Below are 57,671 nucleotides of genomic sequence, written 5' to 3'. Positions count from 1 at the left end.
AGACCCACCGGGCCCTGCTCGGCTCTCTCAGTCAGCCCCGGACGGACACCTTCACGGATCCAGCAGCCGGTGACACGCCCCAGCGGCAGCTCACCGACAACGGACGCACCCTGTTCAGCGCCTCGGGCGGTATCTGGCGAAGCTGGGACGTCCCCACCCACCGGCGTACCGGCGAAGGCAGACTGCCTATGGGCAAGGTGACCGCGGTCGGCCCGCACGCCCGCGTGATCGCCATCAGCCGCACGGGGGGAACGCGGCTGTGGGACACCGCCCTCGGCCGGTGGACCGCCGGATCTCACCCGCTTCCCGGACTGGGCGACGTCCACCTCACCGACGACGGCCGCGCCTACCTGGCCACCGACGGCAAATCTCTGCGGCTGGGCTCGGTCACCGACGGCCGGGTGTTGTTCAAGGCACCGGCACCGGAGTCGACGGTCAGTGCCGTCAGCGCGGACGGGCAGTACGCGGCGGTCTGCCCCGCGGGCCGGGCACCAAGTCTCTGGGACACCGCGGCCGGCCGCCCGCTGAGCGGTGCCTGGAAGCAGGACCGGCTGTGCGCCGGCGGCTCCACGGAGCTCACCGTGGGCGCCGGCCGGATGGCCGCCGTCACCGGAGCGGGCGTCCGGGTCTGGGACCTGAGGTCCGGCCGCCGGATCGCCGACCTCGTCACCTCCGCCGCGCACGACCTGGCCTTCACCGCGGACGGCACCTTCCTGACCCTGGCCACTCGCCAGGACGTGCAGGTGTGGCGGCTGACCGATACCGACGGGCCCGTGTTCCAGGCATCCCTGGACAACCAGGAACTCGGCAGTTCCCCGGCCCTGCACCTACAAGGCCACACCCTGCGCTATCTGGCAGGCGGAACGGTCCACACCCTCGACCTCGGCGCCGCTGTCACCGCCGCCTGGCGCCCGACCGCACAGGCGGACGTCGTACTCAGCCCCGACGGCCGCACCTTCGCCACCGCAGAGTTCACCCATGACCACTACCTCGTCCGCCTGTGCGGCACCGCCGACGGACGCGTTGTACACACCTTCCCGCCGTTGTCGGCCACCATGCCGTCGATCGATCCGCTCGACATCGACGTGCTCCTCGTGTTCAGCACGGACGGGACCCGCCTGGGCTACGGTGTCACCGCGGCCGGCCACACACTGCGTACCCACTCCCTCACCGTCTGGGACGTACCGCACGAACGCGTCGTCACCACACTCGATCTGCCCGGCGCCTCGGTGGCCGAGGCCGCGCTCGGTCCCCAGGGCCGCACCCTCCACCTCACCCGCCTGGGCGACGACGACCTCATGTTCGGCGAGGTCTGGGACACCCGTAGCCGACGACGCATCAAGGTGCCCGCCGGCCCGGCCGTGCAGTATCCGACCCTGCGCGGCGACGGACGGCTGCTCGCGGGCGACGGCGTCGTGGCCCGCCCGCCGTCCTGGCGGGCGAGCGCGCTGGACCTCGTCGGGGGAAGTCCGCTGGGCGCGCTGGCCTTCTCTCCCGACGGTTCCCGGCTGGCGGTGGGTGACATGACCGGCCGGGTCACCTTGTGGGACGGCGATCTCCGCCACCGTGTCACCGCACTGCCCAACACCTTCCGGCCGTCGCAGGGGCCTCCGCTCGAAGCGGTGTCGGCCCTCGCCGTCAGCCCCGACGGACGCACCCTCGCGGTCGGCGGGGGCAACGGCGGCCTGCAACTGTGGGACATGCCGACCGGGCAGCCGATCGGCGGACTCCTCACCACTGCCGGAGACGCGATCTACACCCTCGCGTTCGGCCCCGACGGCACCACGCTGTACACGGGCAGCGCCCATGTCCCGCTCCAGCGCTACGACCTCGACCCCGCCCACGCCCTGGCGCGGGTGTGCGCCCGCACGGGCGGGCCCGGCCTGACCCGGACCCAGTGGCAGACCTACGTTCCTGACGCCCCGTATCGGCAGGTGTGCCCGTCCGCGTGAGGAGCGGTCTCGGCGCTTCGTGCGGTGTGGAGTGGATAGTTGCCGTCCTCGGCCCGAGGGTGCCGGGACTTGGCGTTGAATCTTTTCCAGTACGTGAGGGTGTGCTGTCGGCATGGCGTCGAGTGGATCTGCGCGTGGGTCGGCACCGGCCCGACATCCGGGCAGTGGCGGACATGACCGCCCAGGCATGCCCTACGGGTGGGTGGGTCCGCGGGATCAGTTGTCGAGGCGGGGCGTGAGCTGCCGGGCCAGTGGTACGAGCCCCTCGGCGCCGTCCTTCGCCGCGGGGAACCGCGCGAGGGTGAGCAGCCAGGTGCGGAAGCCATCGCGCCACACCACGAAGGTGACGGTCTGCCCGGGCTGCAGCACTTCGACGGTCTCGCTGGACGCGGCCTGTCCCAGGCCGGGGACTTCGGTGGACCTGGACTTCGCGCATGTCCGCCGACGCGGAGTCGTCGACCAGACGGTGTGAGGCGGCGCGTTCGGCGTCGTAGGAGCGGCCGGCGGGGTCGAGTGTCAGCATGGTCGTCCGGTCGCCGGAGGCGTAACTGCACGAGTCGGGAGCGGTGCCCCTGTTGGGGGCGACACGCGGGATCTCGATGGGGTTTGGTCAGCACCAGGCGGGCGGCGGTCCGGTCGAGGACGGCGCACAGCCGGGAGTCCAGCAGGGTCCTGAGCGAGGAGGCTGCGCTGGGCGTGGCCGAGGGTGGGGTGGTCGACAGCCGACCGGTGGCGCTCGGGACGGTGCTCGGAGAGGCGTTCGTGGTGATGAGGTTCCCGGTGGATGCGCTGCTGCCGGCACAGGAGGCCAGACGGGCAAGGAAGGGCGGGTCGGCGGGCCGGTCCGTGATCAGCGCCGCAGCAGCGTGGCCGACGACGGCCAAACCTCGCGGATGGACAGCACCACGCGCATGAGGTCCTCGAAGTGAGTCTCGATCAGGCGCCAGTTGATGACGTCCTTCTCGGGGTCCTCGGACTGGTTCTTCCCCTTGCCCAGCGGGCAAGGGGAGTTTCTATGGGTTTGAACCGGATACCGGTGTCAGCAGGAGCTCGTGAAGCCGACGCGGACGAGCTTCCACTGCTGGTTCACGCCGCCCCAGTCCGAGTACTGGACGATGCCGGTCCCGTCGGCGGAGGAGAAGCCCGGTACCTCGACGGCCTTCCCGCTGTTCCGGTTGATCAACCGGAAGTATCCGTCCGGTGAGTCCGCCAACCGGAACTGCTGGTTCGCGCCACCGGTGTCGCTCCACTGGTGGATGGCGGCGTTGTCGGCCGTCGACCAGCTGTCGACGTCCAGCAGTTTGCCGGAGTGCCTCACCTTCAACCGGTAGTAGCCGTCACCGGAGTCCACGAACTGGATCTGCTGGTTGGGCCCGTTGTGCCGGGCCCACTGCGTGAGCGCGGCGCCGTTCTCGGAGCTCACGCCCGCCACGTCCAGTGCCTTGCCGCTGTTGCGGTTGACCACGACGTACCAGGCGTTCGGGTCTACAGCGCCCGGTTGCACCGTCGGCGCGCACGCGCGCAACTCGAAGCGTTCCACCCGCACTTCGCCGCCGAGAGCCTGGGTGGCGTGGTTGAAGACGGCGAAGCGGTAGCCCATGAAGAAATGAGGTCTCTCGCTCATGGTGAAGGCCGGGCCGAACGGGGTGAAGGTGGTGCCGTCGGTGCTGTAGGAGAAGGTCGCCTGGCGGCCCGGCCCCGGGCTGATGTCGGCGGCGGCGCGCAGCCAGACGCGGCTGCCGGACGCGGGGAGGTCGGCGCGGGCCTGCTCGGTGCCGGTGCTGCTGGTGTTCCAGTCGGCGTCCATGGTCAGGCCGTCGAACATCACCAGCCTGCTGACCCCGTTCTGCCGCGTGACGCCGATCCAGGCGGAGGAGTCCCGCAGCATCGCCAGCCCGGCGCGGTCGCCGTCGGCCATCCCGGAGCAGTCGAGCACGACGGTCGCGGTGGAGGCGGGGCCCTGGATGCGACGGGTGATGGTGTTACGGGCCTTGTAGAGGTCGTCGGTGACGGTGGCGGTCCTGAGGGTGAGCCCGTTGTTGACGGTGAACGCGGTGGTGTCGGGGTTGTGGTTCCACTCCCAGTACGGCGCCAGCGCCGTCCCCTCGAAGGTGTCGGCGCCGGTCATCGGCGGGAGCGGGTGCGGGGTGACCGGGTAGGGGTATGTCTCGCCCCACGCGCCGTCGACGGTCTGGACCTCGGGCCAGCCGGCGGCGTTCCAGGTGACCGGGGCCAGGGCGGGGACGCGGCCGCCGGGATAGGCGTCGATGAAGCCCATGTAGTACCAGTCGCCGTTCGGGGTGTCGACCAGCGAGCCCTGGTGCGGTATGCCGCCACCGGGGATCGGGCCGGGCAGGTCCAACAGCACCTCCCGCATCTCGTACGGGCCGAAGGGGCCTGAGGTGGACTTCCAGATGTACTGGCCGTTGGGCGGAAGGGTGGTGAAGATGTAGTAGTTCCCGTTGATCTTGTAGAAGCGGGAGCCCTCCAACGAGTGCAACGCGTCGGGCTTGGTGAGCACGTGCTCGGACCTGACCTCGGTGCGCATGTCCGGGGAGAGCTGCGCGACGCGGATCTTGTCGGCGCCGTACGCCACGTACGGGGTGCCGTCGTCGTCGAAGAGCAGCCCCGCGTCGTAGTAGATGCTGCCGAACTCGGCGTGCCTGGTCCAGGGGCCGGCCGCGTTGGTGGCGCTGTATATGTACGACCGCTGCCAGGCGATCTGGCCCACCCAGTAGAAGGTCTCGTCGCTGGGGCGGTAGCGCATCGAGGACGCATAGATGCCCTTGACGTACGCCTGTCCGCCGTTGAGGTCGTACGCGTCGCCGAAGTCGAGGTCCGGCACCGAGTGGCCGATGAACTCCCAGTTGACCAGGTCGTAGGAGCGCAGGACGGGCGCGCCCGGCGAGTAGTGCATGGTCGAGCCGGTGTAGTAGTACGTGTCGCCGACGCGGGTGACCTCGAGGTCGGCGAAGTCCTGCCAGATCACCGGGTTGATGAACCGCTCCTGCTGGGCCGTCGTGGCCGCCGCCGCGCGCATCGTCGGCAGCGTGGCGCCCGCGACCAGGCCGGCGGTGACCGCCATGACTCTCCGGCGGCTGTGGGGGTGTTGGAGCCAGGACATGCGAGATCAGCTTCCTCACGGGTTAGGGGACCTAGAGCAAAGTTCGAAATGTCGGACGTTATTCTGAGTGTCGAACAGAAATATGGGAGGGGCAGGAGGGTGTCAACGCCGGGCGATCAGCGGCTGGCCAGCGGCTCGCCCACAACAGTCGTTGTTCGGTGATGGTGCGCGCTTCGGCGCTCTCGAAGTCGTCCAGGCCAACCCACCCCTGACACACCATCAGCCAACTACAGTCCGCACGACGCCCGTGACCAGCCAGATGGCGAAACGCTGCTGGCGTACCAGTAGGACTCCGTCAGGTCGCTCCGGCTCGGGGGTTCTGGTTGGTGGCGGAATCCCGGGACCGGGGCGGGGAGGGGCTCAGGTCCCGGGAGCAGAGGTCATCCGGCGGTCAGAGTGGTCCACTTCTGGTTGGAGCCGCCGTGGCAGTCCCACAGTTGGAGTTGCGTGCCGTCGGCTGTGGAGTAGCCCGGAACGTCGAGGCAGCGGCCGGAGACGGGGTTGCGGTAGCCGCCGTTGTAGGGCTGCCAGATCTGGTTGGAGCCGCCGTGGCAAGCCCATAGCTGCACCTTGGTGCCGTTGGCCGTGCCGAAGCCGGCGGCTTCGAGGCACTTGCCCATGGAGCGCAGGGTGCCGTCGGTGTAGGCGGACCAGAACTGGTTGATGCTGTCGCCGCCGCAGCTCCAGATCTGGACGGCGGTCCCGTCGGCGGTGCCGAAGCCGCTGACATCCAGGCACTTGCCGCCCATGTCGGACTGCACGTGTGCAGGGGCGGGGGCGGGATTTCTCAGCCACCCGGCGCTGTCCGCGGACTGGATGCCGCGGTGGAAGGCGTCGGCCATCTTCTGGTAGCCCGCGTCGTTGGGATGCAGGGCGTCGGCCAGGTCGGCCGTGGTCAGGCTGCTCATGTCCACGTATGCGACGCGCTTGCCCGCGGACTGTGCCTCGCTCACGATCTGGGGGATGGCCTGGTTGTACGCGGCACGGTACTGCTCCTCCGAGCCGCTGGTGGACACGACCAGGGAGGCCACGAGGACGGTCGCGTCGGGGACGTCGGCGCTGATCTGGTTGACCAGCGACTTCAGCCGGTCGGCGGCGGTGGAGACCTGATAGCTCCCGGCCAGGTCGTTGGTGCCGATCATCAGCGTCACGACGTTGGGCCGGTAGCGGGTCAGCGAGGCGTCGGCGAGTTCGGCGATCTGGTGGATCCTGTATCCCTGGTGACCTTGGTTGTCGGGGTCGGACATCGAACCGCCCCGCAACGTGCCGACGAAGTCCAGCGGATGGCCGTCCGTCGCGAGTTCGTCCCATAACGGACCCCGGTAGCCGTTGCCCGTGCTGCTTCCCACGCCCCAGGTGATGGAGTCGCCCAGCGGCATGACCCGCAACGGCGTGGTGGAGGCGGCGGAGACAGGGGTTGCACCAGCCGCCGTCACCCCGAGCGCGGCAGTGACGAGAGCGATGAGGGAGAGAGTCCAGGACTTTTTCATGCAGTCGTCCTCTTCTGCGAGTGAGTGCTGAAGCCGGCGCGGGCTGCTCGCCGTTCGTGTCGGCAACTCGGCTGCTGTGTCGTCCCGTTGGCATCGGCGGGCACATGACGTACTGGCGGAACGGCGTGGTGGGGAACTGCTTGCGAGGTGAGCGTTGACAACGTCGAGCCATCCGGCGTCCCGTCTGCCTCGGGGCTCGACTGCTGAAAGACCGTCGCCTCGCCGGGCCAGGAGACGCCGTGCACCGCCTCCGTTTCCGGTGCGGAACGAGGCGATGCCGAGGCGGTCCACGTCCGGTGCGTACTGGTGGAGCAGCGCGATCCGCTCGCCGAGCGTGAGCCGACCGAGCAGATCGTCGATGCGCTTGCCTATCGGCAGCGCGGCGTCGCGGAACGGATGCCTCTCGGTCGTAGGGAGGGACGGAAAACGCCAGTCTGACCTCTAAGCAGGCTGGTACGGAGTGTTGAAGCGCTTCGACGCTGTCATTGCTTCTATCGGATTGTCAATCGCTGGAATGCAAGAAAATTTCTTCTTGTGGGCCCTCTTGTTCCGTGCGAAATACACCGTTAGCGTTCGCGGCCAGTGAAGCGCTTCGACGCGCGGTCCGGGGAAGGCCGCCACCATGAGAAACGAGTGGAACCGAACCGCAGACGCTTCGTCGGCAGAGCCGCCGTCGTGGCGGGAGAGGCCGCGATGGCCCCTGTGCTCTCCGCGTGCGGAGACGGCGGGTCTCAGCAGACCGACGGGAGCGGCACGGCGGGCCTGAAGACGACGCTCCCGCCCATGTGCCCGGCAAGTCCCTCCAGCCGGATATCCGCTACCCGTCCGGGCACCTCGTGGTGTCGTACTCGCGCATCCACGTTATGCAGACCTGCCATCCGCGACCTGTCCGGCATTGCGCCGGACCAGACGGTAGTCGGACCTCTGACTTGTTGAATCGGACCCAGACGCACAGTCTGCAGCCGTAGCGTCCAGGGTGCCGGTCGGCATGGGCTCGCGTGACCTCATGCCGCCCCAACTCGGGCTGGCTCGTGATGAGTTTGCCGCCGCTGGCCGGCACCCATCGAGGCGATCCCGCACCAGTATCGCGGGCGTTCCTTTCGGACAGGCCGCCCAGGCCGTGCGTACGGTCCGTGCTGGGATCCGCTGGTAATCCCTTGGGTGCAACGAAATCAGGTCCGCCCCGACCTCGGCGCCGCCACGCTGTCTCCACTGAAGCACCGCCCGAAGTGAATGCCAGCACTCGCTGAAGATCGCCAACAGCGTCATGCCGTTGCCTTTAGGGGGGACTCCGTGGCTTGCGGCCGCCTACGCCGATCTACAACTGGGCAAGCAGGCGAAGAGCTTCCGGTACCTGACGCTCTGTACGGTCTCCTGCCCCAAAGTGCCACCAGCTTCGTGGCCCTGTGGTTCTCCGACCGGCATGGGGGCTGCCGATCTTGACACTTGGAAGATCTGCGGACTAGCGTACGTCTCGAGTATTCGATGTGCCTCATCCAATACTCGATAGATTCTTCTCCCCCCACCACATCCCCCCGCGGCATCCCCCCACCACAGATGCCGACGAAAGGCACGTGAACGGCACATGAGTCAGAGCACGTTGCAGGCGATCGACGCGATCGAGCTTCTCAAGGCGCGATACTGCAGACTCCTCGACACCAAGGACTGGGACGACCTCAAGTCCGTCCTCGCAATCGACGTTGTCGTCGACACGACCGCGCTGGGCGGAGACCTTGTCGTCGGCGCGTCGAACTGCGAAGCCATGCTCGAGCGCAAGTACGACAAGGCCGTCACGGTGCACCACGGGCACATGCCGGAGATTGCCCTGACCTCTCCGAGCAGCGCCAAGGCCATCTGGGCGATGCAAATACTCACGGTGCAGTCGAACGGCAAGCGTGTTCTGGCTTTCGGCCACGACCACGACACCTACGCCCTACGCGGCGGTCGGTGGTTGATCACGACCATCAAGTCGACTCGCCTGCTCATGGATGAGTCGTGATGGCGCCGGGACACGGCCGCAGCGCCACCCGACGGCGCTTCCTGACGGGAACCGGGGCAGCCGCAGCAGCCCTCGGATTGACGCATGCCGTGCCGGCGATTGCGGAGTCCGTCAGTCCGGCCACTGCGAACGCGGTGGATCCTGCCGTATCTGTGGCGGGCGTCCGGGAGATCAAAAATCTCAAGGCGCGCTACTTCCGGGCGATTGACACCAAGGACTGGGAGCTTCTCAAGGAGCAGTTGGCCGACGACGTCGCGGTCGACACGACCGGCTCGCTCGGCCCCAAGATGACCGGAGCGGACGCGTTCATCGGCTTCCTCAAGTTGACGATCGGCAGCGCCAAGACCGTCCACCAGGGGCACATGCCTGAAATCACCGTCACCTCACCCACGACTGCGACAGGCGTGTGGGCGCTACAGGATCTCCTGATCTGGCTGGGCGTAGTCAGGGTCATCGGCTTCGGGCACTACCACGAGGAGTACAGCATCGTCGACGGGCGATGGCGCATCAGCAGCACCAAGCTCACCCGGGTGTACCTCGATCCACTCGGCGAACAGAGACTCTTCGGCGTGTGAAATTCGGTCTGACCGGTGGGAATAAGGGTGCGGGAACGGTGACCCGTTTCCGCACCTACCGTGGCCCTGGTTCCCAACTGTCATCTCTCATCTGTCCGACGGGGGCCCCGATGGAGCAGGGGCGCAGATCGCCGTCGTGAGTTCGACGAGGCGCCGGCTGATGGAGTCGATCATTCGGCCGGGCAGCTCCACGAGAGGGTGCACCGCGAGCAGCGAAACTACCTGCCCTCGGTGGTCGAACACGGGTGCAGCGACAGCTGCGACCGGTTCACGGCCGGAGTTGTCGTTCGGGAAACCGATCGAGCTGAATTCCGCGCGCAATTGGTCGAGCGTTCCACGGATGCTGACCGGCAGGGCGATTGCGCCGCTGGCGAGCGTGCCCACCAAGCCTGCGGCCTCGGCCATGGCGGGTGAGGTGTAATCCACATCGAATCCACGCTCGCGTGTACGATCAAGAGCTTCTTCGAGGCGCGCGGCGGTCTCGGTGCCGGCCGAGGCGGCCCGCTCGATCCAGGCACGTCTTCCTTCGTCGGTGTCCCAGGCCGCGAACCCGGCACCGAATGGCGGCGCATAGGGAATGTGGTCGCCCGGCCAGGGGCTTTCTCCCCCTTCGAACGCCGTGATCGCCAGCGTGTCGCCGACTTTCTCACTCACGGATGCGGCGTAACCGAATTCCGCCACCAGTTCTACCGCGGCGGCGCGCGCGGCATGAGCGAACGGACGCGCGACCATCATGTCGGCGATGAACGTGAGCCCGGCGCCAAGCGCAAAGGTCTTGCTGACCGGGTCACGGCTCGCCCACCCTCGATCGCAGAGGGTTTTCAGGATGGCGTGAGTCGTGGCCTGACTCAGGTCCAGTTCCCGCGCGATGTCGGTGTACCGGAGCGCATCGTCGCCACTACGGGCCAGCAACTCCACAACCTCGACGACACGGAGAGTGGGCGCGGAGCTTGCGCCACGCATCTTGTGTTCCTTTCGGGCGGATACGGCGTAGAGCCCACAACTTAAATCGATTATTCGATGACCGCAAGGAGGTGGCACCCAAGGGTGACGTCCAGTGGTGCGTCCGATTAACACCCTTGAGTGTATTTTACTCCTATATGCCCCGGCGTTGAGATGTGAATGTTGAGGTGTGATCGCTCCTTCCTATTGGTGACGAGCTGTGAATTTTGTTTGCCTCGCCGCCCGGAGTTGACGGGCGAATTCGAAGGCTGACGGTTTTCGATGTTATTCGGCGCACAAGAAAGTTGCGGCACGCATGACTGATGTTCCGGAATTCTCCGCACTCGCATCTGTCGAGAAAGATGAAACGCTGCGGAATCGCCTGGCGGACTTCCTCCCCGATGGGCAGCGCGCCGTGCTGCTGGACCTGCTCAGAGAACAGATCCTCCGGGCGACAGACGGAGACGGATCCGGCCTCGTCGACGTCCGGGCGCATTGGCGGCGTCTGGGCGTGTACCGGCAGTTGGCGCAGCGGCTCCGGGACGGGGTGGCGGAAGCGACCGGGCTGCGACTGCCCGCCACCGTGCTGTTCGACTACCCGACACCGTTCGCGCTCGCCGAGCACCTGCGCTGTGAGCTCCTTGGACCCGGAGCGGTCGGGAACACGGCCGGTGCGGTGGGCGGCGAACGGAGCACGAACCTGGCGGACGATCCGGTCGTCGTGGTCGGGCTCGGCTGTCGGCTCCCTGGAGGCGTGGATTCCCCGGAGGCGCTGTGGCGGCTGGTCGCCGAAGGCCGGGACGTCATCGGCGGCCTGCCGGAGGACCGGGGATGGGATCTGGAGGGTCTGTACGACCCGGATCCGGAACAGCACGGCACCGCGTACACCCGGGCCGGCGGATATCTGGAGGGGGCGGGCGACTTCGACCCCGGGTTCTTCGGCATCGGCCCGCGTGAGGCGTTGGCGCTGGATCCCCAGCAGCGGCTGATGCTGGAGGTCTCCTGGGAGGCGATGGAGCGGGCGGGCATCGATCCGCACGCTCTGCGCGGCAGCAACTCCGGGATATTCACCGGGGTTTCGCTGCAGGACTACGGGCCGGCCTGGCACGAGGCACCGCAGGAGGCGCAGGGGCAGATGCTCACCGGGAACGCGCTGGGCGTCGTCTCCGGCCGGGTCGCCTACACCTACGGGTTCGAGGGACCGGCCCTGACGATCGACACGCAGTGCTCGTCCTCCCTGGTCGCGCTCCACGTGGCGGCGCAAGCTCTGCGCACCGGAGAGTGCGACCTGGCACTGGCCGGGGGTGTCACCGTGATGTCGACGCCGGGCATCATGCTGGAGTTCAGTCGCAAGCGCGGCCTTGCCCCCGACGGGCGTTGCAAGGCGTTCTCCGCCGACGCGGACGGCACCGGCTGGGCCGAGGGTGCCGGCGTGGTGCTCCTGGAACGGCTGTCGGACGCCCGCAGGGCCGGGCGCCGGGTGCTGGCGGTGGTGCGTGCCACGGCTACCAACCAGGACGGCGCGAGCAACGGTCTGACCGCGCCGAACGGCCCGTCCCAGCAGCGGCTGATCCGGCGGACACTGGCGGCTGCCCGGCTGGGCACGGCGGACGTGGACGCCGTGGAGGCGCATGGGACCGGCACCGCGCTCGGCGACCCGATCGAGGCGGGCGCCCTGATCGCCACGTACGGCCAGGGGCGGCCCGAGGGACGGCCGCTGTACCTGGGGTCACTGAAGTCGAACATCGGGCACGCCCAGGCGGCGGCGGGCGTGTCCGGAGTAATCAAGATGATCATGGCGCTGCATCACGAACTGCTTCCCCGCACACTGCACGCGGAGCACCCTTCCGCCCATGTGGACTGGTCGGCCGGAAACGTGAAGCTGCTGCACGAGCCGGTGAGTTGGCCGCGCACCGACCGCCCGCGCCGGGCGGCGGTGTCCGCCTTCGGGGTGAGCGGCACGAACGCGCACGTCATCATCGAGGAGCCGCCGGGGCTCGCGGCAGCGGCCGTCGAGGCTCCCCTCCCGGTCGTGGTGTCGGCGCAGTCCGAGGCGGCACTGTGCGCGCAGGCCGGACGGCTCGGCGGGCATCTGGCCGACCACCCGGACATCGCCCTGCCGGACGCCGGCCGGACGCTGGCGGCGCGGGCCCGCTTCGAGCACCGCGCCGTCGTCGTCACGGCCGACCGCGACGAGGCCGTGCGCACCCTTCAGGCGCTGGCCGAGGGAGCCGCCGTACCGAACGCGATACGTGGCAGTGTGTCGCCGCAGGTCGTGGACGGGCGGCTCGCGGTGCTGTTCACCGGGCAGGGCGGCCAGCGGCCGGGCATGGGGCGGCGGCTGTACACCGCTCACCCGGTGTTCGCCCAGGCTCTGGACGAGGTGTGTGCCCGGATGGACGGGCATCTGGAACGGCCGCTGCGGGAGGTGATGTTCGCGCCCGAGGAATCGGATGCGGCCGCGCTGCTGAACCAGACGGCGTACACGCAGCCTGCTCTGTTCGCGTACGAGACCGCGCTGTTCCGGCTCGTCGAGTCCTGGGGCGTCCTCCCGGACCTGCTGCTCGGCCACTCGGTCGGCGAACTGACGGCCGCGCACGTGGCCGGCGTGTGGTCCCTCGACGACGCGTGCGCGCTGGTCGCCGCACGCGGGCGGCTGATGCAGTCCTGCCGGACAGGTGGTGCGATGGCCGCCGTACAGGCCACTGAGGACGAAGTGCTGGCCATGCTCGCCGGGTTCGACGGCCGGGTGGTCGTGGCGACGGTCAACGGCCCAACCGCGACCGTCGTGGCCGGTGACGCCGAGGCGGTGGACGAGGTCGCGGCGCTGTGGCGGGAGCGGGGTCGCCGGACGAAGCGGCTGACGGTCAGCCACGCCTTCCATTCCCCGCACATGGACGACATGCTCGATGCCTTCCGTGAGGTCGCCGCGCGCGTCACCTACCGGCCCGCGCTGCTGCCCGTCGTCTCCAACCTCACCGGACGGACGGCCACGGACGAACAGCTCGGCTCGCCCGACTACTGGGTGCGGCACGTACGTGAGGCCGTCCGGTTCGCGGACGGCGTCCGTTGCCTGCACGAGCAGGGCGCACGCGCCTTCCTGGAACTCGGTCCCGACGCGGTGCTGAGCGCCATGGGCGCGGGCTGCCTGCCCGACGAGGCCGATGTCACCTTCGCGGCGGCGGCGAGGGCCGGACGCCCCGAGGAGGTGACCCTTCAGACCGCGCTGGCCGAACTGCACGTACGCGGTGTGCACGTCGAGTGGCGCGCGCTCTACGAAGGCCTGGACGTGCACCACGTCGACCTGCCCACCTACGCCTTCCAGCGCCGGCGTTACTGGCTGGACCAGGCAACGCGGCAGCAGGAGCCAGCGATCGCGGCGGCCGGGGCCGACCCGGCGGACTGGCGTTACCGGGTCGAGTGGCGGCCGGTGGTGCCCGCGCCCACGGCGGCCTTGCCGTCGCTGTCCGGTACGTGGCTGCTGCTGACCCCGACCGCCGGTGCCGAGGAGGAACTGGTCGCGCGCGTGGCCTGGACGGTCGACCATCTTGGCGGCCGGGCAGTCACCGTACCGGTCGGACGGGAGAATGCGGACCGCACTCGGATGGCGGAGCTACTGGGGAAGCTGATGGCCGACGCGGGCGGTGACCTGGGCGGCGTACTGTCGCTGCTCGCCCTCGACTCCACCGCGCACCCCGCACACCCCGCGATGACCGAAGGTCTTGCTGCGACCTGCGCCCTCTCCCAGGCGCTGGCCGACCTGGAGTCGACGGCACCGCTGTGGTGCGCCACACGTTCGGCGGTCGCCAGAGCCGATGGCGAGCCGGTCGCCGACCCCGCCCAGGCCATGGTGTGGGGGCTGGGCCGCACCCTCGCCCTGGAACGGCCGCGCGGCTGGGGCGGCCTGATCGACCTGCCGGTGCGACTGGACGACGAGGCGACCCTGTGGCTCGGCATGGCGCTGACCGCGCCGGCGGGCGAGGACCAGCTGGCGGTACGGGGCGACGGGCTGTTCGCGCCCCGGTTGACGCGGGCCGAGGACGGCGTTGTCCCCGGAAGCGGTGACTGGCGTCCGCGCGGCACCGTACTGGTCACCGGAGGCACGGGCGCACTCGGTTCACGAGTCGCCCGATGGCTGGCCTCGAACGGCGTACGACGTCTGGTGCTGACCAGCCGGAGGGGCCTGGACGCCCCGGGCGCGCTGCAGTTGGTGGGCGAGCTGTCCGGGCTGGGGGTGAACGTCTCGGTCGAGGCGTGCGACATGGCCGACCGCGACCAGGTCCTACGGTTGCTGGAGTCGATACCGCCCGGCGAGCTGACGGCCGTGGTGCACGCGGCCGGAGTCGGTGGCCGGTTCGCCCCGCTGACCGATCTGGACCTCGCCGAGTTCGCGGAGGTCGTGGCCGCGAAGGTCGCCGGGGCCGTCCATCTGGACGCGGCTCTCGGTGACACCGAGCTGGACGCGTTCGTCGTCTTCTCGTCCATCTCCGCCATCTGGGGCAGCACCGGACAGACGGCCTACGCCGCAGGGAACGCCTTCCTCGACGGCCTCGCCCACGGCCGCCGCGCCCGGGGCCTGGCCGCCACCTCGGTGGCCTGGGGCCCGTGGGCCGAGACGGGCATGGGCGCCGAGGACGGGATGCGGCGCTTCCTCGCCCGGCGCGGCCTGCCGCCCATGGACCCCGCCGTGGCCACCGACCAGCTGTGGCGGGCGGTCGCCGCGGGGGAGAGCACGCTGACGGTCGCCGATGTCGACTGGGACCGCTTCCTGCCGCCGTTCACCGCGACGCGGGCGAGCCGGTTCTTCGACGAGATCGTGCCGCCGCCTGTCGCCGGGCCGTCGGGTGAGGAGATATCGGGGGTGCCCGAGTTGACGGACCCGCTGCACACGGTGCGGACGGAAGCCGCCGCGGTCCTCGGCCACGCGTCGCCGGACGAGATCAGTCCGGTCCGGCGCTTCCTGGACCTCGGATTCGACTCACTCACCTCGGTGCAACTGCGGCAGCGGCTGATCGCCGCCACCGGCCTGCCGCTCGCCACCCCGGTGGTCTTCGAGTACCCCACGCCCGCCGAACTCGCCCTCCACATCAGCGAGTTGGCGACGGCGCAGCGCCCGGACACCGCCGCGTCCTCCTCCGACGGCGACGGGCTGGGGGTGCGCGGCCTCTACCGGCGAGCCTGCGAGATCGGGAAGTTCACCGAGGGGATCCGCGTCCTCCAGGCCGCCGCCAAGCTGCGGCCGGTGTTCGCCGACGCCACGGAGTTCGGCCGCCCGCCCGAGGTCGTACGGCTTGCATCCGGCCCCGAGCAGCCCGCACTGGTCTGTCTGCCGTCGATGGTGGCCCCCTCCGGCCCGCACAACTTCGCCCGCCTCGCCCTGCACCTGCACGGGCGGCACGACGTGTACGCCCTGCCGCTCCCCGGCTTCGGCGACGGCGACCCGCTGCCCGCGACCAGCGACCTCGTGGTGGACATGCACGCCGACGCCGTCGTCCGCGAGCTGGGCGACACCCCGTACGCCCTGGCCGGCTACTCGTCCGGGGGCTGGCTGGCGCACGCCGTCGCGGCCCGGCTGGAAGCCCGGGGGCACTCCCCGCGCGCGGTCGTCCTGCTCGACACCTGGTTCCCGCAGGACGACATCCCCGGGGACCAGATCCGGGAACAGCTGCAGGGCATCGCGGTCAACGACCACGCCTTCGCCCTGATGACGGAGGCCCAGGTCACGGCACAGGGCGCGTACCTGGAGCTGTTCGACGGATGGCAGCCCCAGGCCGTCGCCGCGCCGGTCCTGCTGGCGCGGGCCGCCGAGCGGATGCCGCAGCGGGCGGACGCCGAAACGGCCGCACCGTCCGGGTGGAGCGCGGAGTGGGACTTCGAGCACGACACACTCGACACTCTCGGAGACCACCAGACGATGATGAGCGAGCACGCGGCCAGCACGGCGACTGCCCTGAGCGACTGGCTGCGCTGCCTCTGACGGCCCTGGTGTGCGGTACGAGGATCGCGTACCGCACACCAGGCTCCTCGACCCGGGGTGCATTTGTCGGGACACGCTGGGGGACGCGGTGACCATGGCATCGCTCGAGCCGGTTCGTCGCCCAGGGATACGAGGCGACCACCATGGAGCAGATCGCCGAGGCCGCCGATGTCGCCCGGGCGACCGTCTTCAACCACTTCGCGCAGAAGGTCGGCTTCCTCGAGGAATGGGGAGTCCGCCGCCGTGGCCGCGTCGCTGAGATCCTCGGCGCGGAGCGCGCGGAAGACCTGCCGGTCGGCGACCGGCTGCGCCGTTACCTGAAGGAGATGGGCGACCTCAACGTCGCCTCACGTGCCGAGACCACCGTCCTGATGGACGCGTCAGCGCGGTACGGGCGCCTTCTGCAGGACCCGTCCCTGGAAGTCGAACTCGCCAGGATCGTCGAGCAAGGGCGGCAGTGCGAGGAGGTCAGGGCGGGCGTCGACTGCGACCAGGCCGGGCAGCTGCCGGCCGCCTGCTACTTCTCGACGATCCTGCGCTGGATCCCCGAGGAACCGGCCCCCTTCGACCTGGACGAGCGCCTCGCCGGGGCGCTCGACATCATCCTGCCGGGGAACCCTGACGGTTGCCCTCACCGCTGCCTTGAGGCAAGAGGCCGGTGGGCCCGGCGATTGAGCAAGCCCGTGGCTCCTGCGTGATCGTTCTGCGTAGAGAACAGAAATGATCACGCGGGACCACGGGCATCTTGCGTCCAGGGCCAAGCCCGCGACCCAACACGAACCGTGACGTCCCGTCAGGAGACCGAGCCGGCGCACCGCTCAACTCAGGCGACAGCCGTCCTGCCCCGGTCCTCCATTCTGGTGGCGGCCCTGTCCACCGTCGTGGAGTGGTACGACTTCACGCTGTACCTGTACATGACCACTGTGCTGTCCCGGGTGTTCTTCGGCACCGGCTCCACCTCGCTCCTGATCACCCTGGCGGTCTTCGCCGTCGCCTACCTGATGCGCCCGCTCGGCGCGATGGCCTTCGGCCGCATCGGGACCGGCTCGGGCGCCGCAAGGTGCTGCTCGGCTCGATGGCGGTGATGACCGCCGCGATGCTGGCCACCGCCCTGCTCCCGACCCGCGACCAGATCGGCTCCGCCGCCGGGGTTTTGCTGTTGCTGCTGCGCTGCGTCCGTCAGCGAAAGAAGCGTCTGGCGGCACCTTGGGAGCACAGCGGTTCCTGTCCGGGTTCAGCGGCATCTCACCCCCACTTCCGACCCCGCCGCCATCTGATCCCCGCATCCGACTGTCGAGCCGAGATGGCCATCCGCTTCGCGATCTGGGACCAGGCCACCAGCGCCCCCGACAAGCCCACCGCAGGCTGAGCACAGGCCCGGAAGCCGGCTCCACCACGCCCCAACGCACCGTCAGACACCCACGCACCAACAACGTGACAGTGCCAGGCGAAGAGCTTCCGGTACCTGACGATCTGTACGGTCTCCTGCCCCGAAGTGCCACCCGCTTCGTGGCCCTGTGGTTCTCCGACCGGCATGGGGACTGTCGATGTTGACACCTGGAAGATCCGCGGACTAGCGTGCGTAACGAGTATTCGATGCGTTTCATCGAATACTCGACAAAATCTTCTCCCCTCACCGCATCCCCCGGCCACAGATGCCGACGAGGGCGAGCCGTGGTCAGCGGCGCTACGCCCTCTGTGTGAACACCTGATCGGAGCACTACGTGTCACCTGACGACCCGAGATCCGCCGAGCAGCTGATGCCTCGGGGGCGCACGCCGCGCCGTAGCCGGATGCGTCGGCGCTTTGTCGTGGGGGCGGTGGCGGTGCTCGCCGCCTCGGCCGGTGTCGGAGCGCTGGCGCCCAGTGCGGGCGCCGCGGCGACCGTCGGTATCCGTGTGGATGCCCGTACCTCCTTGGGCACGGTGCCCAGCAGTGGTGTCGGCCTCAACACGGGCGTCGGCGACGAGAACATGGGCACCGCCAAGGTGACCTCGCTGATGAAAGGCGCGGGAGTTCGGCAGTTGCGCTTTCCCGGCGGCTCTGGCGCGGACGGCTACCACTGGAAGACCCACACCATGGAGGACGGCGGCTGGATCGTGCCCAACACCACCTTCGACCATTTCATGGCCACCGCGAAGAAGGTCGGCGCCCAGCCGATCGTGACCGCGAACTACGGTTCCGGCACCCCTCAGGAGGCCGCCGACTGGGTCAAGTACGCCAACGTCGACAAGGGCTACGGCGTGAAGTACTGGGAGATCGGCAACGAGGTCTACGGCAACGGGCACTACAGCGACGGCAAGGGCTGGGAGATCGACAAGCACGCCGACAAAAGCCCGACGGAGTACGGGAAGAACCTGGTCGCCTACGCGAAGGCGATGAAGGCCGTGGACCCGAAGGTGAAGATCGGAGCGGTGCTCACCACCCCCGGCGGCTGGCCGGACTCGGTGAAGGCTCCCGGTGACAGCGCCGACTGGAACAACACGGTGCTCTCCATCGCGGGAAAGTCGATCGACTTCGGCATCGTCCACTGGTATCCGGGCGGCACCACCACGGCCGACCTGCTGAAGACCCCCTCCAAGATCGCCGGTGTCACGTCCACGCTGCGCTCGCTGGTCGCCAAGTACGCGGGCTCGCACGCCGCTTCGGTGGAGATCGCGGTCACCGAGACCGACGCCGCGTTCTCGCCCGCCCTGACCAGCCAGGCCGCGGCCCTGTTCGCGCCGGACACCTACATGAGCTGGTTCGAGCAGGGTGCCACCAACGTGGACTGGTGGAACCTGCACAACGGCACGAGCGAAGCACCCACCACCGTCAACGGCCAGACCGACTACCAGGACGGGGGCATTCTCTCCGCCGGCACCTGCGCCGGGGGCAAGTGCCAACCGGCGCGCGAGACGCCCTTCCCCACCTACTGGGGCATCCGCTCGCTGACCGCACTGGCACAGCCCGGCGACACCATGGTCAAGTCGTCCTCGGGCACATCGTCGGTCGCTGTGCACGCGGTGCGCAGCCGCAACGGCGGTCTGAACGTCATGCTGATCAACAAGAGCCCGCAGAACGCGGCCCAGGTGTCGCTCTCGTACGCCGGATTCACCCCGGCCGCAGGGTCGGTCACGACCGTGTCGTATGCCAAGGGTGGCACTGCCCTGACGACGGCGAAGCGGGGCACGGCGGCCGCACAGACGCTGCCGCCGTACTCGATCACCACCCTTCAGCTGAAGTCCGCGCCGGGCACCGCCCGCGCTGACAAGGCCGTCCCCGCCCCCACCCCGACCGCCGCCACACCGGTTGCCCCCGCTTCCGGCACGACCGGCACCCGGGCACAGGCGGAGGCACAGGCGCAGACGGAGAACGGCGCACCCGTCGGCGGGCCGACCCCGAACGGCAGCACGTCCGGCCCCCTGGCTTCCACCGGGGCGAGCAGCGCTGTCACCTACAGCGGCCTCGGTGGCCTGCTGGTCATCGCCGCCGGCGGCCTGCTGGTGCTTCGCGGACGTCGCCGCAAGGCGTTGCACGGGAAGTGAGACCGCGTGAGTGACTGACGGCCCGGCAGCAACGCCACCCACCCGTGGCGTGCGCGCCGGGCCGTCGGCCTCCGCGTCGACGTCGGCGGTCAGGAAACAAACAAGGCCCGGGTCGTTGACCTGGACCTGGCTTACCTCGGCACCGGTCCCGACCCGTGGGGCGGCCCACGGGCCGTGGTCCGGGCCACCGTGGAACTGCCGCGCGAGGACTTCGCGATGAACTACAACCAGGTCGTCCAGGTCGTCCAGGCCGGCATGGCCGCCATCGGCACCACGCTCCGCGTCGGGATCGACCTCCAGGCCGTCCACGGCCCGAGCGAGTTCTGGGCCAGGGGCCTGGGCGACCAGCAGAATCGGCCGAGAGGGTCCTCCTCTCTCCGGCGCCAAGCTGCCGGCCAAGCCATGATCGTTCTCGACGCCAACGGCTGTTCCGATGTCCCAAGGCCGGGCCCCAACGGCCGGGGCCCGGCCGACTGAAGACCCGTCCGCTCACGTCGAGCCCGCCTGGCGCCGACTGCCGGCCGAGCGGGAACGGGCGCCACAGAGACCGCGCCCAGAGTGTCTCTCCGGCTGTTTCCTCCGGCTGTCTGTCGCCTCCGTCGCTCCCGGCATCCGACCCGACCTACGAATCGGCGGCAACCTTTTCGGCAGCTGCCGCCACTGAGTAGTGCAACAGCAACACGCTCTTCCGAACGGATGGATATGCAAGAGACACGCCGGGCCGCACGCCAACGCAGGCACAGACGCGGTCTGCTGGTGGCCACCACCACGGGGCTGGCCGTCACGGGTCTTCTCGTCTGCCTGGTCATGACGATGCGACCCGACGGCAACGACGATGCCGGGGCGGCTCCGGCCACGGCCGTGGCCAACTCACAGGAGACGCTCACGCCGACACCGCCGGAGGAGAAGCCCGCCACAGCCTCCCCGTCGGCCACCTCCGTGACTCCGTCGGCCGGTGCTTCGTCCCCGTCGGCGAGCGCCACGGCCCTGAAACCTTCGGCGTCCCCGTCGGCGGCGCCGACCTCGGCCGCCCCGCGGACAGCTCCCGCCACGTCATCCCTGGCCGGACGGATCCGGCCCAAGACCACCTACCAGGGGGTCGCCACCGTCTACCCGGCCGGGGTCGGGGACGGCGCCTGCTCGTTCGGCCCGAGCGCCGACATGATGATCGCGGCGATGAACGAAACCGACTACGAGACAGCCGCGGCCTGCGGAGCGTACGTGCTCGTCCACGCGGCGAACGGAGCCTCCGTCACCGTCAAGATCACCAACGTGTGCCCCCTGCCCTGCGCACCTGGTCAACTCGACCTCAGCGAACAGGCCTTCGCCAAACTCGCCCCCATCAAGACCGGCCGGATCGGGATCACCTGGAGCTTGCTGAGCGCCGACTCGGTCGGCACGGTCTCGATCCGCTACAAGGACGGATCCAGCATCTACTGGTGCGGCATTCAGGCCCTCGGTCACCGCAACCCGCTCGCCCGGCTGGAGGTCCGCACCAGCAGCGGCTGGCGCCAACTCGCCCGCACCGGCTACAACTACTTCCTCTCCCCTGACGGCAGCGGGTGCGGTGGCGCGATCAGGATCACCGACATCTACGGAGAACGGCTGACCGTCACCGGGATCGCTGTGCGCCCCGATGTCGTGCAGTCGACACAGGTCCAGTTCGCACGGCACTGACCCCGCCGCAGACAGTGAGCCAGGGCCCCTCCGAACCGGGCCCTGTTCCCGTATGGCTACCGCCAGGTGGCGTGTAACGGTAAGTAACTACTTGGGGCTGCGGTCGCGCTGATGAAGGGTGGTGAAGTCAGCGTGCGCGGTCTCGACAGCCTCGGGGTACGCCTGGGTCTTCTCGTGCTCAGCGAGGGCCCATGCGTTTCACTTCGTTTCGTTGCGTTGCAGCATTATGCAAGGAGCCCTCCCGGTCGGGGCTGTGATGGCGCCTGTCGCGAACCCCTGCATGGGGGCCAGGTCATCCGCAGGAGCCGATGCCGGGCGGGTGGCGCAGGTCGGTCCAGCCGATGGCGGAACCACCGCCGACGGGAGCATGCCGGACAGTCACGAGGGGGTGATGGTGGGGCCGGCCGCGCTGGACGACGCACGTTTCGGCGGAGCGCAGAAATTTCTTCGCGGCGTTCAGCGGGATCGCACCCCACTCCCGACCCCACCGCCACAGCCTGTCCGCTACCCACTACCGAGCCGAGATGATCATCCGCTTCGCCATCTGGATCACATCACCGGCATCGTCGGCCTGCCCGCACAGCCTGGCCCAGGCCGACACCCGGGTCGGCCACACTCCAGCACGCTGTCAGGCGGTCGCGCACCCAACAACGTGACAGCGCCCTCGAAGTCCGCCCAGGTCACCCCAGGCGTTACGGCGTGGTCAGGCCGCTGACATCCCCGTTGCGGACCCTTCGACCATGCCCTGGCCGGAGCTGAGGATGTGGGAGGGCGGGATGGTCGGCGCGGACGCAGCGGGGGATCGGGGCGCGCTCACTGGTGTTGCGCGTCGGCGAGGCCTCCGCGCCGCGCCGCCGCCAGAGCGGCGGTGATGTCAGGCGGGGACGTCGGCGGGGGCGGGGGCGTGAAGACGGCCGCCGGGCTGGCGGTTACAGCCTGTGGAGCGCAGGTCAGGCCAGGACTCGTCCCGGTCACAGCGCGACGAAGCAGGAAGCCACGGATTCCCGTCCGAAGACTGTGCCCCGTACGGCCAGTAACGGACGGGAAAGCCGGAATCCTTGGGCTTCAGCCCGAGGAGCAAGTCGACGCGGTGCGGTTACGCGGCGCGGGTGAACTGCCACCAGTTCATGTTGAACAGGTAGCCGCTGCCGCCGGTGAACGTCAGGTAGAGGTCCTGGGTTCCCGTCGCGCCGCTCACCGGGCAGGTCACCGTGGTCCAGGCCTGCCAGCCGCCGGTGTTCGGCACACCGCACCGGCCCACGACCGTCCCGCTCGGACTGCCCAGGCGCAGCTCGACGGTGCCGCCGCTGGTGGCGGAGGCCACGCGCGCAGTGTAGGAGGACGCGCCCGGCCCGAAGGCCACGCCCTTGACCTTGATGTAGTCGCCGTTGTCGATCCAGCCGACGTCCATTCCGCCGTCACTGGTCCATTCGGTCTCGATCCCGGAACCCCAGGCGGTCGTCTCGGCCTCCTGGCGTACGTACGGGTCAAGCGCACCGAGCTGGGGTGCACCGGCGGTCGTCATGTTGATCGTCGGGATCGTTCCGTCAGCGTTGTAGGAGAACTTCTCCACTGCGACCGAGCGGGTGAAGTTGCCGCCGCCCGGGAGGGCGCCGTTGTGGTAGAAGAAATACGAGTTGCCCTGAAAGTCCACGATGCCCGGGTGGTTGGTGAAGCTGTTGCCCTGGGCGGGCATGACTGTTCCACGGTAGGTCCACGGCCCGGTCGGGCTGGGTGCCGTGGAGTAGGCGATGAACTCCGCGCAGCACTTGGCCGCATACACCATGTAGTACAGGCCGTTCCGCTTGTAGACCCAGGGTGCTTCTTCGTACAGCGTGGGGCGGTCGGGGTTGTCGGTGCGGGTTCCGAAGCCCGCGGTCGTGAGCGGAATTTGGGCGGGGCTGCCTGCGTAGGACGTCATGTCCGCGTTCAGCTTGACGTACCACAGATTCGGATTGCCCCAGTACAGGTAGGCCTGGCCGTCGTCGTCGATGAAGACGGTCGGGTCGATCTCACTGTTCTCGATCAGCGGGTGGCCGAGGGCGTCCCGGAACGGGCCGGTGGGGCTGTCCGCCACCGCCACGCCGATGGCCATCCGGCCGGTCGCCCGGGCCGTCACCGGCACGTACCAGTAGAACTTGCCGCCCCGTTCGACGGCCTGGCCCGCCCACGCGTCGCTGGACGCCCAACTGAAGGTGGCCAGGCTGAGCGGCGAGCCGTGGTCGGTCCAGTTGACCATGTCGGCGGAGGACCACACCCGCCAGTCCTTCATCACGAAGGAGGAGTTGGAGCCGTCCTCGTCGTGCCCGGTGTAGAGGTAGACCCGTCCGTTGTACACCAGTGGGGCAGGGTCGGCGGTGTAGACGTTCTGCACGATCGGATTGTCCGCCCTGGCCGCTGTGGGATGCACCGCGGCGGGAAGGACGGCGAACGCCAATATGAGGATCAGCCCCCAGGTTGCCCGGGCGAGTCTCGTACCGGTGGCGGGTGATCTCACTGCGGTCGGGTGAGCCGTTGGCCTGAGGGCGGCGGTACTGGTCATGGTGTGTGTGGTCCTTCCTGGTGCTGCGGGGTCGGGGGCTGGGCAGCTGGTCGGATGCAGGGGAGGGGCGTTGCTGCGCTCGGGGTGTGGTCAGCGCGAACCGTGCGATGCGGACGGAGCTGCCGAGTGTCTGCGTGGCGTAGTTGGAAAGGGCGAAGCGGTAGCCCGTGAAGAACTGCCAGGTGTGGCTCCCGGTGAACGCGGGCCCCAGGTGGGTGAAGCTGGTGCCGTCGGTGCTGTGGAGAAAGATTCCCGGACGGGAGGCGCCGGGGCGGATGCCGGCGGCCGCGCGCAGCCGGATACGACTGCCCGTGACGTTGGCGCTCGCGACGTCACACGATGCTCCAGGAGGCGATCACGGCTCGCCGCACGAGCACCAGGTGCACCCGTCCAAGTCCGGCACTGGGCGCGTGGGGGGAGAGCCTTACTGGACGGATGATGCGGGTGCTGTCATGCCCGGCATGCGCACCATGAGCAAGCCGCTTCGGCCGGGCGTGTTCGATACTGCGAACGTGATCCGATCCTTCGGACGGCACGGAGCCTAGGAGTTGATAGCGGACAGCACAAGATCTTTGACCGACCCATTCATGCCGAAGGCTGAGGAGTGGGTCGACCTGTCGCAGTGCAGAGTGCGAGCCGACAAGCTCACGAACGCCTCCAGCTATGGGGTTCACCGGGGGCGAGCGGACGACGCGGCGGGCGGTCGCGCGAGCGAAGGCAACAGTGGCGGGCCGGCCACCGTCGTACTTACCGGCCGTGGATCGCCGAGCCCGGCCTCTGGTTGCAGTTCGATTGGGGATGGGGCCCGAAAGTGCCTGGTCCGGGTGGTGGGAGCGAGCGCGAGACGCCATTGTTCTGCGCGTGGCTGTGGTCCCGCTTCCGGGCGGTGATCCCGGTCTGGGACCAGACCCCGCCCACGGGGATCTCGTGCATCGACTCCACCTTGTGGGCGATCGGCGGGGCACCGACCTGTCTACGCACCGACAACGAGACTCCGCGGGGCCTGCGCGATCTTCTGGCGGCAGGCCAGCACCCGCGTCCACCGCGAGACAGGCAGGGCACCGGCCTCCCCCCAGTCGGTCGACCGCACCTGCCTGCACCCGCTGCCCGTGGCCCCTCACCCCCCAACTGGGACCGGGCGGCAACCTTTTCGGGAGCGGCGGCAACCAGTACTGCAACGGTGCCACTACAAGCCCGCGCCGCTGCCTGACCTTCAGCCAAAGACCCGTACAAGCACGGGACTTGAGGCCGCCCGGTTCGGTCTGTGAATGTTCGCTTGCGAATTCTGCGAGAGGTGTTGACGCTGATCACTGGAACCTTAATCATCCAGTTGCTCGACACTTCGACCCGTGTTCGCTATGTCGAACAATTCAGGGTCGTACCACACCGCTTCCGGACAGCCCCTGACGGGCCGGACCGGAGTCGCTTGCTCAAGGATGACGAGGTCCTTATGCGCAGACGTAGTTTCAGTCTCGGACGCCCGTCGGCGGTGCTCGCCGCCGTGGTCGCGGCCCTGGCCGCGTTGGCGACGCTGCTCGTCGCCGGCCCGGCTCAGGCGGCCACCACCAGCGACGTGCGCGGTGTTGATTCCGGCCGGTGTCTCGACGTGTCGGGCTTCAGCCAGACCGACGGCGCGAACGTGCAGATCTGGGACTGCCACGGTGGAGTCAACCAGCAGTGGACGTTGACGGACAGCGCCCAGCTGACCGTGTACGGCAACAAGTGCCTGGATGCCCGGGGCGGCGGCACCACGGCCGGGACCCCGGTGCAGATCTGGACGTGCACCGGCACTGAGAACCAGCAGTGGCGGGTGAACTCCGACGGCACGATCGTCGGCGTGGGGTCCGGGCTGTGCCTGGAGGTCTCGGGCTGGGGTAAGGCCAACGGCACGGAGGTGCGGCTCTGGTCGTGCACCGGCGGCGCCAACCAGAAGTGGACCGGCCTGTCCGGGGCGAGCAACGCGTGTGCTCTTCCGTCGACGTACCGGTGGACCTCGACCGGCCCGCTGGCGGAGCCGAAGGCGGGGTGGGCCGCGCTCAAGGACTTCACCACCGTGAAGTACAACGGCAAGCACATCGTCTATGCCACGACGCACAACACCCTCGCCGGCAACGACGGGCGCTGGGGACTGACGACCTTCAGCCCCTTCACGAACTGGTCAGACATGGCCACCGCCACCCAGAACACGATCCCCTTCGACGGCATCGCGCCGACGCTGTTCTACTTCGCCCCGAAGAACCTCTGGGTGCTCGCCTACAACGGGGCTTGGCCATACAGCTTCGGCTACCGCACCTCGAGCGACCCCACCGACCCCAACGGCTGGTCCGCGCAGCAGGAGCTGTTCACAGGCACCCTCCCGAAGGGGGGCCCTCTCGACGTGACCCTCATCGGCGACGACACGAACATGTACATGTTCTTCGCTGACGACGAGGGCGGCATCTACCGTGCCGACATGCCCATCGGCAACTTCCCGGGCACCTTCGGTTCGTTCACGAAGATCATGAGTGACACGCCGCTCAACCTGTTCGAGGCCGTCGAGGTCTACAAGGTTCAGGGGCAGAACCAGTACCTCATGATCGTCGAGGCCCAGAACTACACCGGGTACGGCCGCTACTTCCGCTCGTTCACGGCCACCAGCCTGGACGGTACGTGGACACCGCAGCCGCAGGCCGACACCGTGACCAGCCCCTTCGCCGGCAGTGCCAACAGCGGCGCGACGGCCTGGACAAAGGACATCAGCCACGGCGATCTGGTTCGCACCAACCCCGACCAGACCAAGACCATCGACCCTTGCAATCTGCAGTTCCTCTACCAGGGGCGCGACCCCAGCTCCGACGGCATGGACTACGGCCTCCTGCCCTACCGGCCGGGCGTGCTGACACTGCAGCGCTAGTCGGTGGCGTGACGCGGGTTCTGGTGTTCCTGACGTTCACGGGCAACGACGTACGCCGAACCGGGTGAGCGTCACAGCGAGCGATCAGGAGCGGGCCGAGTTTGGAGCGGCGGGCTCGGCGCAAGGCCGAGCCCGCCCGTGCACCTGGAGAACCCGGATGGTGGCCCCCTGGCCATCGGACACTGCTCCTGCCGCTGTCCTCCGGGTGCCGCCTGCACGTCGAGGGCGTTGACCCGGCCGTCGCCGCCGAGGACCGGGGTGGGGGAGTGGTGCGGGCCGGTGGAGTCCGGGCACACGACAACTGCCCCTGACTCGAGTGTCGTTGGGGCCGGGGGTCGAACCGTCGGTGTCAGCGCCCGGTCAGGCGCCGAGCGGAGGCAGCACGACATGCCGGCAGGTGTTCACGGCGCGATGGTGGTCGCGACCGCAGACCGTGAGCCAACTCGGTGTGGGTGCGGGCGGGATCAACGCAGTGGCTGGGGATCCGCCCGGTCGAGGGGCGGGACGCTGTCCGCACGAACCGGGCCCGGAGGCCGTTGGGTGAAGTGGCGGGCGGCGGCCAGGAGCAGGACAGTCAGGGCGGCCGGTGCCGCGTAGGCGAGCCGGAACTGGCCGGTGGAGCCGAGGAGTCCGCTCACCGCGCCACCGGTGATGACGCCGACGTAGTTGAAGAGGTTCAGCCGGGCCAGGACCGCCTCCGAGGCGGCCGGACGCAGCCGTGCGGCGGAGGCCAGGCACAGCGGGGCCAGCACGGACGCCCCCAGACCCACCGCTCCGGCCGCGAGAACGGCGACCGGCCAGCTCGGTGCGGCGGCCATACCGGCCAGGGCACCCGCGACCAGCAGGGCCGCTGTCCGGACGACGGCGACCGCCCCGAACCGTCGCACCAGGCGGTCGGTGGCGGCGCGGCCGACGACGGTGCCGGCCTGGTAGGCCGCGTACGCCAGTGGCGCGACCGTGAGGGACGCGGCGAGAGTCCGGCGCAAGTAGACCGCCGACCAGGCGGAGACGGTGGAGTCGACGACGTAGACGACGAGGAGGACCAGGCCGAAGGGGATGAGCCGGATCCACAGACGGCGTCCCAGCGGCGGCTGCGCGACGGTGTCCGACGGCACCTGGGCGGAGGAGGAGGGGAGTGCGTGGGTGCGGATGCAGGTGGCGAGGAGCAGTACCAGGCCCGCCTGCACGCCCAGCCCGGCGGCGACGGGCCACTGCAGCCTGGCGGTTCCGGCGGTGAGCAGGGCGGCGAGTACGCCACCCACGCTCCATGCCGTGTAGAAGGAGCCGAAGATGCTGCGGCCGTAGGCGCGTTCGATCGCCGCCGCCCGGGTGTTGGCCCCGACGTCGAGGGCACCGACGGCGAGCCCGAAGAGGATGTACGCGCAGATGACGGTCGCCTCGTCGGGCGCCCACCCGATCAGCGTCAGCGCGGCGGCGGCCGTCAGCAGGGCCCCGCGCATCGTGGCGACGGAACCGGCGCGGCGGATCGCGGCCAGCCCCAGGAAGCTGCCGCCGCCTGCCGTCAGGGCCACCGCGACCATCAGGGCGGTCGTCAGGAGCGGAGCCAGTCCCAGGTGTTCGGTGACAGCGGGGACGGTCGTGTACACGGCGGCGACGGACACACCCTGCGCGGCGAACGCGAGGGTCGCACTCCTACGCGTGCCGGACCTGGAGACCGGGTGCCCGGTGGTCACCCGTGCTGGACGTTCAAAGGACATGATGCTGTCGCGCCTTCGTTCCTGTGTGCGCCGAGGTGAGCCGTCCATGCGAACTGCCGGACTGAGTAGTCGGGGCCGGCGAATCGGATTCCGTGCGGGTGATGGAAACCGTAGCCAGGCGGGGCGGGCGGGCTCAGGGCGTCAGGGGCCGTCCAGGGGACTTCGGCGGCCAGGGTGCGCGACCGGTGGTGTCCGCTGTCTACGGTGATGGCCGAAGGAGAGGAGGCGGAAGTGAGTGCGATGTCCCCCGCACCCGGCGCGGCGGAGCCCGCCGGGACCAGCCGCAGTACGTCGGCGACGATCCAGCCGAACATCCTGCGCTTCCTCGTCGTGGTCGCCGACGAGCGCGGTGTCGATCTGCGGCCCCTGCTGAAGCAGCTGGGTCTGGACGAGACGGTCATGCGCTCCGCCGCGCTGCGGGTGTCGTACCGGCAGGGCAGCGCGGTGATCCGCCGTGCGCTGGAACTCACCGGGGACGAGCATCTGGGGCTGAGGGTCGGCGCGGCGCAGCATCTGACTGCGTGGGGTCTGCTCGGCTTCGCCCTGATGGCCGACGACACGCTGCGGCACGCCATCGAGACCGGGGTGAAGTACCAGAACCTGTCCGGGGCGATGGTGGTGTGGTCTGCCGCCGTGGGTGAGGAGGACGACGCGTTCGTGCTGCGCGCCGATCTTCCCGATCCCGCCATGGACCCGGCCGTGGCCTCCTTCCTCAGCGAGGAGGCGTTCGCCTCCGTGGTCACCCTGTCCCGGTTGGCCGTCGGGCCGGCCTTCGCACCGAGGGCGGTGGAGTTCTCCTTTCCGCCACCGCGCCAAATCGGCCTGTACGAGGGCCTGTTCCGCTGTCCGGTCCGCTTCGGCGCCCCCGCGAACCGGATGGTCGTCGACCCCGCGTGGGCCCGTTTCCGGATGCCCGGCCGGGATCCGGTGTGCTACGCGTCGACCCTGGAGCTGCTCGACGCGCACCTGGCCTCCCGCCGTGACCAGCAGGATCTGCTGGAGGTGCTGGAGGTCTCCGTCGCGCAGGGCCTCCCGGTGGTGCCGTCGTTCGCCGAGCAGGCGCGGCGGCACGCGACGAGTGAGCGGACGCTGCGCCGTCGGCTGGCGGACTGCGGCACGACGTACGAGGCACTCGTCGAGGGAGTACGCCGGGAACGCGTCGAGCAGCTCCTCCTGCGCCCGGAGCTGACCCTGCGCGACATCGCTCGCCGGGCCGGGTTCTCCGACGAACGGGCGCTGCGCCGCGCGGTGCACCGCTGGCACGGTGCCTCCCCGGGTCGACTGCGGGAGCGGATGCGTACCGCTCGTCTCTGAGGCCGGATTCAGCGGGTGCGGATCCAGACCGTCTTCTCCCGGGTCCACTGGGCGAAGGCGTCGGTGGACTTCTCCGCTCCCCCGAATCCCGACTGCTTCCAGCCGCCGAAGGGGGTGGTGATGTCGCCCTCGCTGTAGGCGTTGACGGAGATCACGCCGGCCTCGATGCCCCGGGCCAGCCGGAGTGCGGTGTCGAGGTCGCGGGTCCAGACCGAGGCGGCGAGCCCGTACTCGGTGGCGTTGGCCATCCGTACCGCCTCGTCCTCGGAGGTGAAGGTCTGGACGGTGACGACGGGACCGAACAGCTCCTTGGTGAGGACGTCGCTGCCGTCCGGGGCGCCGGTGATCACGGTGGGCGGGTGGTAGGCGCCGCGCGGATGTAGCCCGGGCGGCAGCCCCCGGGTGTGGATCCGGGCTCCGCCGGTCCGGGCGGCCTCGACGGCTGACGCGACCCGGTCGACGGCGGCACGGTTGATGAGCGGCCCCAACTGCGTGCGTGGGTCGGCCGGATCGCCGATGACGAGCTCGCTCGCCGCGGCTGTGAACCGTTCCAGGACCTCCTCGGCGATGTCGCGGTGGACCAGGACCCGGGAGCCGGCCGTGCAGTTCTGCCCCATGGTCAGGAACGCGGCCTCGATCATGTGGTCGATCAGCTCGTCGCCGTAGGAGAGCGCGTCGGCCATCAGCACCTGGGGGCTCTTGCCTCCCATCTCCAGCGAGACCCGCTTGAAGTTGCTGTCGGCGGCGTCCCTGAGGATGCGGCGGCCGGTCGCGGTGGAGCCGGTGAAGGAGAGCGCCCCCACGAGGGGGTCGCGGGCGAGGGCGGCGCCGGCTTCCGCGCCGTACCCGGGCAGCACCGTGAGCACCCCGTCGGGCAGGCCGGCCTCGGCGGCGAGGGCGGCCAGGCACAGGGCCGAGCGCGGGGTCGCCTCAGCGGGCTTGACCAGCAGACAGTTGCCCGCGGCCAGAGCCGGTCCGACCTTCCAGGCGGTCATGGCCAGCGGGTAGTTCCACGGCAGGATCGCCGCGACGACACCGACCGGTTCGCGGCTCATGAGGCCGAGACCGTCGGGCCCGCTCGGCGCGACCCGGCCGAAGAGCTTGTCGGCCGCCTCGGCGAACCAGCGGATCGACTCGATCGCCCCGGGCACGTCGCCCGTACGGCATTCCGTGATCGGCTTGCCCGCGTCCTCGCTGTCCAGCCGGGCGAGGATCTCGGCGTCGTGTTCCATCAGGTCGGCCAGCCGCAGCAGCACCGCCCCGCGCTCCCGGGGCGGCAGCCGCGACCAGACCCCGGTGTCGTGGACCCGACGGGCCCGCTCGGCGGCCTTGGCGACGTCGTCGGCGCTCACGGCGGGCAGGGTGGTGATCAGCTCACCGGTGGCGGGGTTGACGACCCGCAGCGTCCCGTTCGACGTGCCGTTCAACGTCTCGTCCGACGTCCCGTTCGTGGTCCCGCTCGTGGTCATGCTTCCTCCACCAGTTCCCAGCGCCCGTCGGTCCGCCGGGCCAGTCCGCGTCGGCGGAGTTCCTCCAGATAGTGGGCCATGCCCCGGTCACCGCGCCTGCGGAACAGCGGAAGGATCCGGGGCAGCAGGTTCGGCACGAGCATCGCGAACCGCACCAGCCGGGACTCACCGGGCCGCGGATAGGCCTCCAGCCGGGGCCTGTTCAGCAGGCTCACCACGGCCGCGACGACGTCGGCGGGCTGCTGCGGCCGGTCCTGGAACTGCATGGAGTTGCCGCCCTCCACGGCTTCCTGACGCAGCATCCGGGTGTCGGTGGCGGACGGGAGCACCGACCCGGCCAGGATGCCCTTGCTCCTGAGGTCCAGCCCGATGGCGAGCATCGCGCCGCGCAGCCCGAACTTGGAAGCGGTGTAGACCGGGGTCTCGCCGAGCGGGAAGATCCCGCCCAGGGAGACCGTGGTGACCACCCGGGCGTCCTGGGACGCCAGGAGAAGAGGGACGGCTATCCGGGTCGCGACCAGCGGTGAGGTCAGGTTGAGGGCGATCTCCAGCTCGATGCTCTCGACGCTGCGGACGTCGAAGCGTTCCGCGCTGGTCATGCCCACGTTGTTGACGAGGACGTCGAGACGGCCGTGCTCGTCGGCGACCACCTCGAACAACCGCTGCACCTGGGCGCGGTCCAGCAGGTCGCAGCCGATGCCCATGTGCCCGGAGCCGGGAAGCTGTGCGGCCACCTTCATGGCGCGGACCCCGTCGATGTCGACGACGACACAGCGGGCGCCACCCGAGGCGAAGCGGCTGCACAGCGCGCTGCCGATGCCGCCCGCGCCGCCGGTCACCAGCATGACCTTGCCCGTGAAGTCGAACCCGCTCATGCCGTCGCCTCCACGGGCCGCGCGGACCGTACACGCGGCGGCTGCCCGGCGGTGCGCCAGCCCATCTCCGCCGCGACCTTGCCGAGGTACTTCACGAAGGCGGCGCCGTCGACGTAGCCGGTGTGGCGGGGCGAGTCGACGAACCTCAGCCCGCCGGACAGGTCCGGGTGGTCGGCGCGGATCCGCTGGGTGAACCGCTCCGCGTTCGGCAGCCCGTGCCGCGCGTCGTGGATGTACCCGGCGATCAACTGCGCCTGGGAGTCGAAGAGCTGGTACGCGCCCGAGTTGGTCTCGATGAAGCCGATGCCGAACAGCCCCGTGTGCTCGCGCGAGAACGACGACAGGTACAGGTCGGGGTGCTGCTCGTCGCCGAAGTACCGCTGCGCGACGGGCACTTTGTGCACATACCCCGTGGCCAGCAGTACGAGGTCGAAGTCGTCGCTGGTGCCGTCGGTGAAGTGCACGGTGCTGCCCTCGGTGCGGGCGATCCCGGGTTTGGCGGTGATGTCGCCGTGCTGGAGGTGGTGGATCAGCATCGAGTTGATGGCAGGGTGGGTCTCGAACAGCTTGTGGTCGGGCTTCGGCAGCCCCAGCCGTGTCGGATCACCGTTGATGATCCGCAGGAGGGCGCCGAAGAGCCGCTGCGCCAGCCACATCGGCAGGTGCGGTCCGCTGTTGGCGATGGTGTCCACCGGCCGGCCGAACAGGTGCTTGGGGATGAACCAGTATCCGCGCCGCATGCTGATCACCGCGTGGTCCGCGGTCCGGGCCGCGTCGCAGGCTATGTCGCAGCCGGAGTTCCCCGCGCCCACGACCAGGACCCGCTTGCCCCGCAGCTCCTCCGCGCCGCGATAGCCGACGGTGTGCCGCACCTGGCCGCTGAACTCCCCGGGCAGTTCCGGGATGTTGGGGTGCCACTGCGAGCCCGTGCACACGACGACCTGCCCGTGCGTGCTCTTGTGCCCGTCGGCCCGGGTGACCGTCCAGGTGCCGTCGGCGTTCTTCTCGACGTTCTCGACGGCGACGCCGAACTCGATACGGTCCGTCAGCCCGTAGGCGTCGGCGAAGGAGCGCAGGTAGGACAGGATCTGCCGGTGGGGCGGGTAGTCCGCGAAGTGGTCGGGCATCGGGAAACCGCCGAACCCCGACAGGGTCCTGCTGGAGATGAAGTGCGCCGACTCGTACATCGGGCTGCCGGGGTTGTCGATGTCCCAGATACCGCCGGGCGCGGTGTGCCGCTCCAGGTGCGTGTACGGCAGATTCCGCTCGGCCAGGGCCCTGGCGACCGCCAGCCCGGCAGGTCCCGCCCCGATCACGCACGTATCGAACTGGCTTTCCTTCACAGGCCTGCCTCCTCGTTCATCCCGCTTCACGGCTGTTCCTGACGGGCGTTGGAGGAAACGTATTCACCCGCCGTTCAGCGGAAACTGACCCGCGCGGCCAGGGACCGGACCCCAGCGGCCGTGCGGCCCGGTGGCCGGGTGGCGAAACCGGGATCTGTTCGGGCGACTGGTTCACAGGACTCAGTCGCTAGGATGCGGTCATGGCTCATGTTCCCGCGGCCGAGCGCCGTCCTCAGCTGATCAAAGCAGCGATCGACTACATGACACGGGAAGGAGTCGCGGCCGGAAGCACCCGCGCCATCGCCGCCGAGCTGGGGGTGGCCCAGGCCACGGTGCACTACACCTTCGGCACGAAGGAGGGGCTGTACCGCGCCGTCATGGAGCAGCTCACCCAGGATCTGATCGCCCAGGTCGAGCGGGCCGCGCCGGCCGACGCCGGATTCGAGGAGACGGCCGTCGTGCTGGCCACGGCGCTGTGGCAGACGGTGCGCGAGCAGCCCGCCAGCCATCAGCTCCTCACGGAACTGACCCTGTTCGCGCTCCGTTCCCCCGCCCTGAGCGAGGCCCTGGAGAGCCACCACCGGGGCATCACCGAGGTGACGGCGAGACTGGTGACCGAGGCGGCCGACCGCACCGGACAGACCCTCGCCCAGCCCGCCGAGACGATCGCGCGCTTCTTCCTCGCCGGCTTCGACGGACTCACCACCCAGCACCTCTCCCACCCCGACGAGGAGGCCGAGCACGCCTGCCTCCAGGCCTTCGTGGCCGCGGTGGTGGCCATGGCCGACGGCCGACTGAACCTGGCGTCCGCGGCCTGAGGACGGCCGGGAGCAGTAGCGCCCCCCACCCCACATAGAGCGACATGGTCATGTGACCATGTCGCTCTATTTTGTCGCCCGAAAACAACCCTTGACCTGTACTTACGACGACCAGAGCATTCACACCAGTCGATCGACTCGATCATTCGACTTGAGCAGGTGATAAAGTCGGCCTACCGATCAAGGATCCCCACTGTCCCAGGGAGTTCGTCATGGCCGTTCTGCTCCACCGACTGGGCCACAGCGCCTACCGGCACCGAAAGCTCGTCCTGGGCATATGGCTCTTCGTCCTGGCCGCGCTCATCACCTGCGTCAGCGTCTTCAGCGGCAAGCTCGACGACCGCTTCGCGGTGCCCGGCACCGAGTCACAGCGTGCGCTGGACAGCCTGAGCAAAACCCTTCCGGAAGCGTCGGGCGCCAGCGCCCAGATCGTCTTCACCGCTCCCGAGGGCCACCGGATCACCGACCCCGCCTACGCCGCGACCATCGCCCGGACGGTGACGGAAGCCCGGAAGGCTCCCCAGGTCGGCGAGGTCGTCGACCCACGCGCATCCGGCGCCGTCTCGGCCGACGGGACCACGGCGATCGTCCAGGTCCAGTACCCCGTACAGAACGCGCAGGTCGGTGAATCGTCCGTGGCCGCGATCGAGAACGCGGCCGACGCGGCGGAGCGGGACGGGCTGAAGACGTCGGTGGGCGGGTCCGTCTACAGCAGCAAGGGCGTCCACGTCGGCCCGTCGGAGATCATCGGGGTGGCCGTGGCCCTGCTCGTCCTCGTCGTCACGTTCGGTTCAATGCTGGCCGCCGGTATGGCACTGCTGCCCGCGCTGATCGGCGTGGCGGTCGGACTGGCCGGACTGCTCGCCCTCGCGCCCGCGGTGAGCATCTCCTCGACGGCCGTCACGCTCGCCCTCATGCTGGGCCTGGCCGTCGGCATCGACTACGTCCTGTTCATCCTCTCGCGCCACCGACAGCAGCTGGCCCGCGGAGCCGACCCCAGGGAATCCATCGCGCTGGCCACCGGCACGGCCGGGAGCGCGGTCGTCTTCGCCGGCACCACCGTGATCATCGCGCTGGCCGCGCTGAGCATCATCGGCATCCCGTTCCTGACCACGATGGGCCTCGGGGCCGCCGGAGCCGTACTCATCGCCGTCCTGGCCGCGATCACCCTCGTCCCCGCCGTCGCGGGATTCGCCGGCTCCCGGCTCGCCCCCAAGCCCGGCAGCCGCGCCGCCCGACGGGCCGCCGACGCCGAGGCAGCCACAGGCACAGACGGCGAGGGAACCACCGGCCGCGTCCCGCTGGGCACCCGCTGGACCAGGTGGGTCATCGCCAAGCCGCTGCTGACGGTGCTCGCCGTGGCCGGCATCCTGGTGACCCTCGCCCTGCCCGCCATGGACATGCGCCTGGCCCTTCCGGACAACGGCTCCGCCCCGCACTCCTCCACCGAGCGCAGGTCCTACGACACGATCAGCGACAAGTTCGGCGCCGGCTTCAACGGCCCGCTCCTCGTCCTGGCCGAGACGGAGAACGGCACGGCCGCCACGAGCGCGCAGGCCGGCGAGCTGGTGGCCCAGAAGCTCCGGACCCTCAAGAACGTCAAGGCCGTCCTGGCGCCCCAGCCCACCAGCGACCCGACGCAGAGCGTCATCACCGTCCTGCCCGCCTCCGGCCCGGACAGTGTCCGCACCGGCCAGCTCGTCCATGACATCCGCGAGGCCGCGCCCGGCATCCATGAGACCTCCGGTGCCGCGGTCGCGGTCACCGGCACCACCGCCGTCAACATCGACGTCTCCAACCGGCTCAGCGACTCGCTGCTGCCCTTCGTCGCCATCGTCGTCGGTCTCAGCCTGCTTCTGCTGATGATCGTCTTCCGGTCACTGGTCATCCCCGTCAAGGCCGCCGTCGGCTTCCTGCTCTCGGTGGGCGCCTCGCTCGGGCTGGTCGTCGCCGTCTTCCAGTGGGGCTGGTTCGCCGACGTCCTCGACGTTCCGCACAGCGGCCCCGTCGTCAGCTTCCTGCCGATCATCCTGATCGGCGTGCTGTTCGGACTGGCCATGGACTACGAGGTGTTCCTCGTGTCCGGGATGCGCGAGGAATGGGCTCACACCGGCCGGGCCCGCCAGTCGGTCATCGACGGCGCGCGGCACAGCGTACGGGTCGTCACCGCGGCCGCACTGATCATGTTCACCGTCTTCGCCGGGTTCTTCCCCCTGGACGACTCCCTGATCAAACCCATCGCGTTCGCCCTGGCCGTCGGCGTGGCGATCGACGCCTTCGCCGTACGGATGACCCTCGTACCCGCGGTGCTCGCCCTCGCCGGGCGGGGCGCCTGGTGGCTGCCGGCCTGGCTCGACAGGATCCTGCCCGACCTCGACATCGAAGGGGCCGGCCTCCAGAAGGGCCAGAAGGACAAGGAGAGCAAGGAGAGCAAGGAGGACAAGGGGGACCAGAGGGAATCGCAGCCGGTTTCCTGAATACGCCGCCCCGCCCTCCCCGCAGCGACCCAAGGGACGAACGATGCACCGGGTACTCCTGACAGCCGGCGCCGCTCTCACGCGCGACGCCTACGCACGCGTCATCGAGGACTCCGCCCTCCTGACCGTCCAGGCCCAGCTCCCCGACCTCGCCCGCGCGCTGGCCCAACTCCCTTCCCTGAGGCCCGACATCGTCCTCATCGACGCAGCGGCCCTGACCCCCTCCCCACGGACCACCACACTGCTGTCCCTGCGCCGCGCCGCCACCCACAGCGCACTGGCCGTCATCGGCGACATCCCCGGCGAGGAGACCGGTTCGCTTCTGCGAGTCGGAGTCACCGGCATCCTCAATCCCCGTATCGAGGCAGCCCCGTTCGTGGCGGCGCTCACGCTGATCGGCCAGGGCGGCACGGTCATCTCCTCGCCGTCCAGCACCACGAGGATCCCCGCCACCCCACCGAGTCCCGTACTGGGCGGGCTGTCGACCAGGGAGCGCCAGGTGCTCGCCCTGATCGCCACCCAGCCGGACAACAGGACGCTGGCACAGCTCCTCGGCATCAGCCCGCTCACCGTCAAGTCCCACGTGAACCGGATCCTGCGAAAGCTCGGCGCCTCCTCGCGCGCCCACCTCGTCACAATCGCCTACGAGAGCGGCCTCGTCAGCCCCACCCGGTCGGCCGGCCCGGTCTCGATGGCCGGATGGCCTGACGGTCTGTTGGCCTGACCGTCAGGTCACCGTCGTCGGGTGGGAGCCGTGAGCGACACGGTGGGATCGTCCACGTACTTCTTCTCCGCCACCTTGGGTCGGGGTCTGCGCATGTGCAGGGTGTCGAACGCTCCGGCACCGTGATAGGTCAGCGTGACGGTCGGACTCTCGGTGTGCCTCGCCCAGTCCAGTCTGGGGTCCCGCCCGGGGGGCCGCCCGATCAGGCGAGGAAGCGTCAACTGCATCGTCACGGACCTTGGTTGGGGGATGTGCGGGGGATAGGCCGGCATCGGTATCTCCACGCCGTGTTCGTCCAGCGCCGGGGCGAGCTGTTCCCCGCCGCTGGTGACCACGACCGTGACGCCGACGATGATCAGCAGCAGCCCGGGGACCGTCGCGAGCGCGAGGTTCTGGTCCATGAACCACCAGGCGGCGAGCGCGGCCACGGGGGTCTCCAGCAGGAGCAGGACGCTCATCGTCGTCGCCGACGTTCTCCCGAGGACGAAGTTCAGTGAGCCGAGTCCCAGGATCTGCGGGAGGAGCAGCAGTCCGAGCAGCGACAGTTGGGTGGACCGGTCGAAGCCGGTCAGCGGGATGTCGGCCAGCCAGCAGACGGCGAGGAGTTCCATGCCGCAGACCAGCGAGGTGAACGTCGAGTAGAGCGGTGTACTCACGTCCGCGCGCGACTTCTCGCTCAGGGCCGTGTATCCGGCCTGGGCGACGGCCCCGACCAGGGCGAGCAGGTCGCCGAGGAGCGCCGTACCGCCGGACCTGATGTCGAGGCCGGCGGCCGCAGCCGCTCCCACCACCGCGAGCGAGAGTCCCGTCCAGGTCCTGCGAGAGGACTTGACGCCCTGACCTGCGGCGATGAGGGCCTGCCAGACGGGCTGGGTGGCCACGAGGGCGGTGGACATGGCGACTGAGGTGAGCCGGGTGCTCGTCATGAAGGCCGCGAAGTGCAGGGCGAGTGCGGTGGCGGCGAGGAATCCGAAGACCAGGGGCCGCCACTGTTCGCGGCGCAGGATGCCGCGTTCACCGCGCACGACACGCACCACCTCTCGGCGGCGCAGCAGCAGGAGGAGCGGTCCGAGTACGGCGAAGCCCAGGCAGTTGCGCCAGAAGGCCATGGCGAGCGGTGAGGCGGTGGCAGCGGCGGTGAGGGGAGCGGTGGCCGATATGGAGACGACGGTGACCGTCATCGCCGCGATGGTCAGCGGATCGATCCTGGATTTCACGCGCGCGTACCGCCGGCCGGGTGGGTACCGCTGTCCGCGGCTGCCGGGGCTCGGCGGCTGTCCACTGGCTGTCCAATGCTGGTCATCTGGTACGCGGTTCCTGTGCCGTGGGAGATCGGGAAATGCCGGAGGGGAGGGAACGCGGGCGGAGAGCGGTGGTGGGGAGGGAAGGCGCGGCGCCGACGAGGAAGGGGTTGCGGTGGGGCTCGTAGCGCGGCTGTCATCGCTCTCGCGGAGGGCGCACTGCCATTCGCCGAGATGTGACAGTCCCAGTTGATCGGCCGCCACCGGAACCGGGCAACCCACTTGGGGTCGACGTGCCCCGCAGGACAAGGATCTTGCCCGGCAGGCCAGTTCGGCCGAGCGCGACGAACCACACGGCCGGTACCGGCGCCTGGCGACACCGACGAAGACAGGGGTCTGCCGGCCTCTGCGGTGCGCTTCGTCACCCGATGGGCGGGTGAGGACAGGGGGGAGGATGACGTGCGGGGAACCGAGACAGGTCAGGGCGCCTCAACACTTTCTGCCTCCCGAGCTTGCGAAGGCGGAGGCGGTGCTGGAGCGACGGGCCATCGCCCGCGTGGAGCCGGCCGAGGCCCTGTCCGGGCCGGAGCCGGAGGCCGACCACTCGCCGGAGTCGGCGCCGGCCGTTGCCGAGGCCCCGGTGGCGGGCTCGGTGGTGCCGCACTGGCGGGTGGGCCTGACGATGGAGGTGCGCGCGCCGGACTACCAGCGGCTGGTGGGCGTGCTGGAGGCGGAGGCGGAGGCGGAGGCGGGCGGGTCAGGGCTGCGGGCGCGGGAGTTGGCCGCACGGCCACCCGCCGGAGTCGGTGCCGGCGAAGGTCGAGGGGGTGGCGTCGAAGGTGAAGCGGCTGCTGGAGCGGGGCCGGCCGGCCGAGGAGCGTCCCGGGGTGTTCACGCCGAGGCGGGCTGCCGGGTGACGTTTCGGCTCCGGTGGCGGGCGAGGCGGCGTCCCATGAGCATGGTCAGCGACCACAGGACGGCGGCTTCGCTGCTTTCGGGCCGGGTCTCGTAGTCCCGGGCAAGGCGCCGCGAGCGCGTCAGCCGGCTCAGCGTCCTCTCCACCACCCACCTGCGTGGAAGTACCACGAACCCGCTCATGTCGTCGGTGCGTTTGACGATCTGAAGGGTGAGCGGCCCTGGACGTCCCCTGACCCGCACTTCCTTTCGTACGACTGTCTCCAATGGTGTAACGCGAGGGGAGACGGTCGGATTCCGGGGTCAGGTGGACGTCGGGGGCCGTCAGACGAGGCGGATCGTGAAGCGCCGCACGATCTTGGGGTCCGTGGCGATCGTGTCGGAGTGGACCGAGCCGCGAGCCTTCTCGAACTTCCCGGTGCCGCCAGTGATCGCGTTGTCGAAGGGACCCTGGTCGAGGTAGTTGAAGTACATTCCCTGCACGGTGAGCTGGCCGCCCGGGAGGACGTAGGTCACGACGCACTGCTCCGCTTCATCGGCGCCGCCCCGGGTGGTGGTGCAGGTGCCGTGGGTCTCGCCGACCTTGTTGTGTGCCTCGTCGAAGAGGTCCGAGCGGACGACGACTTGATCGCCCTGCGAGGGGCTGCTGGGGGTGACGGGGGGAGTGACGGGGAAGCGGGACAGCTGCTGCACCTCGGCCAGGACTGTGATGATCCGGGCCTTGTCCCTGGCCTGGGCGGAACCGGTGTCCGTCGCGGCGGCTGCGACGGGGGTACAGGCGAGGAGGGTGACCAGCGTGGCCGTGCCGAGGCAGGCCGCTCCAATGGGGCGCATCATGCGACTCCTGAGGTTGATGTTCGTGAATGACCGGATAGTGAACTTTCTTCTGGTTTCGCTCGATTCCCTTCATAACCTCGACTCTGCCGCGCCGCGGAGCACTCCGGCACGAACCACCGGCACATCCAGCCGGTCGGACCAAAGTCAGGCGGCGGAGCTCGGCACGAAGGGGAAGGGCAGCTCCAGGCGATGCCGGGCCTTGAGCTCCTCGTCGGCGACGGTCCCGCCCGTCGGCCCGTCGGCGGCGATGACGCCCTCGCTGAGGATTACCGAGCGCGGGCAGAGCTCCATGGCGTACGGCTGGTCGTGAGTGACCATCAGGGCCTTGACGTCCAGGGAGCGCGGGATGCCGACGAGCTCGCGGCGCGAGGCCGGGTCCAGGTGGGAGGACGGCTTGTCGAGGACGAGGATCTCCGGTGCCGACTTCGGTGACGGACGGTCAGGTAGGCGGGCGGGCTGGCCCTTGTCAGAAGGAGAGCCGGTGGTCCGTTGGAGAGCTGTGTGCGAATTGGCCTGATATGGAATCCTGATGGAGGGGAATTTGACGCGCGGCTGTCGCCGCGGCGGCTGGGGGGAGTGCACGGTGGCTCGTGCTGTGGGGATCGACCTTGGTACGACTCATTCGGTGGTGAGTGTTCTTGAAGGTGGTGAGCCGACCGTCATCACCAACGCGGAGGGTGACAGGTCCACGCCGTCCGTCGTCGCCTTCACGAAGAACGGTGAGGTGCTGGTCGGTGAGGCGGCCAAGCGGCAGGCGGTGACCAACGCGGACCGCACCGTCTGTTCGGTCAAGCGCCACATGGGCACCGGCTGGAAGTTAGGCGTCGACGGCAGGGACTACACGCCGCAGCAGATCAGCGCGTTCATCCTGCAGAAGCTGAAACGGGACGCCGAGTCGTACCTGGGCGAGCGGGTCACCGATGCGGTGATCACCGTCCCGGCGTACTTCAACCACTCCGAGCGGCAGGCCACCAAGGAGGCCGGCCAGATCGCGGGGCTGAACGTCCTGCGCATCATCAGCGAGTCGACTTCCGCCGCTCTCGTCTACGGCATCGACAAGGACGACGAGACAGTCGTGGTCGTCCACTTCGGCGGCGGCACCTTCGACGTGTCGCTGCTGGAGATCAGCGACGACGTGGTGGAGGTGAAGGCCACCAGCGGCGACAACGCACTCGGCGGTGACGACTGGGACCAGCGCATCGTCGACCATCTGGTCGAGCGATTCGCCGCCGACCACGGCGTCGATCTCAGCAAGGACAGGGCAGCGCTTCGGCGCCTGCGCGAGGCCGCGCAGAGGGCGAAGGTCGAACTCTCCTCGACCACCGAGACCATGATCGACCTGCCCTACATCGCGGCCTCCACCGAGGGCCCGCTGCACCTGGACGAGAGGCTCACCCGGGACGGGTTCCAGCAGCTCACCGCGGACTTGCTGGAGCGCTGCAAGGCGCCGTTCCACAACGTCATCAAGGACGCCGGCGTCAGCCTCAAGGAGATCAACCACGTCATCCTCGTCGGAGGATCGACACGTATGCCCGCCCTCATAGAGCTGGTCGACGAACTCACCGGCGGCAAGGAGCGCCAACGGGTCCGTTCGGACGAGCCGGTCGCCGCCGGCGCCGCCCTCCAGGCCGGCATCCTCAAGGGCGCGGTCAAGGACATCCTGCTGCTCGACGTCACCCCTCTGTCCCTCGGCATCGAGACCAAGGGCGGCATCATGACCAAGGTCATCGAACGCAACACCACGATCCCGACCAAGCGTTCCGAGATCATCGAGACAGTACGGGACAACCAGACCGCGCTGGAGATCAAGGTCTACGAGGGTGAGCGCGAGATCGCGGCGTACAACAATAAGCTCGCCACGATCGAACTGACCGGTCTGTCTCCCGCGAAGTCCGGCGAGTCGGAGATCGAGGTCGCCTTCGACATCGACGCCAACGGCATCATGCACGTCTCCGCCAAGGATTTGGCCACTGGCGAGGAGCAACGCGTGACGGCCACCGGCGGATCCGCGCTGCCAGAGGCCGACCTCGAGCGCATGGTGCGTGAGGCCCAGCGGTACGCGGAGTGGGAGTGTCAGCGTCGTGAAGCCGCCGAGACGCGCGACCGGGCCGAGCAACTCGTCTACTCCACCGAGAAGTTCATCCAGGACCACGCGAACACTGTGCCGGGCGGCATCAGGACCGAGGTCGAGGCCGCCGTCGGCGAGCTCAAAGAAGCCCTGAAGAACGGGAACGACGCAGCCGTCTGCGAGGCAACGCGGATGGCTGCCGGCGCTGTGCAGAATCTTCGCCGTTGAGACACCATGATTTCCGGCCCAGGCGCTGGGGAACTTCCTGGGCACCACCTTGGAAGCGCAGCTGACCGACCCCTCCATCACCGCCGTGCGCTCCGCGCCGGACCAGGTCCTGGCCCGCACCACCGAACTCGCCGACGCGATGGATTCCCTGGCCGGCCGCCTGCTGGAGCGCGCGCACGCGGCGGGGGCGGTGCGTGGCATGGTCACCTGGGACGATCTGCGGCCGCTCATGTGCGGGATCGCCTACGCCGCCCAGATCCACGCCGACGACCTGGAGACCCGGCTCGACTCCGGCCGCCGCTACCTGGACGCGATGCTGCACGGGATCCACACCTGGAGCACCCGCGCGTCTGTCGATGACAGGAAGCGCGCGGCTGAGGGGCGCGCGTCGTCCCCGGCTCGGCCCGCAGTCTCTTCGCACCGACTGGCCTCGTAGGCCTGACTTCGGTGACGGGCGGTCAGGGTAGGCGGGCCGGATCGGAAGGTGTGTTCACCGCGGAGAAGCTCGCGGCGGCGATCATGGCGGGCATCGACCCGCGGCGCTTCGTGATCCGCCCGGACACGGGCACGCGAGCCCTGGCGCCGTTCGGCAGGGTAGCGAAACGGGCGTGAGCGGCTTGGCCGAGGTCTTACGGACCTGTGACGGGACGGGCGTGGGGCTGCCGCGCGGTAGGTGTCTGCTCCTAGCGTTTCAGGCATGCGAGTACTGATCACCGGCGGAGCCGGGTTCATCGGGAGTCATGTCGTGGAGGCCCTGACCGCGCGGGGCCACCAGGCGGTCGTGTTCGACCTGCGTGACGGCCTGGACGTGCGGGACCCCGACGCGGTCGCCGACGTGCTGACCGGCGTCGACGCCGTCTGTCATCAGGCCGCGATGGTGGGCCTCGGGAAGGACTTCGGGGACGCGGCCCAGTACGTGTCCCACAACGACCTGGGCACGGCCGTGCTGCTCTCCGCCATGGCCGGCGCCAAGGTACGGCACTTGGTGCTGGCGGGGTCGATGGTCGTGTACGGCGAGGGGTCCTATGCCTGCGAGCGGCACGGAACGGTACGGCCCGGCCCACGGACCGTGGCGGATCTGGACGCGGGACGGTTCGAGCCCCGGTGCCCGCGGTGCGGGGAGCAGCTGAACCCGGGGCTGGTCGAGGAGGACGCCCCGGTCGACCCCCGCAACGTGTACGCCACGACCAAGCTGGCCCAGGAGCATCTGGCGGCGGCGTGGGCCCGGTCGGCGGGCGGCTCCGCCGTTTCGCTGCGCTACCACAACGTGTACGGGCCGGGCATGCCGCGCGACACCCCGTACGCCGGCGTCGCGTCGTTCTTCCGGTCCTCGCTCGCCCGGGGTGAGGCTCCGCGCGTCTTCGAGGACGGAGGGCAGCGGCGTGACTTCGTCCATGTGCGTGACGTGGCGGCCGCCAACGTGGCGGCGCTGGAAGCGGAGGCCCGGGGCGGGGCGCTGGTCGCGTACAACACCGGCAGCGGGGAGCCCCACACGGTGGGGGAGATGGCGCGGGCGCTGGCCTCCGCGTACGGCGGGCCCGAGCCGGTGGTGACCGGGGAGTACCGCCTGGGGGACGTCCGCCACATCACGGCGGACTCGTCCCGGCTTCGAGCCGAGCTGGGCTGGAAGGCCGAGGTCGGATTCGAGGAGGGGATGCGGGAGTTCGCGAGGGCGAAGCTGCGCGGGGAGTAGCTCTCGGCCCCCGCCGCGTCCCCCGACCTGAACTTAGCCGGCCCGACGTTCGCGTCCCGTGTGTCTTCCCAAGGTGAAAGTCGTGATGACCCCTCCTGAGTCCCTTCCTGAGTCCCCTTCCCTCGCACCTTCGCTGTCCGCAGCCCCGTCGGTGGCGGAGGCCGTCGCGCCCGTCGACGTTGTCCTTCCCTGTCTGAACGAGGTCGAGGCGCTGCCCTGGGTGCTCGCCCGTATCCCGGCCACCTGGCGCGCGCTGGTGGTGGACAACGGATCCACGGACGGATCGGCAGAGTTGGCCCGTTCCCTCGGCGCGACCGTCGTGCCGGAAACCCGCCGGGGCTTCGGCGCCGCCTGCCACGCGGGGCTGACCGCGGCCACCGCGGACATCGTGTGCTTCTGCGACTGCGACGCCTCACTCGACCCGTCCCTGCTCGAACCCTTCGTACGCGAGGTACGGGAGGGGGAGGCCGATCTCGTGCTCGGGCGGCGCCGCCCGCAGGGCCGAGGCGTCTGGCCCGCGCACGCCCGCGTGGGCAACCTCGCGCTGGCACGGATGATGCGCCGTCGCACCGGGCTGCGCCTGCACGACCTCGGTCCGCTCCGCGCCGGCCGACGCGAACAACTGCTCGACCTCGACCTCACGGACCGGCGCAGCGGCTACCCGCTGCAGATGGTCGTCCGGGCCGCCGACTCCGGCTGGCGTGTCGTCGAGCACGACGTGCCCTACCTGCCGCGCACCGGCGCCTCCAAGGTCACCGGCACCTGGCGTGGGACCTGGCAGGCGGTAAGGGACATGAGCCGGGTCCTGTCCGAACCGCCGGTGGTCAGGGAAGAGGCCGTCGTCGGCCCGGTCGCCGTACACCCAGAAGGAATCGCCCAGTGAACAGGCCAGTGAACCGCCCAATGACCACACTCCTCGTCATCGCCAAGGAGCCGCGGCCCGGCCGGGTCAAGACCCGGCTCACCCCGCCCTTCACACCCCGGGAAGCGGCGACGCTCGCCGAGGCCGCGCTCGTGGACACCCTGCGGACAGTCGCGGCCACCCCCGCCCGGCGTCGCGTACTGGTGCTCGACGGTGCTCCGGGCCCCTGGTTGCCGCCCGGCTTCGACGTCGTCCAGCAGTGCGCGGGAGGTCTGGACGAGCGCCTGGCCGCCGCCTTCGCCGGTTGCGACGGACCCGCGCTGCTCATCGGCATGGACACCCCGCAGGTGACGCCCGCACTGCTCACCGTGGACTTCGCCGACTGCGACGCGTACGTCGGCCCGGCCGAGGACGGCGGCTTCTGGGCGCTCGGTCTCGCCCGCCCCGACCCCGAACTGCTGCGGGGTGTGCCGATGTCGACGCCCACGACAGGCGCCGTACAGCGTGAGCGGCTCGTCATGGCGGGCCTGCGTGTCCGCGACCTGCCGCCCCTCCGGGACGTGGACACCGCCCGCGACGCGGAGGCGGTCGCCGCGTCGGCCCCGCACAGCCGGTTCGCCGCCGAGCTGGGACGTCTTCGGGTGACCGCCGGCCGATGAGCACCGCACACGAGATCACCTCACCCAGGATGATCGGCTCGGACTGTCCCGCGCCCGTCACGTTGCCGGGCGCCCCGCGCCCCTGGTCCGCCGACCCGTACTCCGAGGCCCTGGTCACCGGCCGGGGGCCGCTCTTCCTGCGCCGGTCCGACGGCTGGCTGCTGCCGCTGGAGGTGGAACGCTGGTGCGCCGGGGCCGACGCGGCGGACATGAGGGTTCTGGACCACTGCGAAGGGGCCGTACTCGACGTCGGATGCGGGCCGGGGCGGCTCGTCGCCGAACTCGCCTCCCGTGGCCTGCCCGCCCTCGGCATCGACATCAGCGAAGCCGCCGTCACCCGCACCGTGCGGCTCGGCGGCCAGGCTCTGCGCCGCTCCGTCTTCGAACCGCTCCCCGCCGAAGGACGCTGGGACACCGTCCTGCTCATCGACGGCAACATCGGCATCGGCGGCGATCCGGCCGCCCTTCTGCGGCGGATGTCCCAACTCCTCAAGCATGGCGGCCTCCTGATCACCGAGACCGCCCCCGACAGTGAGGTCGGCGAACCCGTCACCGTCCAGGTCGTCCGGCTCACCGCCGGCGCTCACGGGTCCGCCGGGCCGCCCTTCCCCTGGGCCCGGCTCGGCACCCCGGCCCTTCTCCGGCTGGCGACGCAGGCCGACTGGCACCCGGAGCGCCAGTGGACGACCGGCGGCCGCTCCTTCGTCGCCCTGCGCAACCACGGTGGCCGCGCTGACCGCAGCGGCCGAAGGGGGAGTGCCACCGTGATCAGCAGCCGGCAGGACAGGGACCCGTCGCCGGGCAGGACGGTGACGGAGAGATGAACCGCGATCTTCGCCGGGACCTGTACGCGGTCCTGACCGCGGCCCTGCTCTTCACGACGGCCGCTGTGGTCGGGACCGTCATCGAGAACCGATACGGCACCCTTCATGTCAGCTTTCCGCCCCTGTACGGTCACTGGGAGCCGCACCTCGGCCCCGGCACCCCCGCCGCGATCATCGTGGCCGTCACCGTCGTCGCGTACGGGCCGCTCCTCGCCGCCCGACTGCCCTGGCGCGCCCTGCTGATCACCGCCTACGGCACCGCCACGGCGTGGACGTTCTCGCTGGCCCTGGTCGACGGCTGGCAGCGCGGCATCGCCCGGCGACTGACGACCAAGTACGAGTACCTGCAGGTCATCGAGCCCGTCAACCGCTTCCATGACATCCACGCCGCCCTACGGGACTTCACTCACCACATCCTGTTCCACTCACCCGGAGCCTGGCCCGCGCACGTCGCCGGACATCCCCCCGGGGCCACCCTCACCTTCGTCCTCCTCGACCGGATCGGGCTGGGCGGCGGGGCCTGGGCGGGCGTCTGGTGCATCACCGTCGGGGCGACAGCGGCCGTGGCGGTGCTCGTCACCCTGCGTGCGCTGTGCGGGGAGGCGATCGCCCGCCGGGCGGCCCCCTTCCTGGTCCTGGCCCCGGCAGCCGTGTGGATGGGCACCTCCGCCGACGGCTACTTCGCGGCCGTCGCCGCCTGGGCCCTCGCCTTCCTCGCCCTCGCGGTCACCGGACACCGGCCACGGGCGGCGGGCCTCGCCGCCGGGCTCCTCCTCGGCCTCACCGCGTATCTCTCGTACGGCCTGACACTGTTCGCCGTGATCGCCGCCGGCGTGGTGCTGCTCGGCTCCCGACGCCTGCGCCCACTCCCGTACGTCCTCGCCGGACTCGTGGTCGTCCCGGCCGCCTTCACGTTCGCCGGCTTCAACTGGTGGGAGGCCTACCACCTGCTCGTCACCCGGTACTTCCAGGGAGCCGGCGGCATCCGGCCGTACGGCTACTGGGTGTGGGCGAACCTCGCGTGCACGGTGCTGCTGGTGGGACCGGCGACGGTCGCGGGCCTGCGGCGAGCCGGCGCGGCTCCGGTGCGCGAGGGACTGCGCGGGCTGCCGCGCACGGGCGTCGACGCCCCGGAATCCCGGCTCGCCGTGCTCGTGTTCGCCGCGCTGCTCGCCCTCCTCGCCGCCGACCTCTCCGGCATGAGCAAGGCGGAGACAGAGCGCATCTGGCTGCCGTTCGCACTCTGGCTGCTCCCGGCATGCGCGTTCCTGAACCGCCCCCGCGTCTGGCTCGCCGCACAGGCCGTCCTCGCCCTGCTCCTCAACCACCTGCTGCTGACGGGGTGGTGACCACAGGTTCTTACGAAACGCGGACGGTCAGGACGACCGTGCCGCAGGGAAGCGAGGCCGGTGGGAAACTGGAGGCATGCAGCAGTCGCACGAATCCGCAGGTTCCGAGCTTGCTCCACGTGGGCGTGGAGGCGCTATGCGCGTCCTCGTCGTGGACGACGATCCGACGGTCGCCGAGGTCGTCTCCGGCTATCTCGACCGTGCCGGGTACGACGTGGACCGGGCCGGGGACGGGCCGTCGGCGCTCGTGCGGGCCGCCGCCCACCGGCCGGACCTGGTGGTGCTCGACCTGATGCTGCCCGGCATGGACGGCCTGGAGGTGTGCCGCCGTATCCGGGCCCGCGGGCCCGTGCCGGTCATCATGCTCACCGCCCGCGGCGACGAGGGCGACCGGATCCTGGGCCTCGAAGTGGGCGCCGACGACTACGTCACGAAGCCCTTCAGCCCCCGTGAGCTGGTGCTGCGGGTCGAGTCGGTACTGCGCCGGTCCCGGCCGGCCACAGCGGCTCAGCCGGTGCACGGGGCAGGCATCACCCTCGACCCGGCCGCCCGGCGCGCCACCAAGAACGGCACCGAACTCAGCCTCACGCTCCGCGAGTTCGACCTCCTCGCCTTTCTGCTGCGCAACCACGGGCGCGCCTACAGCCGCGAGGAGCTGATGAGCGAGGTGTGGGGCTGGGACTTCGGCGACCTGTCCACCGTCACCGTCCATGTACGTCGGCTGCGGGGCAAGGTGGAGGACGACCCGGCCCGGCCGCAGCTGATCCAGACGGTGTGGGGAGTGGGCTACCGCTTCGACGCCACCCCGTTCGAGGAGACCGTATGAGCATGACCGACTTCCTGCTGATCGCTCTGTTCGCCTTTCTCGGCGCTGTCGCCGCCGGGCTGCTCGGGGCGGGCGTTCTGTGGCTGATCAGGCGGCGCTCGCTGACCACGTCCCTCGCTGTCGTCGCGGCCGTGGCCGTGACGGCCATGCTCGCGGGCACGCTGTCCGTGGCGAGGGCCATGTTCCTGTCCACGCACGACCTGACCGTCGTCACCATGGTCGTCGCCATGGCGGCGGTCGTCTCCCTGGTCACCGCCCTCGTGCTCGGCCGGTGGGTCGTCGCCGGCAGCAGGGCACTCACCGCCGCTGCCCGTTCCTTCGGCGACGGCGGCCACTTCGCTGCTCCCCACGGCTCGGCGAACGCCGAACTCGCCGCGCTGAGCCGGGAGTTGGCCAGCACCAGCGCGAAGCTCGCCACATCCCGGGACCGTGAGCGGGCCCTGGAGACATCGAGGCGCGAGCTGGTCGCGTGGATCTCGCACGACCTGCGCACCCCACTCGCGGGACTGCGCGCAATGTCCGAGGCCCTGGAGGACGGCGTCGCCGCCGACCCCCAGCGCTACCTCCGCCAGATGCGCACCGAAGTCGAACGTCTCAACGACATGGTCGGGGACCTCTTCGAACTCTCCCGCATACATGCCGGGGCGCTCGCCCTCTCGCCTTCGCGCATCTCCATGTACGACCTGGTCGGCGACGCCCTCGCCGGAGCGGACGCGCTCGCCCGAGAGCACGGCGTGTGGCTGATCGGCGACCGCATCGAGCCGGTGCCGGTCGAGGTCGACGGCAAGGAGATGAGCCGGGTGCTGAGCAATCTGCTGGTCAACGCGATCCGCCGGACACCTTCGGACGGTACGGTCGCGGTCGCCGCCGAGCGTTCCCCGGACGGTGTCGTCGTGTCCGTCACCGACGGCTGCGGGGGCATCCCGGACGACGACCTGCCGAGGGTCTTCGACACCGGCTGGCGCGGCACGCATGCCCGTACCCCTCCGGCCGGGGCCGGGCTCGGCCTCGCCATCGTCCGGGGCATCGTCGAGGCACACCGTGGACAGGCCGCCGTGCGCAACGTACCCGGCGGATGCCGCTTCGAGGTGACCCTGCCCCTGGCCGAGGCCTGATCCGACGCGGCCGAGCCTTCCCGTACGCGGCCGGGCCCACCGCACGGGTCGGCGGGCTACGCCGGTGGGCGGCCCGTGGTCCGGCGTGGCACGAGGGTGGGGGACAGGAGGATCTGCTCGGTGGGTCTGTGCGGGTCGGCGAGGCGTGCCAGGAGCAGGCGGGCGGCGTTGTCGCCGATGCTGTGGCCTGCCTGGTCGATGCTGGTCAGTGAGATGGGGCCGAGGGCGGCGAAGGTGGTGTTGTCGTAGCCGGCCACCGAGATGTCGTCGGGGACGGAGAGGCCGGCTTCGTTGATCGCCTCCAGGACACCCATGGCCACGATGTCAGCACCGGCGAAGACGGCGGTCGGGATGCTGGGGCGGGCCAGCAGTTCCTGCGCGCCCTCGTAGCCGCCTTCCTGGGTGTAGGTGGTGGAGACGACGTCGATCGACTCGGCGAGTCCGTGTGCGCGCATGGCCTGTCGGTATCCGTCGGCGCGCTGGGCGTTGGGCATCTCGGCGAGGCGTGTGGGGTCGGTTTCGTGGTGTTCGATGTGGGCGATGCGCCGGTGGCCGAGGCCCGCGAGGTGCTTCACGGTGAGGGAGGCGCCCTGGACGTCGTCGTCGGCCACGGTGTCGTAGAGGGCGGATGATCCGTGGCGGCCGACGACGACGGTGGGCACGCGGGAGGCGATGTGTTCGAGGTGGGTGCGCGGTGAGACGGGGGCGACGAGGACGAGGCCGTCCATGCCGCGGTCCAGCATCGCCTCGGTGACGCGCGCTTCCTCTTTCTCGCCGTTGCAGCCGGGGCCCAGCAGGACCTGGTATTCGGTGTTCTGGAGCCGATGGGTGATGCCGTCGAGGACGTCGGGGAAGAAGGGGTTGCGGATGTCGGGGAGCATCACGCCGATGGTGTACGTCTGTCCGCGCAGGCCTCTGGCGCCGGCGTGGGGCCGGTAGCCGAGTTCGTCCATCGCGCGTCGGACCTTGACGCGCATCTCGGGGCTGGCTCCGTACGCGTTGCGCAGCACCTTGGACACCGCGGTGGTGGACACCTGGGCGTGGCGTGCGACATCGACGATCGTGACGCGGCGGCGTCGTACTGGTGGCTCCATCCGATTCCTTATCCCTGGGAACGGCTGCCGCCGAGTCTACGGACGTACCTCCCGCCCGGCGGACGCCTCGTCCCGCCCGCGAGAGGCCGCCCGCCTTGGCAATCGTCCTGCTGGACCCTGCCCGCCGACCGCGGGCCGCTGCGATGCGGCTGCCCGTCGCGCCTGTCTCGCCGGGCCCTTCGTGTAACGTGCCACAAAGGATTGCCCCAAGAGCGAGGTGAACCGGCGGAGCCGTCAGGTCAGCTGCGAGGAGCGTTCCGGAAACGCCGAAGTGGGTGGCGCGCGACAGCAGAGGTGGGGACCCCCATGCGATCAACGGGCGGCTCGAAGAGAGCGACCATCGCCGACGTCGCGCGCAGTGCGGGAGTGTCGACCTCCGCCGTGTCGAAGGTGCTGACCAACGCCTATGGCGTGAGCCCGGCCATGCGTGAGCGGGTGCGGGCCGCGATGGCCGAACTCGGCTATCGTCCGCACGCCGCCGCCCGTGGCATGCGGGGCCGTACCTACACGATCGGCGTGCTGCTCGCGAGCATCCGCAACGCCTTCTACGCCGACCTCCTGGAGGGCGTCGACGCGACGCTGCGCAACACCGAGTACGCGGTGTTCATCGGCTCCAGCGGCTCCGCCGAGAAGGAGGACCAGACGAAGCTGATCCACGCCATGGTGGACCGGCTGATGGACGGCCTGATCCTGATCGCGCCCGCCGTCCCCCGGGCGGAGGTGGTGCGCGTCGCCGCCGACGTGCCGACGGTGGTCCTCGGCCATCACGACCCTTCACCGGCGTACGACTGCGTGGTCAACCAGGACGGGTTCGGCGTCGATCTCGTGGTGGACCACCTGGTCGGCCTGGGCCACCGGGACATCGCCCACCTGTCGCACCCCACGGTCCGTGGCAGCCAGTGGCAGCAGCGGCCGGAGCACCATGTCCGGGCCGCCTATGGCGAGGCGATGGCCCGGCACGGTCTGGCCGACCTGGCCCGGATCGTGAACTCGGGGTACTCGGACGAGGGCGGCTACCGCGGCGCCATGGAACTGCTCACCTCCACGCGTCCGCCCACCGCGATCTTCGCCGGCGCCGACGTCGCCGCGACCGGCGTCTTCCGGGCCGCCGGCGAGCTGGGCCTGCGCATTCCCGAGGATCTCTCGCTCGCCGGGTACAACAACACGTCCGTGGCCGCCCTCGCTCCGGTGAACCTGACCAGCGTGGACCAGGCGGGCGCCATGATGGGCGGCACCGCGGCCCGGCTCCTGCTGGAGCGGATCGAGAACCGCCGTGACCGTGCCGTCGTCATGGCCTCGACACCGCACCTCGTGGTGCGCGGCAGCACCGCGCCCCCGCGCCGCTGACCTGGACCCGCACTCGGATTTCCGCCTCCTTCCCTCTTGACGTCCCGACCTCCTCGGCTCATGGTTGAGTCGTTTCAAACGTGGAACGTTCCACATCGAGGGAGGGGACAGGTATGACCCTGCGGCATCCGGAGCCCAGCACCACCGTTGCGGCGATCCGCTTCGAACACCGGGATCGTCCGCTCGGTGTGGGCGTCCCGACGCCACGCCTCTCCTGGCAGGTGCGCACGGACGACCCCGGGTGGCGGCAGACGGCGTACGAGGTGGAGCTGGACGGCGCCGAAGTCGTCCGGGTCGAGTCGCCCGAGCAGATCCTGGTGCCCTGGCCGTTCGAGCCCCTGCGTTCCCGCGCCCAAGCGACCGTTCGCATACGGGTGGCCTCCGGGGAGAAGTGGAGCGGCTGGAGCGACCCGGCCACCGTCGAGACGGGACTGCTGCGACCAGAGAACTGGGAAGCCCGGTTCATCACCCCCCGCGACCACGGCGCCCTGGACTCGCCCGCCCCGGAACTCGTCCGAACGGTCGTCCTGCGCCCCGGGGTGGTGAGCGCCCGGCTGTACGCCACCGCCCACGGCGTCTACACCGCCTCCCTCAACGGCACCCGGGTCGGCGACGAGGTCCTCGCACCCGGCTGGACCAGCTACCGTCACCGGCTGCGCTACCAGACCCACGACGTCACCGCGCTCCTGACGGAAGGCGCGAACACCGTCTCCGTCCTCCTCGGTAACGGCTGGTACCGCGGTCATCTCGGCTGGTGGGGCGCCCGCGCACTGTACGGCGACCGCCTCGCCCTCCTCGCCCAGCTCGAAGTCCGGTACGCCGACGGGTCGATGGACGTCTTCGGCACCGACGAGGAGTGGCGGGCCCGGGACACCGGTGTTGTCGCGGACGACCTCTACAAGGGCCAGCGCACCGATCTGCGGTTCGCACCCGGCCCGGCGACCGGCCCGGTGGAGGTGCTGCCCGACGAGGAGGCGGCGCTGCCGCGGCTCGTCGCCCCGGAGGGCCCTCCCGTACGGGTCACGGAGGAGCTGCCCGCGCTGAGGGTCTGGCAGTCGCCGTCCGGCCGTACGCTCGCCGACTTCGGACAGAACGTCGTCGGCTGGGTCCGGCTGCGCGTGCGCGGCGCCGAGGACGGCCAGGAGGTCACGGTCCGGCACGCCGAGGTCCTCGAGGACGAGGAACTGTGCACCAGGCCACTGCGTACGGCCGACGCCCTCGACACCTACCTCCTGGCCGACTCCGCCGAGGCCGTCCTCGAACCCTCGTTCACCTTCCACGGGTTCCGCTACGCGGAGATCACCGGGGTGCCGGACCTGAGGGCCGAGGATCTGCACGCCATGGTCGTGGGGACCGACCTGCGCCGCACCGGATGGTTCTCCTGTTCGGACCCGGATCTCGAACAGTTCCACGAGAACGTCGTCCGTGCCACGCGCGGCAACTTCCTCGACGTGCCCACGGACTGTCCGCAGCGCGACGAACGGCTGGGCTGGACCGGAGACATCCAGGTCTTCTCACCCACCGCCGCCTTCCTCTTCGACTCCGCGGGCTTCCTCTCCACCTGGCTCGCCGACCTCGCCGCCGACCAGCATCCCGACGGCGCGGTGCCCTGGGTGATCCCCGAAGTCCTGGACGTCGAGACGCCGACCGCGGCGGCCTGGGGGGACGCGGCCGCGGTGGTGCCCTGGGTGCTGTACGAGCGGTACGGCGACCTTGGCGTCCTGCGACGTCAGTACGCCAGTGCGCGCGCCTGGGTCGACAAGGCGGCCTCGCTCACCACCGACGGGGTGTGGACGGGCGGTTTCCAGTTCGGTGACTGGCTGGACCCGGCCGCACCGCCGGACGACCCGTTCGCCGCCCGTACGCCCGCGGACGTCGTCGCCACCGCGTGCCTGATTCGCTGCGCGGACGTGGTCGCCCGCACCGCCGACGCCCTGGGCCGTTCGCAGGAGGCCGACAAGTACCGTGCGCTCGCCGCCCGGACCCGGGCGGCGTTCGCCCGCGTGTTCGTCACACCGGCCGGCCGGATCGTCGGCGACTCGCCGACCGCGTACGCCATGGCCCTGCAGTGGGAGCTGCTCGCAGGGCCCGAACAGCGTGCGACCGCCGGACGCAGGCTCGCCGACCTCGTCCGCACGAACGGCTTCCGGATCGCCACCGGATTCGTCGGCACCCCGCTGATGACCGACGCCCTCACCTCCGCCGGCCGCCCGGACCTCGCCCACCGGCTGCTGCTGGAGAAGGGCTGCCCCTCCTGGCTGTATCCGGTGACGATGGGCGCCACCACCGTCTGGGAACGCTGGGACAGCATGCTTCCCGACGGCACGGTCAACCCCGGCCAGATGACGTCCTTCAACCACTACGCGCTCGGCGCGGTCGCCGACTGGATGCACCGTACGGTGGCCGGACTCGCCCCCGCGGCCCCCGGATACCGGGAGTTCACCGTACGTCCGCTGCCGGACCGGGCCCTCACCCATGCCTCCGCCCGGCACATCACCCCCTACGGCGAGGCCTCGGTGAGCTGGCGGCGGGAGGCGGGGCGCTTCCAGCTGGAGGTGACCGTGCCGGTGGGGACGCGAGCCACCGTTCACCTGCCCGGCGAGGGCTGGCCCGCCCTGACCGCGACGCACGGCACACACACCTGGACGACCGAGGATCCCTGCCTCCCGGCCCCGGCCGCGGTGGTGACCGTACGGGATCTGATGGACGCCCCCGGCCTGTGGGAGGCCACCGCCGGTGTCCTGGCCCGGCACGGACTGGGCACGGACCCCGCCCGGCTGGCCCGGCGACTGGAACCGTATCTGGACGTGCCGGCGCGTGAACTGCCCGCGCTGGCCAACAAGGTCCTCTTCGAGGACGGCGGTGACGGTGCCGCAGCCGACCTGGAGACGCTGCTGAGCGACCTGCAGGGCTGACAGCCGCGCCGACCCCGACCCCGAGCTTTTCGAACCCGCACCCCTTCACGAAACGGAACACCCGATGCGACAGCTGAGCCGCAGGTCTGTCCTCCGCACCGCCACAGCCGTGGCGCTCGCCCCCGTGCTGAGCTCCCTGGTGCTGCCCGCCCTCGCCCCGACGGCCGCGGCCGCGGACCCCTGGACCGCCAGGTGGATCTGGGCGCCGTCCACCACGACGAACCAGTGGGTGGCCTTCCGCAGGTCGTTCGACCTGGCCGCCAAGCCGGGCAGCGCGGTGACGCGGATCGCCGCCGACTCCAAGTACTGGCTGTGGGTGAACGGAACCCTCGTGGTCTTCGAGGGCCAGCTCAAGCGCGGCCCGAACCGCACGGACACCTACCACGACGTGATCGACCTCGCCCCCTACCTGACCGGCGGCGCCAACACCGTCGCCCTTCTGGTGTGGCACTTCGGCAAGCAGGGCTTCTCGCACAACAGCAGTGGCAAGGGCGGACTGCTGTTCCAGTCGGACATCACCACCGGCTCCACGACCAACCGGATCGTCAGCGACACCGGCTGGAAGCACACCGTCCACGCCGGCTACGCCAACAACACAAGCGGCACGCAGGCGAACTTCCGGATTCCCGAGTCGAACATCTACTACGACGCCCGCAACGCCACCGCCCTGGCGGGCTGGCAGTCGCCCGGGTTCGACGACAGCGGCTGGACGGCGCCCACCGACTTCGGCGCCGCGGGAGCCGCGCCCTGGAACGACCTCGTCCAGCGGCCCGTCCCGCTGTTCCGCCACTCCGGTCTCACGTCATACACCAACGCCGCCTCACTGCCGTCCACCGGACAGGGCAGCACCGCCATCTCCGGCACCCTGCCGTCCAACCTGCAGGTCACGCCGTACCTCAAGGTGGACGCCCCGGCCGGCGCGGTGATCGGTATCCAGACCGACCACTACGACGACGGCGCCAACCTGACGGGCATCGAACCCGGCACCGCCTACAACGTCCGCTCCACCTACGTCTGCACCGGCGGGGTGCAGGAGTTCGAGTCGCTGGGCTGGATGAGCGGTACCGCCGTGCGCTACACCATCCCGGCCGGTGTCGCCGTCCTGGAGCTGAAGTACCGCGAGTCCGGCTACGACACCGACTTCGCCGGTTCGTTCAGCAGCAGCGACGCCTTCTTCGACACCCTCTGGGGCAAGGCCGCCCGCACCATGTACGTCAACATGCGGGACAACTACATGGACTGCCCCACCCGGGAACGCGCCCAGTGGTGGGGCGATGTCGTCAACCAACTCAAGGAGGGCTTCTACACCTTCGACACCCGCTCCCACGCCCTCGGCGCCAAGGCCATCTCCCAGCTGACGTCCTGGCAGAAGGACAGCGGGGCGCTCTACTCCCCGGTCCCGTCGACCATCTGGACCGCCGAACTGCCCGTCCAGATGCTCGCCTCGGTGTGGTCGTTCTGGACCTACTACCTCTACACCGGCAACGCCGACGCCGTCACCGGCGCCTACCCGGCGGTGAAGAAGTACCTCAACCTGTGGGCCCTGGACGGCGACGGCCTCGTCAAGCACCGCGCCGGGGACTGGGACTGGGAGGACTGGGGCAGCAACATCGACGCCCGCGTCCTCGACAACTGCTGGTACTACCTGGCCCTGGACACCGCCGCCAAGCTCGCCGACCTCAGCGGCAACAGCGCCGACACGGCCGGATGGAACGCCCAACGCGACAGCGTGAAGGCCAACTTCGACCGCGTGCTGTGGAACTCGTCGAGGAACGAGTACCGCTCACCCGGCTACAACGGTGACACGGACGACCGCGCCAACGCCCTCGCCGTGGTCGCGGGCCTGGCCCCCGCCTCCCGTCACCGCGCCGTCGTCGAGGTGCTGCGCACCCACCTCAACGCCAGCCCGTACATGGAGTTCTACGTGCTGGAGGCGCTGTACCTGACGGGCGCGGCCGGCGTCGCCGAGGAACGGATGCGCAACCGCTACGCCGCCCAGGTCACAGACCCCGCCTCCTACACACTGTGGGAGCTGTGGACCAAGGCCGAGGGAACCGACAACCACGCGTGGAACGGCGGCCCGCTGTACGCGCTGTCCGCCTACGCGGCCGGCGTGCGCCCCACCCGGCCCGGCTGGACGTCGTACGACGTCGTCCCGCAGACCGGCACCCTCACGAAGATCAACGCTGTCACGCCCACCGTGAAGGGCGACATCCGCGTCGGCATCACCCGCGACGGCACGACGGTCACCCTGAACCTCAC

38 protein-coding genes and 9 pseudogenes (2 of these 47 running past the window's edge) are annotated in these 57,671 nt (G+C 70.1%); 30 read left to right on the top strand and 17 right to left on the bottom strand.

Features of this window, described 5'->3' with window-relative positions:
- A protein-coding gene (locus OG241_RS02855; RefSeq protein WP_405813442.1) for a WD40 repeat domain-containing protein crosses the window boundary here: on the top strand, positions 1 to 1,952 show its 3' portion. It extends 1,102 nt beyond the left edge of the window; only the last 1,952 of its 3,054 coding nucleotides appear in the window; its start codon lies beyond the left edge, outside the window; it ends in the stop codon at positions 1,950 to 1,952.
- Between the two features lie 216 nt (positions 1,953 to 2,168).
- On the opposite strand, the gene OG241_RS02850 is transcribed toward OG241_RS02855, so the two are convergent.
- From OG241_RS02850 to OG241_RS02830, 5 genes and pseudogenes are all read right to left on the bottom strand, one after another.
- Complete coding sequence (locus OG241_RS02850; RefSeq protein WP_405813440.1) at positions 2,169 to 2,321, bottom strand: hypothetical protein; 153 nt, start codon at positions 2,319 to 2,321, stop codon at positions 2,169 to 2,171.
- Positions 2,322 to 2,802: 481 nt separating this feature from the next.
- Positions 2,803 to 2,904, bottom strand: coding sequence for a hypothetical protein (locus OG241_RS02845; protein ID WP_405826011.1), 102 nt, complete (start codon positions 2,902 to 2,904; stop codon positions 2,803 to 2,805).
- An 87-nt stretch (positions 2,905 to 2,991) separates the two neighbouring features.
- Complete coding sequence (locus OG241_RS02840; RefSeq protein ID WP_405826009.1) at positions 2,992 to 3,417, bottom strand: RICIN domain-containing protein; 426 nt, start codon at positions 3,415 to 3,417, stop codon at positions 2,992 to 2,994.
- A gap of 57 nt (positions 3,418 to 3,474) precedes the next feature.
- Positions 3,475 to 5,076, bottom strand: a pseudogene (locus OG241_RS02835) (glycoside hydrolase 43 family protein); the annotation flags it as partial.
- Between the two features lie 380 nt (positions 5,077 to 5,456).
- The gene (locus OG241_RS02830) at positions 5,457 to 6,566 is read right to left on the bottom strand and encodes a ricin-type beta-trefoil lectin domain protein (RefSeq protein ID WP_405813438.1); all 1,110 of its coding nucleotides are present in this window, start codon (positions 6,564 to 6,566) and stop codon (positions 5,457 to 5,459) included.
- A 1,585-nt stretch (positions 6,567 to 8,151) separates the two neighbouring features.
- Here OG241_RS02830 and OG241_RS02825 point away from each other — a divergent pair.
- Together OG241_RS02825 and OG241_RS02820 are read left to right on the top strand one after the other, a co-directional pair.
- Positions 8,152 to 8,565, top strand: a complete 414-nt coding sequence (locus OG241_RS02825) for a nuclear transport factor 2 family protein (protein WP_405813436.1) — start codon at positions 8,152 to 8,154, stop codon at positions 8,563 to 8,565.
- A complete protein-coding gene (locus OG241_RS02820; RefSeq protein ID WP_405813435.1) occupies positions 8,565 to 9,140 on the top strand; it encodes a nuclear transport factor 2 family protein in 576 nt (191 codons plus the stop codon). Before OG241_RS02825 ends, OG241_RS02820 begins: the two co-directional genes overlap by 1 nt.
- 87 nt (positions 9,141 to 9,227) lie before the next feature.
- Here the strand turns inward: OG241_RS02820 and OG241_RS02815 are convergent, their stop codons facing one another.
- Positions 9,228 to 10,103 carry a helix-turn-helix domain-containing protein gene (locus tag OG241_RS02815; RefSeq protein ID WP_405813434.1) on the bottom strand — a complete coding sequence of 292 codons (876 nt, stop codon included), beginning with the start codon at positions 10,101 to 10,103 and terminating at the stop codon, positions 9,228 to 9,230.
- A gap of 295 nt (positions 10,104 to 10,398) precedes the next feature.
- Here OG241_RS02815 and OG241_RS02810 point away from each other — a divergent pair, with 295 nt between their 5' ends.
- From OG241_RS02810 to OG241_RS02780, 7 genes and pseudogenes are all read left to right on the top strand, one after another.
- Complete coding sequence (locus OG241_RS02810) at positions 10,399 to 16,059, top strand: type I polyketide synthase (protein ID WP_405813432.1); 5,661 nt, start codon at positions 10,399 to 10,401, stop codon at positions 16,057 to 16,059.
- 125 nt (positions 16,060 to 16,184) lie between these two features.
- Positions 16,185 to 16,757, top strand: a pseudogene (locus tag OG241_RS02805) (TetR/AcrR family transcriptional regulator); the annotation flags it as partial.
- A gap of 84 nt (positions 16,758 to 16,841) precedes the next feature.
- Complete coding sequence (locus OG241_RS02800) at positions 16,842 to 17,144, top strand: hypothetical protein (protein ID WP_405813431.1); 303 nt, start codon at positions 16,842 to 16,844, stop codon at positions 17,142 to 17,144.
- Between the two features lie 124 nt (positions 17,145 to 17,268).
- Positions 17,269 to 17,428: pseudogene (locus tag OG241_RS02795) on the top strand (IS6 family transposase); the annotation flags it as partial.
- Positions 17,429 to 17,852: 424 nt separating this feature from the next.
- The gene (locus OG241_RS02790) at positions 17,853 to 19,586 is read left to right on the top strand and encodes an LPXTG cell wall anchor domain-containing protein (RefSeq protein WP_405813430.1); all 1,734 of its coding nucleotides are present in this window, start codon (positions 17,853 to 17,855) and stop codon (positions 19,584 to 19,586) included.
- 108 nt (positions 19,587 to 19,694) lie between these two features.
- Positions 19,695 to 19,904, top strand: a pseudogene (locus OG241_RS02785) (hypothetical protein); the annotation flags it as partial.
- Between the two features lie 384 nt (positions 19,905 to 20,288).
- Positions 20,289 to 21,263, top strand: a complete 975-nt coding sequence (locus tag OG241_RS02780) for an expansin EXLX1 family cellulose-binding protein (RefSeq protein ID WP_405813428.1) — start codon at positions 20,289 to 20,291, stop codon at positions 21,261 to 21,263.
- Between the two features lie 1,096 nt (positions 21,264 to 22,359).
- On the opposite strand, the gene OG241_RS02775 is transcribed toward OG241_RS02780, so the two are convergent.
- Positions 22,360 to 23,805: a glycoside hydrolase family 43 protein gene (locus tag OG241_RS02775; protein ID WP_405813426.1), complete on the bottom strand. Its 1,446-nt coding sequence runs from the start codon at positions 23,803 to 23,805 to the stop codon at positions 22,360 to 22,362.
- A gap of 82 nt (positions 23,806 to 23,887) precedes the next feature.
- A pseudogene (locus OG241_RS02770) lies at positions 23,888 to 24,136 on the bottom strand (xylosidase); the annotation flags it as partial.
- A gap of 247 nt (positions 24,137 to 24,383) precedes the next feature.
- Here OG241_RS02770 and OG241_RS02765 point away from each other — a divergent pair.
- Positions 24,384 to 24,796, top strand: a pseudogene (locus OG241_RS02765) (IS21 family transposase); the annotation flags it as partial.
- A gap of 459 nt (positions 24,797 to 25,255) precedes the next feature.
- Positions 25,256 to 26,698 (top strand): non-reducing end alpha-L-arabinofuranosidase family hydrolase, encoded by a 1,443-nt coding sequence (locus OG241_RS02760; protein WP_405813425.1) that lies wholly within the window; start codon positions 25,256 to 25,258, stop codon positions 26,696 to 26,698.
- Between the two features lie 464 nt (positions 26,699 to 27,162).
- On the opposite strand, the gene OG241_RS02755 is transcribed toward OG241_RS02760, so the two are convergent.
- Positions 27,163 to 28,416 (bottom strand): MFS transporter, encoded by a 1,254-nt coding sequence (locus OG241_RS02755; RefSeq protein WP_405813423.1) that lies wholly within the window; start codon positions 28,414 to 28,416, stop codon positions 27,163 to 27,165.
- 240 nt (positions 28,417 to 28,656) lie between these two features.
- Between OG241_RS02755 and OG241_RS02750 the strand changes: the two genes are divergently transcribed.
- Positions 28,657 to 29,730 (top strand): AraC family transcriptional regulator, encoded by a 1,074-nt coding sequence (locus OG241_RS02750; RefSeq protein ID WP_405826008.1) that lies wholly within the window; start codon positions 28,657 to 28,659, stop codon positions 29,728 to 29,730.
- 8 nt (positions 29,731 to 29,738) lie between these two features.
- Here the strand turns inward: OG241_RS02750 and OG241_RS02745 are convergent, their stop codons facing one another.
- Genes OG241_RS02745 through OG241_RS02735 form a run of 3 tightly spaced genes read right to left on the bottom strand, consistent with a single transcriptional unit; the run spans position 29,739 to position 33,417 of the window.
- Complete coding sequence (locus OG241_RS02745) at positions 29,739 to 31,199, bottom strand: aldehyde dehydrogenase family protein (protein ID WP_405813421.1); 1,461 nt, start codon at positions 31,197 to 31,199, stop codon at positions 29,739 to 29,741.
- Positions 31,196 to 32,074, bottom strand: coding sequence for an SDR family NAD(P)-dependent oxidoreductase (locus OG241_RS02740; protein ID WP_405813420.1), 879 nt, complete (start codon positions 32,072 to 32,074; stop codon positions 31,196 to 31,198). Before OG241_RS02740 ends, OG241_RS02745 begins: the two co-directional genes overlap by 4 nt.
- Complete coding sequence (locus OG241_RS02735; RefSeq protein WP_405813418.1) at positions 32,071 to 33,417, bottom strand: flavin-containing monooxygenase; 1,347 nt, start codon at positions 33,415 to 33,417, stop codon at positions 32,071 to 32,073. The genes OG241_RS02740 and OG241_RS02735 overlap by 4 nt, the downstream gene beginning before the upstream one ends.
- A gap of 200 nt (positions 33,418 to 33,617) precedes the next feature.
- Here OG241_RS02735 and OG241_RS02730 point away from each other — a divergent pair, with 200 nt between their 5' ends.
- The 3 genes from OG241_RS02730 to OG241_RS02720 all read left to right on the top strand — a co-directional run bounded on the left by OG241_RS02730 (position 33,618) and on the right by OG241_RS02720 (position 37,436).
- Positions 33,618 to 34,235 (top strand): TetR/AcrR family transcriptional regulator, encoded by a 618-nt coding sequence (locus OG241_RS02730; RefSeq protein WP_405813416.1) that lies wholly within the window; start codon positions 33,618 to 33,620, stop codon positions 34,233 to 34,235.
- Positions 34,236 to 34,447: 212 nt separating this feature from the next.
- Positions 34,448 to 36,712 (top strand): MMPL family transporter, encoded by a 2,265-nt coding sequence (locus tag OG241_RS02725; protein WP_405813415.1) that lies wholly within the window; start codon positions 34,448 to 34,450, stop codon positions 36,710 to 36,712.
- Positions 36,713 to 36,755: 43 nt separating this feature from the next.
- Positions 36,756 to 37,436 carry a response regulator transcription factor gene (locus OG241_RS02720; protein WP_405813414.1) on the top strand — a complete coding sequence of 227 codons (681 nt, stop codon included), beginning with the start codon at positions 36,756 to 36,758 and terminating at the stop codon, positions 37,434 to 37,436.
- 8 nt (positions 37,437 to 37,444) lie between these two features.
- Here OG241_RS02720 and OG241_RS02715 read toward each other — a convergent pair whose 3' ends face one another.
- Positions 37,445 to 38,653 carry a DMT family transporter gene (locus OG241_RS02715; RefSeq protein ID WP_405813412.1) on the bottom strand — a complete coding sequence of 403 codons (1,209 nt, stop codon included), beginning with the start codon at positions 38,651 to 38,653 and terminating at the stop codon, positions 37,445 to 37,447.
- 553 nt (positions 38,654 to 39,206) lie between these two features.
- On the opposite strand from OG241_RS02715, the gene OG241_RS02710 reads away from it, so the two are divergent.
- Positions 39,207 to 39,689 (top strand): hypothetical protein, encoded by a 483-nt coding sequence (locus tag OG241_RS02710; protein WP_405826884.1) that lies wholly within the window; start codon positions 39,207 to 39,209, stop codon positions 39,687 to 39,689.
- An 11-nt stretch (positions 39,690 to 39,700) separates the two neighbouring features.
- Here the strand turns inward: OG241_RS02710 and OG241_RS02705 are convergent.
- The 3 genes and pseudogenes from OG241_RS02705 to OG241_RS02695 all read right to left on the bottom strand — a co-directional run.
- Positions 39,701 to 39,775: pseudogene (locus tag OG241_RS02705) on the bottom strand (hypothetical protein); the annotation flags it as partial.
- 141 nt (positions 39,776 to 39,916) lie between these two features.
- Positions 39,917 to 40,429 (bottom strand): dirigent protein, encoded by a 513-nt coding sequence (locus OG241_RS02700; protein ID WP_405813411.1) that lies wholly within the window; start codon positions 40,427 to 40,429, stop codon positions 39,917 to 39,919.
- A 144-nt stretch (positions 40,430 to 40,573) separates the two neighbouring features.
- Positions 40,574 to 40,846 (bottom strand): annotated as a pseudogene (locus OG241_RS02695) (cobalt ABC transporter ATP-binding protein); the annotation flags it as partial.
- 166 nt (positions 40,847 to 41,012) lie between these two features.
- Here OG241_RS02695 and dnaK point away from each other — a divergent pair.
- From dnaK to OG241_RS02645, 10 genes and pseudogenes are all read left to right on the top strand, one after another.
- Positions 41,013 to 42,716, top strand: a pseudogene (gene dnaK / locus OG241_RS02690) (molecular chaperone DnaK); the annotation flags it as partial.
- A 34-nt stretch (positions 42,717 to 42,750) separates the two neighbouring features.
- Positions 42,751 to 43,161 (top strand): hypothetical protein, encoded by a 411-nt coding sequence (locus tag OG241_RS02685; protein WP_405826006.1) that lies wholly within the window; start codon positions 42,751 to 42,753, stop codon positions 43,159 to 43,161.
- A gap of 50 nt (positions 43,162 to 43,211) precedes the next feature.
- Entirely contained in the window at positions 43,212 to 43,337 is a 126-nt protein-coding gene (locus tag OG241_RS02680; RefSeq protein WP_405813410.1) for a hypothetical protein, read from the top strand.
- Positions 43,338 to 43,422: 85 nt separating this feature from the next.
- On the top strand, positions 43,423 to 44,418 hold the full coding sequence (locus OG241_RS02675) for an NAD-dependent epimerase/dehydratase family protein (RefSeq protein ID WP_405813409.1): 996 nt from the start codon (positions 43,423 to 43,425) through the stop codon (positions 44,416 to 44,418).
- 85 nt (positions 44,419 to 44,503) lie between these two features.
- Positions 44,504 to 45,301, top strand: coding sequence for a glycosyltransferase family 2 protein (locus OG241_RS02670; RefSeq protein ID WP_405813408.1), 798 nt, complete (start codon positions 44,504 to 44,506; stop codon positions 45,299 to 45,301).
- Between the two features lie 20 nt (positions 45,302 to 45,321).
- Positions 45,322 to 45,939 carry a DUF2064 domain-containing protein gene (locus tag OG241_RS02665; protein WP_405813407.1) on the top strand — a complete coding sequence of 206 codons (618 nt, stop codon included), beginning with the start codon at positions 45,322 to 45,324 and terminating at the stop codon, positions 45,937 to 45,939.
- Positions 45,936 to 46,763, top strand: a complete 828-nt coding sequence (locus OG241_RS02660; RefSeq protein ID WP_405813406.1) for a class I SAM-dependent methyltransferase — start codon at positions 45,936 to 45,938, stop codon at positions 46,761 to 46,763. Before OG241_RS02665 ends, OG241_RS02660 begins: the two co-directional genes overlap by 4 nt.
- Positions 46,760 to 48,112, top strand: coding sequence for a hypothetical protein (locus OG241_RS02655; protein ID WP_405813405.1), 1,353 nt, complete (start codon positions 46,760 to 46,762; stop codon positions 48,110 to 48,112). The genes OG241_RS02660 and OG241_RS02655 overlap by 4 nt, the downstream gene beginning before the upstream one ends.
- A 76-nt stretch (positions 48,113 to 48,188) precedes the next feature.
- Complete coding sequence (locus tag OG241_RS02650) at positions 48,189 to 48,938, top strand: response regulator transcription factor (RefSeq protein WP_405813404.1); 750 nt, start codon at positions 48,189 to 48,191, stop codon at positions 48,936 to 48,938.
- A gap of 2 nt (positions 48,939 to 48,940) precedes the next feature.
- Positions 48,941 to 50,053: a sensor histidine kinase gene (locus tag OG241_RS02645; protein WP_405826004.1), complete on the top strand. Its 1,113-nt coding sequence runs from the start codon at positions 48,941 to 48,943 to the stop codon at positions 50,051 to 50,053.
- Positions 50,054 to 50,109: 56 nt separating this feature from the next.
- Here OG241_RS02645 and OG241_RS02640 read toward each other — a convergent pair whose 3' ends face one another.
- Positions 50,110 to 51,147 (bottom strand): LacI family DNA-binding transcriptional regulator, encoded by a 1,038-nt coding sequence (locus OG241_RS02640; protein WP_405813403.1) that lies wholly within the window; start codon positions 51,145 to 51,147, stop codon positions 50,110 to 50,112.
- Between the two features lie 306 nt (positions 51,148 to 51,453).
- Here OG241_RS02640 and OG241_RS02635 point away from each other — a divergent pair, with 306 nt between their 5' ends.
- The 3 genes from OG241_RS02635 to OG241_RS02625 all read left to right on the top strand — a co-directional run.
- Complete coding sequence (locus OG241_RS02635; RefSeq protein WP_405813402.1) at positions 51,454 to 52,494, top strand: LacI family DNA-binding transcriptional regulator; 1,041 nt, start codon at positions 51,454 to 51,456, stop codon at positions 52,492 to 52,494.
- Between the two features lie 113 nt (positions 52,495 to 52,607).
- Positions 52,608 to 55,409, top strand: coding sequence for a family 78 glycoside hydrolase catalytic domain (locus OG241_RS02630; protein WP_405813401.1), 2,802 nt, complete (start codon positions 52,608 to 52,610; stop codon positions 55,407 to 55,409).
- A gap of 64 nt (positions 55,410 to 55,473) precedes the next feature.
- Positions 55,474 to 57,671: the 5' portion of a discoidin domain-containing protein gene (locus OG241_RS02625; RefSeq protein ID WP_405813399.1), read on the top strand. 1,165 nt of this gene lie beyond the right edge of the window; only the first 2,198 of its 3,363 coding nucleotides appear in the window; the start codon lies at positions 55,474 to 55,476; its stop codon lies off the right edge, out of view.

It is taken from the genome of Streptomyces sp. NBC_01390 (genome assembly GCF_045040105.1).
In the GTDB taxonomy this organism is placed as follows: domain Bacteria; phylum Actinomycetota; class Actinomycetes; order Streptomycetales; family Streptomycetaceae; genus Streptomyces.
Note: the sequence above shows the minus strand (reverse complement) of the source record. Positions and strands in the feature narration are given on the sequence as shown.

What these genes read in the sequence shown, in the direction of transcription:
- OG241_RS02830 (WP_405813438.1), bottom strand. Translation starts at nt 6,566, where the DNA reads ATGAAAAAGTCCTGGACTCTCTCCCTCATCGCTCTCGTCACTGCCGCG.
- OG241_RS02825 (WP_405813436.1), top strand. Translation starts at nt 8,152, where the DNA reads ATGAGTCAGAGCACGTTGCAGGCGATCGACGCGATCGAGCTTCTCAAG.
- OG241_RS02820 (WP_405813435.1), top strand. Translation starts at nt 8,565, where the DNA reads ATGGCGCCGGGACACGGCCGCAGCGCCACCCGACGGCGCTTCCTGACG.
- OG241_RS02815 (WP_405813434.1), bottom strand. Translation starts at nt 10,103, where the DNA reads ATGCGTGGCGCAAGCTCCGCGCCCACTCTCCGTGTCGTCGAGGTTGTG.
- OG241_RS02810 (WP_405813432.1), top strand. Translation starts at nt 10,399, where the DNA reads ATGACTGATGTTCCGGAATTCTCCGCACTCGCATCTGTCGAGAAAGAT.
- OG241_RS02790 (WP_405813430.1), top strand. Translation starts at nt 17,853, where the DNA reads ATGCGTCGGCGCTTTGTCGTGGGGGCGGTGGCGGTGCTCGCCGCCTCG.
- OG241_RS02780 (WP_405813428.1), top strand. Translation starts at nt 20,289, where the DNA reads ATGCAAGAGACACGCCGGGCCGCACGCCAACGCAGGCACAGACGCGGT.
- OG241_RS02775 (WP_405813426.1), bottom strand. Translation starts at nt 23,805, where the DNA reads ATGACCAGTACCGCCGCCCTCAGGCCAACGGCTCACCCGACCGCAGTG.
- OG241_RS02760 (WP_405813425.1), top strand. Translation starts at nt 25,256, where the DNA reads ATGCGCAGACGTAGTTTCAGTCTCGGACGCCCGTCGGCGGTGCTCGCC.
- OG241_RS02755 (WP_405813423.1), bottom strand. Translation starts at nt 28,416, where the DNA reads ATGTCCTTTGAACGTCCAGCACGGGTGACCACCGGGCACCCGGTCTCC.
- OG241_RS02750 (WP_405826008.1), top strand. Translation starts at nt 28,657, where the DNA reads ATGTCCCCCGCACCCGGCGCGGCGGAGCCCGCCGGGACCAGCCGCAGT.
- OG241_RS02745 (WP_405813421.1), bottom strand. Translation starts at nt 31,199, where the DNA reads ATGACCACGAGCGGGACCACGAACGGGACGTCGGACGAGACGTTGAAC.
- OG241_RS02740 (WP_405813420.1), bottom strand. Translation starts at nt 32,074, where the DNA reads ATGAGCGGGTTCGACTTCACGGGCAAGGTCATGCTGGTGACCGGCGGC.
- OG241_RS02730 (WP_405813416.1), top strand. Translation starts at nt 33,618, where the DNA reads ATGGCTCATGTTCCCGCGGCCGAGCGCCGTCCTCAGCTGATCAAAGCA.
- OG241_RS02725 (WP_405813415.1), top strand. Translation starts at nt 34,448, where the DNA reads ATGGCCGTTCTGCTCCACCGACTGGGCCACAGCGCCTACCGGCACCGA.
- OG241_RS02720 (WP_405813414.1), top strand. Translation starts at nt 36,756, where the DNA reads ATGCACCGGGTACTCCTGACAGCCGGCGCCGCTCTCACGCGCGACGCC.
- OG241_RS02700 (WP_405813411.1), bottom strand. Translation starts at nt 40,429, where the DNA reads ATGATGCGCCCCATTGGAGCGGCCTGCCTCGGCACGGCCACGCTGGTC.
- OG241_RS02675 (WP_405813409.1), top strand. Translation starts at nt 43,423, where the DNA reads ATGCGAGTACTGATCACCGGCGGAGCCGGGTTCATCGGGAGTCATGTC.
- OG241_RS02670 (WP_405813408.1), top strand. Translation starts at nt 44,504, where the DNA reads ATGACCCCTCCTGAGTCCCTTCCTGAGTCCCCTTCCCTCGCACCTTCG.
- OG241_RS02665 (WP_405813407.1), top strand. Translation starts at nt 45,322, where the DNA reads ATGACCACACTCCTCGTCATCGCCAAGGAGCCGCGGCCCGGCCGGGTC.
- OG241_RS02660 (WP_405813406.1), top strand. Translation starts at nt 45,936, where the DNA reads ATGAGCACCGCACACGAGATCACCTCACCCAGGATGATCGGCTCGGAC.
- OG241_RS02655 (WP_405813405.1), top strand. Translation starts at nt 46,760, where the DNA reads ATGAACCGCGATCTTCGCCGGGACCTGTACGCGGTCCTGACCGCGGCC.
- OG241_RS02650 (WP_405813404.1), top strand. Translation starts at nt 48,189, where the DNA reads ATGCAGCAGTCGCACGAATCCGCAGGTTCCGAGCTTGCTCCACGTGGG.
- OG241_RS02645 (WP_405826004.1), top strand. Translation starts at nt 48,941, where the DNA reads ATGACCGACTTCCTGCTGATCGCTCTGTTCGCCTTTCTCGGCGCTGTC.
- OG241_RS02640 (WP_405813403.1), bottom strand. Translation starts at nt 51,147, where the DNA reads ATGGAGCCACCAGTACGACGCCGCCGCGTCACGATCGTCGATGTCGCA.
- OG241_RS02635 (WP_405813402.1), top strand. Translation starts at nt 51,454, where the DNA reads ATGCGATCAACGGGCGGCTCGAAGAGAGCGACCATCGCCGACGTCGCG.
- OG241_RS02630 (WP_405813401.1), top strand. Translation starts at nt 52,608, where the DNA reads ATGACCCTGCGGCATCCGGAGCCCAGCACCACCGTTGCGGCGATCCGC.